Source organism: Pararhizobium polonicum, assembly GCF_001687365.1.
Lineage (GTDB): Bacteria > Pseudomonadota > Alphaproteobacteria > Rhizobiales > Rhizobiaceae > Pararhizobium > Pararhizobium polonicum.
Genome location: NZ_LGLV01000004.1, coordinates 171695 through 229365, shown reverse-complemented (window position 1 = coordinate 229365; position 57671 = coordinate 171695). Strand labels below are relative to the sequence as shown.

The window sequence follows — 57671 nt, the reverse complement described above, 5'->3', positions numbered from 1 at the left end:
TCCTTGCCGAGGATGACTTCCGTCAGCATCATCTTTTCGACCGGCGAGAAGAAGTGGATGCCGATGAACTGGGCCGGGCGCTTGGAATTCTTGGCCAGGCCGGTGATCGGCAGGGTCGAGGTGTTGGAGGCGAAGATGGCGTCTTCGGAGAGCACGGCCTCGACCTTTTCGATCACGTCCTTCTTCACCTGGCGGTCCTCGAACACGGCCTCGACGACGAGCTTGACGTTCTTCAGGTCGTTGTAATCGGCCGATGGCGTGATGCGGGCGAGAAGGGCCGTTGCCTCGTCCTGCGTTAGACGTCCCTTACCGATGGAATCCTTGACCAGACCCTCGGAATGCGCCTTGCCCTTGGTTGCTGCTTCGATGTCGCGGTCGATCAGGGTGACCTCGATGCCCGCGGCCGCGGCGACATAGGCGATGGAGGCGCCCATGAAGCCGGCGCCGACGACGCCGATCTGCTTGAGGTCCGCCTTTGGAATGCCAGCCGGGCGGCGGGCGCCCTTGCCGAGTTCCTGCATCGAGATGAACAGCGAACGGATCATCGAAAAGGCCTCGGTGGTCTGCAGGATCTCGGTGAAATAGCGCTGCTCGATCTTCAGGCCCGTATCGAAGGGAACCTGCAGGCCCTCATAGACGCATTTCAGGATGGCAAGGCCGCCTGGATAATTGCCTGATGTTTCGCGGCGCAGGATGGCGGACGCGGCCGGCCAGAGCTGGGCCGCCGCCGGCGTCCAGATGCCGCCGCCGGGAACCTTGTAGCCCTTCTCGTCCCAGGGCTGAACGGGCTTCAGGCCGTTCTTGATCATCGCCTTGGCGGCGTTGATCAGTTCGGCCGGTTCTGCAATCTCATGGATCAGGCCCATGGCCTTGGCGCGCTGTGGGGTGAGCGACGAGCCGGTGGTCATCATCTGCAGGGCGTCCTGCGCATTGGTGAGCCGCGGCACACGTTGCGTGCCGCCCGCACCCGGGAAGATGCCGACCTTGACTTCGGGCAGCGCCAGCTTCACCGATTTCGAATTGGCGGCAACGCGGCCGTGGCAGGCGAGAGACAGCTCGAAGGCGCCGCCCATGCAGGTGCCGTTGATGGCCGAGACCCACGGTTTGCCGGATGTTTCGAGCTTGCGGAACAGGCCGGTCATCTGGCCGGTGAGTTCGAACAGCTTTTGCGCCGCATTGTCCGGGTCGATCTTCTTCTGCTCGGCCTGGAACGTGAACATGCCCTTGATCATCGACAGATCGGCACCACCGGAGAAGGAGGACTTGCCGGAGGTGAAGACGACGCCCTTGACGGCTGCGTCGGCGACGGTCTGATCGACGATGGCGTCGAGTTCCTTCATCACCTCGACGGTGAAGACGTTCATCGACTTATCGGGCATGTTCCAGGTGACCAGCGCAATGCCGTCGGCGTCGGTTTCGATGGTGAAATTGGTATAGGTGCTCATGATGGGATTTCCTCTCCCTTGAAATCTTGGCTTCGCTCGATGCCGCCGCCGATGGGCGATCCGGCCGGGTTAAGCCCCTCCCCCTTGTGGGGAGGGGTTGGGGAGGGGCTTCTTGCCACGTGGCGGAAACCCCTCCCGGCCCTTCGGGCCACCCTCCCCACAAGGGGGAGGGGAAGACCTCACACCCGCTCGATAATCGTCGCCGTACCCATGCCGGCGCCGATGCACAGCGTCACAAGCGCAGTCTGCAGGCCGCGGCGTTCCAGCTCGTCGAGCACCGTGCCGAGGATCATCGCACCGGTGGCACCGAGCGGATGGCCCAGGGCGATCGCGCCGCCGTTGACGTTGATCTTGTCATGGCTGATGTCGAAAGCCTGCATGAAGCGCAGCACGACAGCGGCAAACGCCTCGTTGAGTTCGAACAGGTCGATATCGGCGATGGTCATGCCGGCGCGCTTCAACAGCTTTTCGGTGACATCGACCGGGCCGGTCAGCATCAGGGCCGGATCGGAGCCGATATTGGCGAATGCCTTGATCCGGGCGCGGGGCTTGAGGCCCATGCTCTCACCGCCGGCCTTGGAGCCGAGCAGCACAGCAGCCGAGCCATCGACGATGCCCGACGAATTGCCGGCGTGGTGCACATAGTTGATCTTCTCGATTTCCGGATGTGCCTGGATGCCGACGGCCTCGAAGCCGCCCATCTCGCCGGGCATCTGGAAGGAGGGATTGAGCGAGGCAAGGTTCTGCATCGTCGTCGCCGGACGCATATGCTCGTCCTTGGCCAGGATGGTGATGCCGTTCTGGTCCTTCACCGGGATCACCGACTTGTCGAAATAGCCGTTGTCCCAGGAATGGCCGGCCCGCTTCTGGCTCTCGACCGCATAGGCGTCGACATCATCGCGGGAGAAGCCGTATTTGGTGGCGATCAGGTCGGCGGAAACACCCTGCGGCATGAAATAGCCGGGGAAGTTGACGGACGGGTCCATGTACCAGGCGCCGCCGGACATGCCCATACCGATGCGCGACATGCTCTCGACGCCGCCGGCAATGACGATGTCGTCGGCGCCGTAGGCGATCTTGCCGGCCGCGATATTGACGGCATCGAGACCGGATGCACAGAAGCGCGAGATCTGCATGCCGGGGGCCTTGTTGGAATAGCCGGCCTCGAAGGCGGCGGCCTTGGGGATGACGGCGCCGGCCTCGAACACCGGATCGACGCAGCCCATGATGATGTCGTCGACGGTGGACGTGTCGAGCCCGTTGCGGTCGCGCAGCGCCTGCAGCACCTTGGCAGCCAGGCGCGGCGTCGGCACTTCGTGCAGCGCCCCATCCTTCTTGCCCCGGCCGCGCGGCGTGCGCACATGGTCGTAAATGAAGACGTCGGTCATTGTATCATCTCCCTATGCAGCGATCATCAGACCGCGCGTCGTCTGTGTCAAATCGGTTGGCTTTCTCTTCTCCCCAGCGGGGAGAAGGTGGCCCGCAGGGCCGGATGAGGGGGAGCCAAGACCCCAGCATATGCCGCAGGGCCCCCTCATCGCCTCGCTATGCTCGGCACTTCTCCCCGCTGGGGAGAAGAGGTTTTTACTCAGAACGCCGCCGCATCCAGCGCCATCGTCGTGTCGGCGCCGGTTTCGATGCGGGCCTTGCGCAGCGCGGTTTCCGGCATGATGCGTTCCATGAAGAACTTGGCCGTGACGAGCTTGTTCTTCAGATAGGCTTCGCGGTCGCCGGCACCTTCCGCCAGCTTTTCGTCCGCCGTCTTGGCGATCTTCGCCCACATGTAGCCGAGCACGACGAGGCCGAAGAGGTGCATGTAGTCGGTCGATCCGGCGCCGGCATTGTCGGGCTTGGCCATGGCGTTGCCCATGAACCACATGGTGGCCGCCTGCAGGTCGTTCAAGCCCTTCTTCAGGCCCTTGGTGTAGGGTGCCAGTTTTTCGTCGGCGCGGTTTTCCTCGCAGAAATCGCCGATTTCCTTGAACAGCGCGGTGATCGCCCGGCCGCCGTTCAGCGCTAGCTTGCGGCCGACGAGATCGAGTGCCTGGATGCCGTTGGCGCCTTCGTAGATCATCGCGATGCGGGCATCGCGGACATACTGGCTCATGCCGTGTTCTTCGATATAGCCGTGGCCGCCGAAGATCTGCTGGGCCATGACTGCGTGGTCGAAGCCCTTGTCGGTCAAGACACCCTTGAGGATCGGGGTCATCAGGCCAAGGATATCGTCGGCGGTCTGGCGGTCCGCTTCGTTGTCGCCGCGATGCGCGATGTCGGATTTGAGCGCCGTCCACAGCGTGAAGGCGCGGCCGGCCTCATTGAAGGCCTTGATCGTCATCAGGGCGCGGCGCACGTCGGGATGGACGATGATCGGGTCGGCCTTCTTGTCCGGCGCCTTGACACCGGAGAGCGAGCGGCCCTGGATGCGGTCGCGGGCGTAGTTGGCGGCGTTCTGGTAGGCGACTTCGCTGACCGACAGGCCCTGCAGGCCGACACCGAGACGGGCTTCGTTCATCATCACGAACATGGCGTTGAGGCCCTTGTTCTCCGTGCCGATGAGAGTGCCGATGGCGTCGTCATAGTTCATGACGCAGGTCGAGTTGCCGTGAATGCCCATCTTGTGCTCGATCGCACCGCAGGAAACCGTGTTGCGGCCGCCCAGGGAGCCATCGGCCTCGACATGGAACTTCGGCACGATGAACAGCGAGATGCCCTTCGTGCCTTCCGGTGCGCCCTCGATGCGGGCGAGAACCAGATGGATGATATTGCCGGCCATGTCGTGTTCGCCGGCGGAGATGAAGATCTTCTGGCCGGAAATCTTGTAGGAGCCGTCGCCCTGCGGCACCGCCTTGGTGCGCAAGAGGCCGAGATCGGTGCCGCAATGCGGCTCGGTCAGGTTCATGGTGCCGGTCCAGTCGCCCGCCACCATCTTCGGCAGATAGGTTTCCTTCTGCGCGTCGGTGCCGTGCACGAGGATGGCGGCGATCGCGCCCTGGGTGAGTCCCGGATACATGGTCAGCGCCATGTTGGCCGAGGACATATATTCGCCGACGGCGGTGTGCAGCGTATAGGGCAGGCCCTGGCCGCCGAATTCTTCCGGAATGGAAAGGCCGAGCCAGCCGCCCTGGCGGTAGAGATCGAACGCCTGCTTGAAGCCCTTGGGCGTCGTCACCGTCGCGTCGTCGTTGCGCTTGCAGCCTTCCTGATCGCCGGACAGGTTGACTGGGAACAGCACTTCCTCGGCAAGCTTGGCCGCTTCGCCGACGATCGCTTCGATCATGTCGGGCGTCGCATCGGCAAAGCCGGGCAGGTTGTTGTAGCGCTCGATGCCGAGAACATCGTTGAGAATGAAAAGCGTGTCTTCGACCGGGGCCTTATAGCTGGGCATGTCCTGTGTTCCTCACCTGTAACCGTGTCATGGAGCGGCTTCTCCTGGAGCGCTCCCCGCCATTTCCACCACGCTACAAAATTTTGACGTGCGCGTAAACGTCAAAATTTATCGGTCAGCAAGATTTGATCGCTCGCCGGAACGGATGTGCCGAAATAAGGGTGTGAAAGCCTCCGGCGAGCAGCATGCATGCAAATCGTTAAAAAATTTTCAGTCAGGTTAACGGCTTATTTACCACGTTTCGGGAAAGTGCGTGTTGAGATGGTCATGGTTGCAATAGTTTTTTGTCTTCGCGTCGTTGCAGCTTTGTCCGGATCGGTACCGGAGCCACCGGAAGGCGGGGATATGCCTTTCCAAAGCCCGGATTCCGATCAAGGCCGATGAAAGAGGCGAAGAACGATGAACGGATCGCGATCAAACACTCCACGCCCGGGCGCAGCGCCCTATGGCGACAGGTCGTCGCTCGATGCGTTGAACCGCACGATCGAAGGACTGGAAGCGCGTATCGAAGGATTGATGGGAACGGCCGGGCGTGATCCGCGCGGCCGTAGCGCGGCCGAGCGCGAGGGACCCGCTGCACGGCCCGATCCTGTTACGGAAATCATGCAGCGGCAGCGCATGCTGACGGCAACGCGGGAACGCGATGTTAGCCGCGACCGCGTCCAGCCGCAGCCCGCGCCCCGTGCCCATGAGGAACGCGCCTCCGCCGCCTACCAGTCACCCATCCAGCCCCGGCGCGACGTGCCGGCGGCGCGCAGCGAACCCTATCGCAGCGAGCCGCAGCGTTCGGACCCGGCCATGGCGGAGATCGCCCAGGCACTGGTCGGCCTGCGCCAGGAGCTGAAGAAGGATATTGCCGACGGCTTGTCGCGCGAGATGACGGTGCTGCGCGCCGAAATCCGCGGCATCACCGTCGATGCGGCCCAGGACCAGACGATGGCGGAAGACATCCGCGGCGATCTGCAGCGGCTGTCCGACAGCATCAACCAGCTCGGCCGCCAGGCATCCCCGTCGCAGGCCGATGCGCTCAAGGTCGAGTTCGACGAACTGCGCGCCATGATCGACGGCCTTGCCCGCGAAGATACCGTACACCGTATGGAAACGCGCTGGACCGGCGTCGAGGAGCGGATGAACGCTTTCGATGCGAACCGCGACGACGAACTGGTGGCACTCGCCTACCGGCTCGACGAGATCAAGTCGCAGATCGGCTCGATGAACAGCGGCCCGGCCATCCATGCGCTGGAAGACAAGCTGGTTTCGGTTGCCCAGGCGATCGAACTGATCGGCCGCCACATGCAGCCGGACGACCGCCGTATGGCCTCGCAATTTGCCGATCTGGACACACGCCTTGACGAGATCAGCCGCGCCATTGTCGCCAGCGGCCGCGCAGCGGTTCCCGACAGTGCCGGTGTGACCCGTGTCGAAGGCCGGCTTGCCGATCTCTCCCGCCAGATCGATGGCCTGCAGCGGCCAACCGACAATGGGGTTGGCTCGCGGATCGAGGCACTGGCCGCCCGCGTCGAGGAACTGGCCAACGAGGAAGCCGCCGTTCGCCTCGAAGAGCGCCTCGAACAATTGTCGCTGATGCTGGAGCGCTCGCAGAAGATCTCCGCCCAGCCCGATCTGTCGGAATATCTCTCCGATATCTCCCGCAAGATCGACGCGCTGGATCAGGGTTCCGTCAACGATGCGCTTGCCGAGCGTCTCGACGATCTTGCCCGCCGGATCGACCAGCTGGACACGCCAACCACTTCCTATGTCGGCGATGCCCGATTCGACCGGCTCGAAGGCCAGCTTTCCGATATCGCCCTGCGTCTCGAGGAAACCCATGCGGCGCCCTATGACGACAGCGAGATTCTGCGCAGCCTGCAGGACCAGATCGCCAATCTGTCGAGCCTCGTCAGCCAGCCGCGTGAGGCAAGCCAAGACGCTGTTCCGGCCGAATTCGAAGGCCGGATGAGTGCGCTCGAGGACTATCTGGCGACCAGCGACGAATATATCATCGAGGCGGCCCGCCAGGCCGCCGAAGCGGTGATGGAGGCCTATGCGAAGAACGGCGTCGCCCATACCGCTGCCGGCGGCACGGACATGGCGGCGATCTCGGCGCTGGCAGACGATCTCAAGGTTCTGGAAGACATGAGCCGCTCGAGCGAGGAGCGCACGGCGCGAACCTTCGAGGCGCTGCACGAGACGCTCGTTCACATTGCTGAAAAACTGGAGCGGCTGGAAGAGCGGGGCCTGGAGCCGGCCGAACCGCGTGCCTTCGGTGCGCGCATGCCGGACAGCCAGCCGCAAATGCCCAGAGCGGTCCAGCCGGTTTTCGAGACGGAGGACGATCCCTTCGCCGAGGCTGATTTCGGACGCCGCTACGAGGACCTGAAGCGCGACATGCATGGGCTTGCGGCCGAGGCCGATGCGTCCGGGCCGTCGCGCGAAGAGGTCGCCGAAGCCGTGGCCGTCGTCTCCGAGCAGGCAACCGTACACCAGGGCGATATCAAAACGGCCGCCCTGCCCGCCGCCAAGACCGGTCTTCTCGCCGGACTTGCCAAGCGGCTGACCGGCAAGCGAACGGAGCCTGCACAGGCCGCCGACCGGCAGCTCGTCGATCCGGCGCCGTCGATCGATGCATCGGATGCCATCGAGCCGGATGTGGCCAACCAGCTGCTGGAGCCGGGTTCCGGCGTTCCGGACGTCAAGAAGATCCTGGAGCGGGTTCGCGCCGGGCAGACCGGCCGCAACGGTCCGCCGAGCGAAACCGACAAGGCGGATTTCATTGCCGCCGCCCGCCGCGCCGCCCAGCTTGCCGCCGAAGAGGTCGATACGCTGAACAAGGGCAAGAGCGGTGCTGCTGCATCGCCCATCGGCGGCGCCTTTACCCGTCATCGCCGCCCGATCCTGATGGCGGTCGGTGCCGTGCTTCTGGCGATCATGTCCTATCCGCTGGTCAACACGCTGATCCGCGGCGACAAGGCGCCCGCCCAGATGCCGGTCGCTGCCGTCGAACAGCCGTTGACAGATGAAATTCCGATGGTGGGCGAAACGCCGGAAACGGCCGATGTGGCACCGGTAATGGATGCCGGCGACAACAATGCCGCGCCGCTGGGCGCGCTGCAGCCGCAGGCCGGCGAAGTAGAACAATTGCCCGCAACCGAGCCGCAGATGGCCCAGCCGGAAACGCCGGCAACGGCAATCGCGGAGCCGGAGACGACGCTGCCGGACGCCACACAGGCATTGCCGGAAACCGGGGATGCAGGCGCCAGGTCGCTTTCGCCGGTCATTGGCGGTGCTGCAGCGGATACGGCACCGGTCCTTGGGGAAACTGTCAAATCGGCCGCGGCCGACACGGCAATCGACGTTCCCGCCGACATCAAGCCGGCCGCGCTTGCCGAAGCCGCCAAGGCCGGGGATCCCCTGGCATTGTTCGAAATCGGTGCTGTTTATACCGAAGGCCGCGGCATCAAGGCCGATCTGGCCCAGGCTGCGAAATGGTACCAGCGCGCCGCCGATGCGGGCGTCGTTCCCGCCGAATACCGGCTGGCGAGCCTCTACGAAAAGGGCACCGGCGTCGGCCGCGACCTGAAGAAGGCGCGCGCGCTCTATCAGCAGGCCGCCGACAAGGGCAATGCCAGCGCCATGCACAATCTTGCCGTCATGCTGGCAAGCGGCGGCGATGCGGCTCCGGATTTTGCCGGTGCCGGCAAATGGTTTGCCATGGCGGCCGATCGCGGCATTCGCGACAGCCAGTTCAACCTCGCCATCCTCTATGCGCGTGGCAACGGTGTGAACCAGGATCTGGAAGAATCCTACAAGTGGTTTTCCGTCGCTGCCCGCGACGGCGATGCCGATGCCGGCCAGAAGCGCGACGAAGTGGCCAAGGCGCTCACGCCCGACCAGCTGAAGAGCGCCAAGGCGAAATTCGAAGCCTGGAAACTGATCCCGCTCGACGCGACGGCCAATTCGGTCGACGTCCCCGATACCTGGGTTGGCAAGGGCACGAAGACCGCCTCTGTCGATATGAAGAAGGCGCTGCGCAACATCCAGGCGATTCTCAACAACAACGGCTTCGATGCCGGCAAGCCGGATGGCGAGATGGGCAACAAGACCATTTCGGCGATCAAGGCTTTCCAGAAATCGATCGGCCAGGAGCCGACGGGCCAGATCACCGACGCGCTCGTCAAGGAACTCCTGAAGCGGAACGGCTAAGGCGGCGCGTGTTCATCCGGGCACAGGCGATGCGCTTTGGCGGGGCATGTTTCCAAACGGCGTTTGCGGCCGCAATAATGCCGCAGACCGGCCGGACAAAGGGGCCTTCCACGGGTTAGGCTCAGACCTTGCAGAAGGTTGACAGGCCTGACCCCGGGGCGCATGACGGAACGACGTTGAATTCGCCAATTCGAATTGGTTTTCAGACCCGTTCCATTCCTTGATTTCCCGTGGTGAATCACTTGCCACTTTGATGTTTTCCACCCGCCTCGCGGGCTATTGGCATATTTAGAGGTCTGGCCGTGACGGTGTATCTGCCCATCGCAGAGTTGTCGGTGAACATTCTCATCATCCTCGGCATGGGCGCGGCCGTCGGCTTTTTGTCCGGCATGTTCGGTGTCGGTGGCGGCTTCCTGATCACGCCGCTGTTGATCTTCTACAATATCCCACCCGTGGTTGCCGTTGCCACCGGTGCCAACCAGGTCGTCGCTTCCTCCATTTCTGGCGCCATCACCCACTTCCGCCGCGGCACGATCGACATCAAGCTGGGGACCGTGCTGCTCTGCGGCGGTCTGGCGGGGGCGACGGTCGGCATCTGGATTTTCGCGATGCTGCGCCGCATCGGCCAGCTCGACCTGGTGATTTCGCTTGCCTATGTGCTTTTGCTCGGGACCGTCGGCTCGCTGATGCTGTGGGAAAGCATCGTCGCGCTGCGCCGGGCCGCCAAGAACGAGACCGTGACGCTGAAGCGGCCGGGCCAGCACAACTGGGTGCACCGGCTGCCGTTGAAGATGCGGTTCAAGAAATCGAAGATCTATCTGAGTGTCATTCCGATCATCGCGCTGGGCTTTGGCATCGGCATCCTGACCTCGGTGATGGGCGTCGGCGGTGGCTTCATCATGGTGCCGGCGATGATCTATCTCCTGCGCATCCCGACCAATGTGGTCGTCGGCACCTCGCTGTTCCAGATCATCTTCGTCTCCGCCTATACCGTCATCGTCCAGGCGACGGCCAATTACACGGTCGATATCGTGCTGGCCTTCGTGCTGATGATCGCCGGCGTGATCGGGGCGCAATACGGTGTGCGGGTCGGCCAGAGGCTGCGCGGCGAACAGCTTCGGGCGCTGTTGGCGCTGCTGGTTCTGGCTGTCGGCATTCGGCTTGCCATCGAGCTGATCATCCCGCCGCAGGAAGTCTATTCGATCGTTTCCGCGGGGCTCGGTTTCTGATGCGGATCTGGACACGGATGCTTTTGCTGGGCCTGTTTCTCGCCGCGCCGGTGACCGCACGAACGGAGCCGGCCGACTTTACAGAAAAGCTCGATATCGGCATCTCCACCGACGAGATTTCCATCACCTCCGATTTTCGCGGCGCCGACCTGACGATCTTCGGCGCCATCGACGGCTTCGACGCCGGGCTTCTGGCCCAGGGCAAATACAACATCGTCGTCGCGCTCGAAGGGCCGAAGGAAAATACCACGGTGCGCAAGAAGGAGCGCGTCTTCGGTATCTGGATCAACACCAACTCGATGACCTTCGAGCTGGTGCCGGAATCCTATTCGCTGTCGAGCACGCGCGACATCGAGACGATCGCCCCGCCGGGCGACATGAGCAACATGGGCATCGGCGTCGCGCATATGCCGCTGACGCCGATCGGCTATATCGGCAATGGCAGCAATCTCGCCGAATTCCGCAATGCCTTCCGGCGGCTGCGGGAAACGAGCGGTGTCTACCAGCGCGATCCCGGCGGCGTGCAGTTCATCAGTTCCAGCCTGTTCAAGGCCTCGGTGCGGTTGCCGGCCGACGTGCCGAACGGCGTGCATATCGTCCGCGCCTATCTCTTCCGCGACGGTGTTTTCGTCGCCGCCAAGGCGCTGCCGCTGCGCGTCGTCAAGACGGGACTGGAGCAGGCGATCACCAGCGCGGCGCACGAGATGCCGTTTCTCTACGGCATCACCGCCGTGCTTCTGGCTGTCGTCACCGGCTGGCTGGCCAGCATCGTCTTCCGCAGGGATTGATACGGGTTTGCTTGCCCCTGAAAACAGGCTATTGCGGTTCGAAATCATCTGAAGGCCGTCCAAGGCCGGTCAGCGGCCAAAGAGCCCAGAAAGCCAAAGAGCCCAGAAAGCCAAAGAGCCTAGAAAGCCAAAGAGCTTAGAAAGGATGTCCCGATGAAGCCGATTTTCGTCCAGCTGCAATGCGCCCCCGGCAAGACCTACGAGGTCGCCGACGTGATCTACAAGAAGGAGATCGTCTCGGAGATGTATTCGACCAGCGGCGATTACGACCTGCTGATCAAGGTCTATATCGAGGAAGGCGAGGATGTCGGCAAATTCATCAACGACAACATCGCCACCGTGCCGGGCATCAACCGGTCGCTGACGACGCTGACGTTCAATGCGTTTTAGGGTGTTGTTCGCCATTCTTGATTTTTGCAGGCTTACCACCTGATGTAGTCATTAATGACCACAAAGGGTGCGCTGATGTCGACGGTAAGCCTGCGGGACGCGATGCTGACGCTTCGCCGATAGCCGATGATCCGCAAGCCCGGCACGAGTTCGACACGCTCCGTACCGCGTTCGGGGAAATCGGCCAGCTGCAGGCAGAACGTTCGAATGCCGGAGACGAAGCTCCACGCCGTTGTCGGATCAGCCTTTTCAGCAATGGTATCGTAGAGAGCGTTCAGCCTTGGGATGGAGCAGAACGCGATAAGGCATTGTTATCTTGTCTTCGCCACGTGTGCCTGATGCCGCGCTTCCAATCGGGAAAAAGCATCTTCAAGCGAAATGGCTTGTTCCGGATTTTGGCGGATGTCTTCCAGGCGGGAAGGGATGTCATCGCGCAGCCAACGTTCGCGCGCTGCCTCGAAATCTTCAAGCATCCGCAAACCGGCCCGCACGACTTCGCTGGCATTGTTGTAACGGCCGGATTCAAGCTGCTTCCGGATGAAACGCTCGTAGTGCTCGTTCAAAGCAAAGCTTGCCATGGGTCAATCTCGCAGCAAAGATAATAACTATTAACAATAATTATCACAATGGGCGCACTTCTCAAAGAGCCCGCGCATTTACCCCAGCAAATTTGCAAACCGCACCGAATAGATCCGGTCCCGCCCCAGCATATGGGCGACGAGGGTCTGGTGGTCGAAGAGGCCGCGCATCGCCTGGTGGCGCAGGTCCAGGCCGCCGGTGGTGACGCCGAAGGCGGGCATGATCAGGCGGCGGCCGTCGGTGGCGAAACAGGCGCGGCGCATGTATTTTTCGCGCCGCCGCACGGTGGCCGCCGGATGCAGATGGCCGGCGATCTCGCCGGCGCTCGCATTCAGCGATGGCTCGTGGCGGAAGATCAGGCCGGCATGATGGAGCTCGTCGGTGCAGGAGCCGGGCAGGGAGACGGTGCCGTCGGGATCGTGGTTGCCGTTGATCCAGACCCAATCGCGGCCGCGTGCCATGGTCTCGATCATGCCGCGAAAAAGCTCCGGCATCAGGGCCGAGCCGACGCGGTCATGGAAATTGTCGCCAAGGCTGATGACGGTTTTCGGATTGTGGCGCGCAATCACCGCGTCAAGAATGCGCAGCGTCGCCAGCGTATCGTAGGGCGGCAGCATCATGCCGCGGCGGGCAAAGGCCGAGCCTTTCTCCAGGTGCAGATCGGAGACGACGAGAATGTCGAGATCGGGCAGGTAGAGACCGCCGAGCGGATCGCAGACAGCCGCCACGCCGTTGATCACGGTGCGGGCCGAAAGCGCCGGATTGTCCGGCAGGGCAGAAATGGCGTGGGCGATGCGGTGCATGAGTTTCCGGCTTGATTTCTAAATTCAGTGCCCGGCCAGCGCGTCGCCGAAGAGTTCGTCGGCGGCTTCGGCAAGCAGGAAATCCTGCGCGTCGCCGTTGACCGACTCCTTGCCGATTTCCAGCATGACCGGAACCGCCAGCGGCGAAATCTGCGCCAGCGGGCGGTGGGTGATGTGGCCCTTGATTCGTGTCAGCATATCGCCAAGCCGTTCGATGTCCAAAAGTCCGGTCGAGGCGTCGTTTCGCGTGGCCTCGAGCAGGATATGGTCCGGTTCATGGCTGCGCAAAACGTCGTAAATGAGGTCGGCGGAGACCGTCACCTGCCGGCCGCTCTTTTCCTTGCCGGGATGGCGCTGGTCGATCAGGCCGGCGATGACGGCGCAGTTGCGGAAGGTGCGCTTGAGCAGGAAACTTTCGTTCAGCCAGGCTTCCAGGTCGTCGCCCAGCATGTCCTCGTCGAACAGGTCGGCAAGCTTCGGGCGGCCTTGAAGGAAAGCTTCCCCCAGATCGTCCAGCGCCCAGATGGCCAGTGAATAATCGGTGGCGACGAAGCCGAGCGGTTTCAGCCCGGCGCGGTCGAGCCGCCGGGTCAAAAGCATGCCGAGCGTCTGGTGGGCCAGCCGTCCCTCGAAGGCGTAGATCACCATGTAGTGGCGGCTGCCGCGCGGAAAGGTCTCGATCAGCAGCTCGTCTTCCTTCGGCAGCATCGACAGGTCCTTTTGCAGCGACAGCCAGTCGCGGACCTGATCGGGCAGCGTCGCATGCCGGCCGGGATCGGCAAGCATCTTGCGGACCTGCTGCGCGAGATAAGTCGAGAGCGGAAACTTGCCACCATTGTAGGAGGGAACCTTCGGATCCAGCTTGAAGCCCTGGCTCACCAGACATTCGCTCTCGCGGATGCCCTCGAAACGCAGCACCTTGCCGGAAAACAGGAAGGTATCGCCCGGCGACAGCATCTCGACGAAATATTCCTCGACCTTGCCGAGCGTCATTCCACCTCGACCGATCGAGCCGCGCGCGTTGTGCTTGACCATCCGCACGTTCAGCATCGGCGATTCGATGATCGTGCCGACATTGAGGCGATATTGCTGGGCGATCTGCGGATTGGACACGCGCCAGAAGCCTTCGGGCGTCTTGCGGATCTTGGCGTAGCGCTCATAAGCGCGCAGCGCATAACCGCCGGTGGCGACGAAATCGATGATCCGCTCAAAGGTCTCCCACGAGAGGGTGGCGTAAGGTGCGGCGCTGGTGATCTCGGCATAGAGCGCGACCGGATCGAACGGAGCGGCGCAGGCCATGCCGAGCACATGCTGGGCGAGCACGTCGAGCGCGCCGCGGCCAACAGGCGGTGTGTCCTGTGCACCGATATAGTTGGCGTCGAGGGCCGCCTGGCATTCCATCACCTCGAAACGGTTGGCCGGCACCAGGATGGCGCGGCTCGGCTCGTCCATGCGGTGGTTGGCGCGGCCAATGCGCTGGGCAAGGCGGCTTGCCCCTTTCGGCGCACCGACATGGATGACCATATCGACATCGCCCCAGTCGATGCCGAGATCGAGCGTCGAGGTGGCGACGACGGCGCGCAACCGGTTCTCGGACATCGCCGCCTCGACCTTGCGCCGCTGGCCGACATCGAGCGAGCCGTGATGCAGCGCGATGGCTAAATTGTCGTCGTTGATGGTCCAGAGCTCCTGGAAGACGCGTTCGGCCTGGCTGCGGGTATTGACGAAGAGCAGCGTCGTCTTCTGCCCGCCGATCGCCTTGTAGATATCGCCGATGGCATAAGCCGCCGAATGACCGGCCCAGGGCACGCGCTCCTCGGTGCGCAGGATCGAAATCTCTGGCCGCGCACCGCCGCTCACGGTGATCAGCCCGGCGTGATTGTTTTCGCCCTCATTCTGGGGGCTCAGCCAGCGTTGCAAATCCATCGGATCGGCGACGGTGGCCGACAGGCCGATCGCCTGCATGGCGGGCGCCAGCTTTCTCAGCCGAGCAAGGCCGAGCGACAAGAGATGGCCGCGCTTGGAGGTGACCAGCGAATGCAACTCGTCGAGCACCACATATTTCAGGTCCTTGAAGAAGCGTTCCGCCTCGCCGTTGGCAAGCAGCAGCGCCACCTGTTCGGGGGTCGTGAGCAGGATATCGGGCGGATTGAGCTTCTGGCGCTGGCGCTTGGAGGCCGGCGTGTCGCCGGTCCGGTTCTCGATGCGCACCGGCAGCCCCATGTCGCCGACCGGCTTCATCAGGTTGCGCTCGATATCGACGGCCAGCGCCTTCAAGGGCGAGATGTAAAGCGTGTGGATGCCGGTAAACGCAGAACCGGGCGGAATCGCTCCGCGCCCGGTCAGCGAGACCAGCGAGGGCAGGAAGCCGGCAAGCGTCTTGCCGGCGCCGGTCGGTGCGATCAGTAGCATGTTTTCGCCGCTCTTAACGCGGGAGAGAAGCTCCAGCTGATGTGCACGCGGCTGCCAGCCCTTGTCCGAAAACCAGCGGAGAAAGGGCGCAGGCAGGAGCGGTGGAGTTTCTGCGCGTGTGGTGGAATCGATCAGGGTCACGCGAACAAATGTAGATCAAACGCGGCGGATTTGAAGAGCCCTGTTCGCAAGGTCTGGACCGAGCGCCGTATCGGTCCGGCAGAAGCGCAAAAATACCGGATGTCGGTGGGAACACTTCCGCGTTCTTTGCATTGGGAGATTCATGTCAAAATCGAAAGGCCGAGTGCAAAGAGGAGAGGGTCATGCCGGTGTCAGTTCCCGATCAATTCGTCATTCCGCCCGATGAGCATATCCTGACGGTACAGGAGGCGCTTGAACCGTTGTATCAAAAGCTCGAGCAGGAGACGGAAACCCGGCTGGTCGAAGCCGCGGTCAATGCGGGCTGGTCCCCGTATGAGGCCTTGAATGCCATCGACCAGCTGAAAAAGCACAATGTGATGTGGTGACCCCGCCGAACGTATGACGGGCGGATGGACGCCTCACATCGCGATATAGCGGTCCTTGCGATGGTTGACGGCCAGCGTCACGTTCATCACCACCGCGCCGACGATCGAGCAGGCGATGATGAAGGGGCTGGCCAGGAAAAAGGAGCAGGCGACGATGGCGCCGTCGAAGCCGAGCTGGACGAGGCCGGCGCGCCAGCCGAAGCGGTCCTGGATGTAGAGCGCCAGAATGCCGATGCCGCCGAGGCTGGCGCGGTGGCGGAAGAGAGCAAGCAGGCCAGCGCCGATGACCAAGCCGCCGAACAGCGCGCCGATGAGCGGATCGACATGGGTGAGGCCGAGTGCGCGCGGCAGGACTTCGGACATGGCCGAGGTCAGGGCGACGGCGATGAATGTCTTCAGCGTGAAGGCAAGGCCCATGCGGCGGAAGGCGAGATAGTAGAAGGGCAGGTTCACGGCGAAGAAGCACAGGCCGAAGCTGAAGCCGGTGGCATAATGAACGAGAAAGGCGATGCCGGGCGTGCCGCCGGTCAACAGTCCGGCGCTGGACAAAAGCGTGATGCCGAGCACGGCGAGCATGCTGCCGGAGACAACGCCCTGTGCGTCATCGACAAGCGAATGGCGTTCCGCGCTCGAATTCATCAGTGCCGCGAAAGCGGATTTTGCCGGTGTTGCCATCATTGTCGCCGTTTCCCGTAGCCCTGTATCCGGTCCTTCTATCGCCCCACTTCCGGAACGCAAGCGTCGCCTCGGATTTTGTCGCTTGACGGCCGAAATAATCATGGATACAAATTATCCATGATAGAGGAGAAAATGCGGATGAAGCTGGGTGAGGGTGTCGAGCAGGCCATTCACAGTGTTGCGATGCTGTCGGGCCTTTCCGAAGGCGGTGTGCTTTCGGCTGCGGCAATCGCCGAATTTCATGGCGTCTCCACGAGCTATCTTCTGAAGCATCTACAGGCGCTGTCGGGTGCCGGCATTCTCCATACGGTGCCGGGCCCAAAGGGCGGATACCGGCTGGCGAAGGCGCCGGACAGGATCACGCTGCTGGATATCGTGCTTGCCGTCGAAGGTCCGGCGCCGGCATTCCGCTGTAATGAAATCCGCCAACGGGGGCCAAACCCGGTGCCGGACCGTTACTTTTCCAAGCCCTGCAATATCTCGGCCACCATGCTGCGGGCCGAACGCGTCTACCGTGCGGAACTGGCCAAGACCACGATCGCCGATCTCGGCGTGCAACTGGCCGAAATCGACGACGGACCGATCGCCGCCAGGGGCTGCGCCTTTCTGGAAATCCATGAACGCAAAACGGCTCGTTGAGCCCTTACAAAGGAGAAGACCCATGCAACAGCGTCTCGACATGACCAAAGCATCGCCTGAAGCCTTCAAGGCGGTGTTGGCGCTTGAAAACTACGTGCAGAATTCCGGCCTGGAGCGCCGCTTCATTCACCTGATCAAGCTGCGCGCCTCGCAGATCAACGGCTGCGCCTTCTGCGTCGACATGCACGTGAAGGAATCGCGCCATGACGGCCTGAGCGAACAGTGGATCAACCTGATGTGCGTCTGGCGGGAATCGCCGGTTTACGACGCCCGCGAGCGCGCACTGCTCGGCTGGGTCGATGCCGTCACCAATATCGCCCAGACCGGCGCTCCGGATGACGCCTATCAGACGCTGCAGGCGCATTTCTCCAGCGAGGAGATCGCCAAGATCACCGTGGCGATCGGCGCCATCAACGTCTGGAACCGGCTGGCCGTCAGTTTTCGCGCACAGCATCCGGTTGACAGGGTGGCAAAGGCTGCGTGAACGGAATTGCCCCTCACCCTAGCCCTCTCCCCGCAGGCGGGGAGAGGGGATCAGGGAGCTTGCAGCTTGGTCCTTCTCCCCGTTATAACGGGGAGAAGGTGGCCGCCCTTTTTCTCAGACAAGAATGGCCGGATGAGGGGCGGTGCCTCAAAGCGCGATATAACGATCGGCGCGGTGGTTGATGGTCAGAAACAGATTGAGCACCACGGCGCCGAGCACCGAATAGAACACCACCGATGGCGTGGTGACGAAGAAGGCGGCGGCCAGTACACACATGTCGATGGCAAGCTGGACGAGACCGGCGCGGATGCCGAAACGCTCCTGCATGTAGATCCCGAGGATCCCGACGCCGCCGAGGCTGGCGCGATGGCGATACAGCGCCAGAAGGCCGAAGCCGAGAAGCAGGCCACCAAGCAGGGCCGCCCAGGCCGGCTGGATGCTGGCGATCTGGAACACCTGACTCTGGATGTTGGTCAAGAGCGAGGTAATGGCGATGGCGATGAAGGTCTTGATGGTGAAGGCCATGCCCAGCTGTTTCCACGACAGATAGAAGAACGGCAGGTTGAGCAGGAAGAAGGCAAGACCGAAATTGATCCCCATCGCATAATGCAGCAGGAAGGCGACACCGGCGGTGCTGCCGGTCAAAAGGCCGGCGCTGGCCAGCACATAGAGACCGAGTGCCGCCACCAGGCTGCCGGAGAAGATCCCCTGCACGTCCTCGACCGGCGTGTGGCGCGTCGCATTGGTGTTCCAGAAGCCAAGGGCATTGATGATGCTCATGTCGCGATCTCCGAAGGCCGCAGAAGATGGACGCCCGGGCAGGCCCGAACAGCGATGATTTAAAGGAATAAAGGACCCGTGCGCGGCGGCCATCATCGGCTGCAGCGCATGTGTGCAATGCAGCAATTATCGGGATTCCCGCCGCATCGATCAAGTGAAATATGTAAGCAATGCTGACCTATTTCAACTTCGCAAGAAAAATGCGTTCAGACCGATTTTTGCGTAAGGAAAAGAATGCCGGAGACGGGTTTTCCGCCGTCATTGCGAATGACGGTTTTGCGGATGTCGAGAATATCGAGCCCAAAGCGCTTGCAGAGGCTGCCGACATAGGTTTCCGAATGGGCGTAGCGCAGCGATGGACGCAGGACGAAGTCCCCGTCATCGCCCGCATCCTCGACGGAAAAGGCGAACAGGCCGTGTTTCGCAAGCAGCGCCGAAGCGATGACGAAGACCGTGTCGAGACGGCCGAGATACATCAGCACATCGGCAGCGCTGACGAGATCGGCGCGATGTTCGCCCCCTTCGGAAAGCAGGCCCGATGTTTCCGGCGGCAGTGAAAGGTCGGCCTGCGCCAGACGGTCGTAGATGCCCTTGTCCTGCGCCCTGGCCAGCATGTTGGCGGAAAGATCGAAGCCTTCGAGATGGTCGGCCCTGTCACGGATGCGTTCGCCGAACAGGCCGGTACCGCAGCCGAGATCGGTGACCTGGGCAAAGCGTGTGTCGCCCGCATGGGCGGCAATCAACGCTGCCAGCTTTTCCGGAACGGTATAATCGAGCTTTTCGACGAGCGCCTTGTCGAAGCGGTCGGCATAATCGTCGAACAGCTGCGCCACATAAAGGCTGGATGGCTGCCCGGGTGTTTCGGAACCGCCGAGAAGGGCGAGTTTCAGGCCCGCGCCAAACATGTCGTCCGGGTTGAGGTCGAGAACTTTGCGCAAGGCATCGACGGCCGCCTCTTTCCGGCCGGATTTTTCCTCATAGTCGGCCAGACGAAACCAGCCGGCCGCCCAATCGGGGACGAGCTCCAGCGCCTGGGTCATCAGGTCGGCGGCTTCCGCGTGATCGCCGCTGTCGGCGAGCATGTGCGCATATTCGGCACGGCGGTCGGCAATCAGGTCGCCGGACGAAAGCTGGTTGAGGGTCATGGTTCAGCGCCTCGATTGTGTGCCCCGGTGTGTGTTCGTGGCTTTGCCCGCTTGTTGCGTGCACGTGCAGAAATGGCAAGCGGCGATTTGACGGCGGGGCCTCGCCAATCTTGGCGGCTTGCAGCCGCTGCGATGGAGGCCTATGTCAGACAAAACAGGAGAATCATGGCCCATGGCCGATGGAGTGAACAGGTTTCTGGGCGATTCGCCCCTTCGGGTCCTCGTCAAACTGCTGGTGGTCTCGGTCATCGTCGGTTTCGTCATGGCCGTTTTCGGCTGGACGCCCTATGGCATTCTTTACACAGTCCGGGATTTTGTTCTCGATCTCTGGCATTCCGGCTTTGCAGCACTCGGCCGCGTCGGCGACTATCTGCTGCTCGGTGCTGCCGTGGTGATCCCGGTCTTCATCATCCTGCGCGTCCTCAGCTACCGGCGTTAACATGTACGATCATGACTTTCTTGCCTCCCGGCGCACGGTGTTGCGGGCGGGCGTTCTCCTTTCGCTCGGTGTCCTCGCCGGCTGCGGCACGCCGAAGATCACCCCCAGCGTCGATGGCAGCGACCAGACGGATGCGACGCTCGGCTACATCAACGATCTGAGAAAACAAAGGGGACTGAAGCCGCTGGTGCGTGATCCGGCGGCGGCGCAGGCAGCCTTGTCGCAGGCCGGCCGCATGGCCAGGGCCGGAAAGATGTCGCACCTGATCGGCATGGGCGACAGTTTTCTTGCGCGCATGAAGGGTGGCGGCGTGGCGCTACCGGCGGCCGAAAACATCGCCATGGGCCAGGACAGCGCCGAAAAGGCCTATGCCGCCTGGTTCCATTCGCCCAAGCATCTGGAGAATATGCTGGGGCCGAGCTATAGCGGGCTCGGCGTGGCCGTGATGCGGAATCCGGCTTCCGGAAACCGGCCCTATTGGGCCATGGTGCTGTCGACCGGCTGAGCTGATTCCCGCCGGTCGAAAGGACAGGGCATGACCGCCGCGCAAACTTCCGACAGGGCCGACAACGCCCACGGGGCAGGGCCATTTCTCGTCACCAACCGGCTGATCCTGTCGATCGCCGTCCCGATGACGCTGGGGTTCCTGACGACACCGCTTCTCGGCCTCGTCGATACCGCCGTCATCGGCCATCTCGGCCAGGCGACGCTTTTGGCAGGGCTTGCCGTGGGCGCCATCCTGTTCGACCTGATCTTCACCACGTTCAATTTCCTGCGCTCGGCCACCACCGGCCTGGTGGCGCAGGCTTTTGGCCGGGGCGACAGGACGGAGGAACAGGCGGTGTTCTGGCGCTCGCTGGTCATCGCTCTGGTGAGCGGCGCGGCACTTGTGGCGCTGTCGCCGGCTCTGCTGACGGCGGGGCTTTGGCTGCTGGCTCCCGGGCCGGAGGTCGAGGCCGTGACGCGGACCTATTTCGAATATCGCATCCTTGCCGGACCGGCGGCGCTCGCCAACTATGCCATCCTTGGCTTCGTTCTCGGGCGAGGGCAGGGAACGGTCGGGCTGCTGCTGCAGATGCTGATCAACGGCATCAACATTGTCCTGTCGATATTCCTGGGCCTTCATCTCGGCTGGGGCGTGATGGGTGTGGCATTGGCAACGGTGAGCGGTGAAGTCATCGGCGCAATCGTCGGATTTGCCATCGTCTACGGCCGGTTTGACCGGACTGTCGCGCCGAGCTGGGCGACGATCTTTTCCGTCGAACGCCTGAAGCCGCTGTTCGGCCTCAACCGCGACATCATGGTCCGTTCCTTCGTGCTGCTCGCTGCCTTCACACTGATGACCCGGATCGGCTCTTCTTTCGGTCCGGTAACGCTTGCCGCCAATGCCGTGCTGATGACCATTTTCCTGGTCGCGGGATACTATCTCGACGGGTTGGCCAATGCCGCCGAGCAGCTGACCGGCAGGGCCATCGGCGCCCGTTTCCGCCCGGCTTTCGACCGGGCTTTGAAGATGACGGCGACCTGGTCGTTCGCGCTTGCGGGGTTCACCACCGTCGCCTTCCTCATCTTCGGAGACCGGCTGGTCGATCTCTTGACGACGGCGGCCGAGGTGCGCACCGAGGCCTACACCTACATGCCATGGGCGGCGATCACGGCGCTGACCGGGGCACTCGCCTTTCTGATGGACGGCGTGTTCATCGGCGCCACCTGGTCACGCGACATGCGCAACATGATGCTGCTTGCCTTCGCGGGTTATGTCGCGGCACTCTGTTTTCTCGTGCCCGCTTTCGGAAATCACGGTCTTTGGGCCGCGCTCAACCTGTTCCTGCTGTTTCGCGGCGTTTTCCTGATGGTGCTTGTGCCGCGTCGTTCGGCTCAGACGTTCTTGTCGGCCCAGTAGTCCACGCGCGTACCACGGATATCGCCGATCGAGGACAGTTTTTCCCGGTCGCAGAGTTGCGATAGCCCGCGCACAATTTTGCCCGGCAGCGACGGGCCTTCATAGACCATGCAGGAATAGAGCTGGACGAGATTGGCCCCGGCGCGGATCTTCTCCGCCGCCGTTTCCGCCGAGGAGACGCCGCCGGCGCCGATGATCGGCAGGTCGGGGCCGACGCGCCGGCGCATCTTGGCAAGCACGACAGTGGATTTTTCAAACAGCGGCTTGCCGGAAAGGCCGCCGCTTTCCTTAGCCTGCCGCTGATCTTTCAGGCCGTCGCGCGACAGCGTCGTGTTGGACACGATCAACCCGTCGAGATCGTGAGCCAACGCGACCGCGGCGATATCGTCCATTCCCTCTTCGGTCAGATCCGGTGCGATCTTCAGGAACACCGGGACGCGGATGCCGGATTTGGCGGCTTCGTCGTCGCGGGCGGCAAGAACGGCCAGCAGCAGGGCCGAGAGGCTTTCACGCGCCTGCAGGTCGCGCAGGCCGGGCGTGTTGGGCGACGAGATGTTGGCGGTGAAATAGCGGGCAACGCCGTAGAAGGTGCGGATGCCGGTGACGTAGTCGGCGATGCGGTCGGCGCTGTCCTTGTTGGCGCCGATATTGACGCCGATCATGGCCTTGCGGTCGCAGGCGCGCAGGCGCTGGAGTGCCGCCTGATGGCCCGCGTTGTTGAAACCGAGGCGGTTGATGACGGCCTCATCCTCAACCAGCCGGAAGATGCGCGGCTTGTCATTGCCGGCCTGCGGTTTCGGCGTGACCGTGCCGATCTCGGTAAAGCCAAAGCCGAGCCGGAGCAGCGCTTCCGGCACGTCGGCGTTCTTATCATAGCCGGCGGCCATGCCGAGCGGATTGGCAAAGGAAAGGCCGGCGACGGTTTGCGCCAGCCGCGGGTCCGCAGGGGCCGCGCAGGCGGGAACGAGACCGGTCTTCAGCCCCTTGATGGAAAGCCCGTGGGCTGCTTCCGGATCAAACAGGAAGAGGCCGCGGCGGGCCAGCGACTGGAAGACATCGATCATTGGTCAAGCTCCGGAAAAACATGGTTGCCATCGGCATCAAGCGGCAGCGGCTTTTCCCACAGAACCGCCTCGAAGGAGAGCGGGCCATAGAGATGCGGAAACAGTGCGCCGCCGCGCGAGGGTTCAAAGACCAGTTTGCCGTCCAGCTTTTCGCCATCGACGGCAACCAGCAGCAGGCCGTCCTGGCCGGCGAAGTGACGGGCGGCGGTCTCTTTTGCCTGATCGGCTGTCGAGAAATGGATGAAACCGTCCGAAAGGTCGATTGCGGCGCCCTTGAATTCTCCAGCCTCACGCGCATCTTGCCATAGAACTGCCGGAACGATTTTGTAGATGATGCTGCGCATGCCGCGGTTTCCTGAGCCTTGGATGATATCCTTTGCGGGATTGCCGCAATCTTCTGCGAAAGTCCACCGGCAAGCGGGGCAGAACCCGGATTTTTAGGCGATGGAGGAGAGTGCGATGAACAGGATGCTGATGCCGGTGTTTGCCCTTGGCGGTGTCTTCGCCGCTTTCACGGCTCTTGCCCAGGAGCCGGCGCCGGGCCGCTACGCCATGCAGAAGACCGACAGCGGCATCGCGCGGCTGGATACACAGACCGGGGAGGTCTCGCTCTGCCAGGAAAAGGACGGCGATATCGTCTGCCGGATGGCGGCCGACGAGCGCACCGCCTTCGAACTGGAACTCGATCTCCTGACCAAGCGCGTCGAAGCGCTGGAAAAAACGGCCGCAGAGGGGCAGACAAGCCTGAAACCACGGCTTCCGACCAAGGAAGAGATTGACCAGACGATGAGCGTCATGGAAAGAATGATGCGCAGTTTCATGGGAATCGTGAAGGATCTGGAAGGTGAGGAAAAACCGCCGTCTGACAAGACGGAGGAGGGACCTCAGAAGACCTGACTGGATTTGGACGGCGTACAGCAGCAAGTTGGAGGATTTGCGTGTTGTGCGAGGCCTTGGGGCCCAAGCTCTTGGGAGGGAGCGTCATGACGTCAGGACTGACCATCATCATCGCCGACGATCACCCGCTGTTTCGCGGCGCCATGCGACAGGCGCTGGCCGGTATGGCCGGCAATCCCACGATCATCGAGGCCGGGGATTTTACCTCGGCGCGGCAGGCCGCGATCGACAACGTCTCGGCTGACCTGATGTTGCTCGATCTCACCATGCCGGGGGTCAGTGGACTGTCGGGCCTCATTGCACTGCGGGCAGAATTCCAGAGCCTGCCGGTGATGATCGTTTCCGCCCACGATGATCCGGCGACGATCCAGCGTGCGCTGGAACTGGGCGCCTCCGGCTTCCTGTCCAAATCCGCCGGTATCGATGAAATCCGGGCGGGGATCGACACTGTCATGGCGGGCGGCATCTTCACGCCCCCGGGCTTCCAGCGCGGCATGGAACATGAACCGGAAGTGGCAGCACTCCTGCATCGGCTGCGGACGCTCACCCCTCAGCAATCGCGCGTGCTCGGCATGCTCGCCGAGGGCCTGCTCAACAAGCAGATCGCCTATGAGCTTGGCGTCTCCGAGGCAACCATCAAGGCGCATGTCTCGGCCATCTTGCTGAAGCTCAACGTCGACAGCCGCACGCAGGCAGTGATTCAGCTGGGCAAGATTGCGGCTGTGGCGGCGTAGGAGCGGATGGCGGCCTTAACTGCTGCGTCGGCGGGCTGGCTTTCCTCGGTGCTTCCTGAAGGCTTTTGTTGGAGGATCAGGCGCGCGGAACTACTTTCGTCCAGAGCATGTGGATCATTGGCGTCGAGGACGAGAGACTTAACCACTTTGGCCATGGCATCGAGCCTGATCAGTTCCGGATCGGGCTCTGCGTCGCGCACTGCGATCGCAGCGTCATATGTTTCCTGCTTTTCGGCGACCTTTTTCTTGAAGATATCGCCCATCATCGCGGCTCTGGACGGGATTGTGGTCTCGACTGATCCGCCACTTTCAAATTTGGTGTAGATTTTGAACTCTTCGGGAGGAAATGCTTCGCGATTGGCAATGATCGTTTCCACCAGCGCATTATGCTTGCCGTTGCTGGGCTCGATATTCATGCCCTTGGCCGCGCTGTCTTTCATTATCCTTTCAAAATTCGCTCGGAACTGTTTTACAAGTCCCTTGTCGAGCGAAAAAGCGTCCAGAATCGTTGCCTTCAGATCGCCGGATGTACCCGTGACCGAAAAATTGAAGCCGAGAGCATTGTTCTCATCTGCAGCCTTTTGCGATGATCGCAGGACGGTCAGTGCGACGAAATTGTCGAGAAGCGCGGCGGACATCATACGATAATCTCCTGAGCGGCACGTATTTCCTACATGGTTAGTTGGTGCCGGGGTGCCTGCCGCATAGCCTATAAAAGGCTGAGGTTTGGTTGCGTTAAATACACGCTAAAGATGTTAATAAAGCGTGCAAATATTCATTGCGGTTCGAGGAAACAACACTGTGTGCCGCTTGGCAAGGCCTCGGACGATATCGGCTCGGCTCACTCAGCCGCCGCCTTCATCGCCACCGAAAGCTGCGTCAGCCAGGCTCGCATCGAGGCGGGGCGGACGGGCTTGTTTTGCAGTGCCACGCCGTCGCGTTCGGCAGCGGCACGGACTTCGGGGGAGCGGTCGGCGGTGACCAGCAGCGATGGGATGTCGGCGCCGAAATGCAGGCGGATAGCCCGGATCATCGCGATCCCGGTTCCGTTGTCCAGGTGATAATCGGCAACGATCGCATCGGGACGCAACTCACGGGCCGGGGGATCCTGTTGCCAGATGTCCATGGACGAGGCGGTTGAAACCGTACAACCCCAGCCCTCCAGAAGCAGCTTCATGCCTTCAAGGATCAGCGGTTCGTTGTCGATGCAGAGAACGCGCAGTCCATGCAGTGGTTCGGCGGAGCGCAGCGCGAGCGGAGGAGCAGTCTTGACGCCGGCGGTGGCCGTGCGATCGATCGGCATGGTCACCCGGAAGCGCGTGCCCTTGCCGGGTTTGGATTGCAGATCGACGCTGTGGTTGAGAACCCGCGAGATGCGATCGACGATCGACAGGCCAAGGCCGAGGCCGGAGGCGGTTCTGGCGCCCTCGTCGAGGCGGGCGAACTCCTTGAAGACCGTGCGGAACTTGGACGCGGGAATGCCGATGCCGGAATCAAGCACCTGGATGATCGCGTTGCCGCCTTCGCGCCGGACGCCGACGAGGACCTTGCCGCTCGGTGTATATTTGATGGCGTTGGAGACGAGGTTTTGGATCAGGCGGCGGAGCAGATTCGGGTCGGTGCGCACTGTCAGCGACGTCGGCATGACGGTGAGCTTCAGATTGGCGGCGCGGGCGACGGGCGCGAAGTCGGTTTCGATCCGCCGCAGCAGGTCGTTGAGCGGCACTGATTGCAATCTCGGTTTCATCGCGCCGGTATCGAGCCGGGAAATGTCGAGCACGGCCCCGAGGATGGTTTCCACCGATTCCAGCGAGGAATCGATGTTCTGCACCAGCAGGCTGTTTTCCGATTCGCCGAGGCGTTCGACCAGCGAGGATGAATAGAGGCGGGCGGCGTTGAGCGGTTGCAGGATGTCGTGGCCGGCAGCCGCAAAGAAGCGGGTCTTGCCGATATTGGCCTCCTCGGCAGCGGCGCGGGCCTCGGCCACCTCCCTGTTGACGCGGGTCAGCTCGCCGGTACGCTCGGCGACGCGCAGCTCCAGCGTTTCGTTTGCCTGTTTCAGTGCCATGTCGGCGGCAACGCGCTGGGTGATATCGGTATAGGTGGTAACGATGCCCTTGTCGGGCATGGCATTGGTGCGCACCTCGATGATGCGCGCTCCGCCGGAGAGTTCGAGCAGGAACGGCTTGTCGAGCGTCAGGAAATCGGTGACCAGCCGCTTGCCGTCTTCCTTGCGGATATCGCCGCGCCGGGTCAGCATCGAGACGATCTCGGCCAGCGGAAAGCCGACCTGGCCGGCACTTTCCGGCAGGTCGAGGAGCTGGCGGAAGCGGCGGTTCCAGATGATCAGGTTGTTGGAACTGTCGAAGACGGCGATGCCCTGGTCCATCTGTGACAGCGCCGTCTGCAGCATGTCCTGATTGTATTGCAGCGCTTCCGATGCCTGGTCGAGCAGCCAGGCGGTGTCCGACGACGTATCGTCCAGCCGTTGCAGCACCAGCGACAGGACGAGCCGGGCGGAGGACGAACCGATGGCGCTGCCAAGCAGTTGTTCGGAGAAATGGATGAGCGCCATGTCGGCAGGCTGATGATCTTCAAGCCAGCGGCCGGACTGGCGCTCATAGGTCTGGAACGAGCGCCGCATGCGTTCCTCGCCGAGATAGCGGGCGATGGTGGTCTTCAGGTCGAGCACGGTGATCTTGGTCTTGCGGCCGCGGAATGCCTTTTCCGTGCGCGATTTGCGGCGGATGAAGACGCCGGCCTGCAGCCGCTCCAGCGGTTTTGGTGCCCGGGTGAGCGAGCCGATGACATAGGCGACGACATTGACCAGCAGGCTGAGTGCGGAGGCATTGACCAGCGGATCGGCGGCGGGACCGGAAAAGACCGTGGTGAAGGGAAAGAGGAAGCCGAGAACGGTTGCCGCGACATGAGAATTGTCCGGCCCGCCAAGGCTTGGCAGGAACAGGAGATAGGCCCAGACGAGAAAGCCGAGCGTCATGCCGGCGATGGCGCCGCGTGCATTGGCTTGGCGCCAGACGAGACCGCCAAATAGCGCCGGTGCCATCTGCGAGATGGCGGCAAAGGAGAGCAGGCCGAGCGACGCGAGACCGGCACTCATGTCGGCGGAGCGGTAATAGCCGTAGCCGAGCAGGAGCACGGCAAAGATCGCCGTGCGCCGGACGTTGAGCAGCGTGCCCGCGACATCCTGCGAACCGCCCCGTCCCATCAGGTTGCGCCGGAGGAAAACAGGCATGACGATGTCGTTGGAGATCATGATCGACAGGGCCACGGACGCGACGATGACCATGGCGGTTGCCGCCGAAAAACCGCCGATGAAGGTGATCAGCGTCAGGACCGGCATATTGCCGTTCATCGGCAGCCTCAACAGATAGAGGTCGGCATCGCCGCTGCCGGCGAAGGTGAGGACGCCGGCGATCGCGACGGGCAGCACGAACAGGTTGATGGCGATAAGATAGATCGGAAACAGGATGCCGGCGGTGCGCAGATCCTTTTCCGTCCGGTTTTCAACGACGGTCACATGGAACTGCCGGGGCAGCATGATGATGGCGAAGGCGGAGAGAACGACGAGCAGGATCCAGCGCGGCAGTGGCGTCTGATAGTGCAGCGCCGTCATCACCTGGTTGTTGGCGAGCGCCCTGGCCCAGAGGTCGCCCGGACCGTCGAACAGGAAAAAGATCACATAAAGTCCGGCGGTCACCAGCGCCAGCAGCTTGACCACCGATTCCATCGCGATCGCCAGGATGAGCCCATCCTGATGCTCGGTGGCGTCGGTATGGCGGGTGCCGAAGACGATGGCGAAACAGGCAAGAAAGAGCGTCACCAGAAGCGGCAGGTCGATGAAGTTCTCGCCGGTGCCGATGCCGTAGCCGCTGGTATCGACCATGACCGAGACCGAGCTCGATACAGCTTTCAGCTGCAGCGCGATATAGGGGATGGCGCCGATCAGCGAGATCAGCGCGACAATCGCGGCAACCATCGGGTTCTTGCCGTAGCGTGCCGCGATGAAGTCAGCGACCGATGTCAGCCTTTCGGATTTGGCAAGTGCGATGATGCGGCGGATGACCGGCAGGCCGATGGTGAACATCAGGATCGGGCCGATATAGATGCCGGTAAATTCCAGCCCGCGCTCGGCGGCAAGGCCGATGCCGCCGAAATAGGTCCAGGAGGTGCAGTAGATCGCAAGGCTCAAAGCATAGACCAGCGGCCTGCCCTTGTCGGCAGGGGACGTCTTGCGCGCCTTGCGATCGCCATAGCTTGCCACTGCGAACAGCAGCAGCAAATAGGCAAAGGCGGCCACGAAAATGATCGAGCCGGAAAGCATGCCTCCTCCTTGTCCCCATCAGCATAGGACAAGACAGCGGCGAAGAAAATCGACCCCGCCTAAGCCTTAAGTCAAAGGCCGGCATCTGTTTTCGGATATAATGAAACAGGTGTGTTACGGGGCTATTTTTCAACGCCTGATTTACTTGGGCGGGATTTCGGTTAGCATCCGATTGCCATCCGGCAGGACAAGGACAGGTCGTCCCGGCCGGTTCAACAGAAGATGAGGAGAGAATAATGCTGAATGAGTTCAAGGCGTTTATCGCCAGGGGCAATGTCATGGACCTTGCCGTCGGTATTATCATCGGCGGCGCTTTCACGCTGATCGTCAATTCGCTGGTCAACGACATCATCATGCCGGTCGTGGGCGCCATCACCGGCGGGCTTGATTTCTCCAACTTCTTCTTCCCGCTCTCGAGCACTGTGACGGCGACGTCGCTTGCCGCCGCCCGCGAGCAGGGTGCGGTCTTTGCCTATGGCAACTTCCTCACCGTGGTGCTGAACTTCCTGATTTTGGCCTGGATCATTTTCCTGCTGGTCAAGGCGGTCAACAAGATGCGTGCCTCGATGGAACGGCAGAAAAACGAGGAGCCGGCAGCGCCGCCGCCGGTGGATGTCCAGCTGCTGACGGAAATCCGCGACCTGCTGAAAACGTCGAGAGCATAGGCAATATTCCGCAGTCTACGGCGTACTGCCGAAACATCACAGGAATCGATAAATCCGTCAGCGAATATCGCGTGATCGTGATCTGAAAAACCGCTAGAAGCGGCGGGCTAACAGGAGCCCGCCGATGACTATTCTTACCAGCCTCAGTCCCCGATCGCTTGCTGCCCCGGAAAGCGGCATTGTCGAGCTGGTCAATTATGCGCGCGGCCGCGACGGGCTGATCCCGCTCTGGGTCGGCGAGGGAGATCTGCCGACACCGGATTTCATCTCGCAGGCGGCGCAGGAATCGCTGAGGGCCGGCGAGACCTTCTACACGTGGCAGCGCGGCATCCCGCCGTTGCGCGAGGCGCTGTCGCGCTACTATCAGCGTCATTTCGGCAAGGCGCTTTCGCCCGACAATTTCTATGTGACCGGCTCTGGCATGCAGGCGATCAAGCTCGCCATCGAGGCGCTAACCTCGCCGGGCGACGAGATGGTGTTTTTCTCGCCGGCCTGGCCGAATTTTGCGGCAAGCGCGGAGCTTTCCGGGGTGCGGGCCGTCGCGGTACCGCTGAGCTTCGAAGACGGCAAATGGCAGCTCGACATCGGCAGGCTGGAAGCGGCGATCACCGAAAAGACGAAGGCGCTGTTCGTCAACACGCCCTCCAACCCGACCGGCTGGACGGCCACGCATGAAGACCTCAAAGCCATTCTGGCGCTTGCCCGCAAACATGGCCTGTGGATCATGGCCGACGAAATCTATGCGCTCTATTCCTACAATGGCGATCGCGCGCCGTCCTTCCTCGACGTAATGGAAGAAGACGAGCGCATCCTGTTCGTCAATTCCTTTTCGAAGAACTGGTCGATGACCGGCTGGCGCGCCGGCTGGATCGTGGCGCCGCCGGCGATCGGCCAGGTGCTGGAAAATCTCATTCAATATTCGACCTCCGGCGTGGCGCAGTTCATCCAGGCCGGTGCCGTCGTGGCGCTCGACCAGGGCGATGCGTTTGTCGCTGAGAATGTCGCCAAGGCAGCCCGTTCGCGTGACCTGCTCTGCGATGCGCTGATCGCCACCAACCGGGTGCAGACGCTGAAGCCCGATGGCGCGATCTATGCCTTTCTGAAGATCGACGGCGTCACAGACGCGCGCCGCGCTGCCCTCGACATCGTCGACAAGACCGGGGTGGGGCTCGCGCCCGGAACGGCCTTCGGCGAAGGCGGCGGGCTGTTCATGCGGGCCTGTTTCTTGCGCGACCCCCGGCAGATTGCGACAGCCGCCGAGCGGCTGGCCGGGTACATCGCCGCCCTTTGACCCGGTTTTGGCCATCCGGCCTTGCACAAAATTCTTGTGTATCCCGCCGCGAACGGGTCATATCCCGCTGAATTCAACAGTGTGGGTATATGCGATGGCAGTTTTGGTAACGGGCGGCGGCGGTTATATCGGCAGCCATATGGTCTGGGCATTGCTGGATGCCGGTGAGCAGGTTGTCGTCATCGATCGCCTGTCGACCGGTTTCCGCTGGGCGATTGCGCCGGAAGCGCGCTTCTATGAAGGCGATATCGCCGATGCGGCGCTGATGCGGCAGATTTTCGCTGATAACGCGATCGATTCCATCATCCATTTCGCCGGTTCGATCGTCGTGCCGGAATCGGTCGCCGATCCGCTCGGTTATTACGAGAACAACACCGTCAAGTCGCGCAGCCTGATCGCCAGCGCGGTCGAAGCGGGCATCCCGTATTTCGTGTTCTCGTCGACGGCGGCGGTCTACGGGACACCCGATGTCCTGGAGCCGGTGACGGAAAGCGTCAACCTCAAGCCCGAATCGCCCTACGGTTCATCAAAGCTGATGACCGAGATCATGCTGCGCGATACCGCCAATGCGCATGCCTTCACCTATACGGCGTTGCGTTATTTCAACGTCGCCGGTGCCGATCCGAAGGGCCGCAGCGGTCAGTCCTCCGCATTGGCCACGCATCTGATCAAGGTTGCCTGCGCCACTGCGCTCGGCAAGCGGGCCTCGATGAGCGTCTTCGGCACCGACTACCCGACGCCGGACGGAACCTGCGTGCGTGATTACATCCACGTCTGGGATCTGGTTCAGGCCCATCTGAAGGCCTTGCAGCGCATGCGTGCCGGTGGCGGTTCGCTGGCGGCCAATTGTGGTTACGGGCACGGGTTCTCGGTGCTCGAAGTGCTCGATGCCGTGCGCAAGGTGCATGGCGAAGACTTTGCCGTCACCTTCTCGGAGCGCCGTGCGGGAGATCCCGCAATGATCGTCGCCAATCCGGCGCTTGCCAAACAGGAACTCGGATGGGTTCCGCAATATGACGATCTCGACGGCATCATCAAAAGTGCGCTCGATTGGGAGCAGCACCTGATGCGAAAGAATTCCTTCTGAGATCCGGCATGTTTTGCGCCCATTCGATCTGATGCTGAAGAGGCAGCCGGCCTTGTTCGTGCCGCCTCTCCAGTTTGACGACAGTTTCACCCTCTAGGATACCGTCAGGATAGACTGACTGGACCCGGCGTATGATGGCGTTTTCGCGCCGAACAACCCGGGCAAGAGCTGGTGATGCCGATGACGAATGAATTCTGGCGCGGAAAACGCGTTCTGGTCACCGGGCATACCGGCTTCAAGGGCAGCTGGCTGACGCTGTGGCTGCGTGAACTCGGAGCCGAGGTGTCGGGCCTGTCGCTGGCGCCGCAGACGGAGCCCTCTCTGCACCGGCTTCTCGGCGGCGGCATGGACGGTCCCGATATCATCGATATCCGCGACCGGGATGCGGTCACCCATCACGTGCTGAAGACCAGGCCGCAGATCGTCTTTCATCTGGCGGCGCAGGCACTGGTGCGGATCGGCTATCGCAGTCCCGTCGAGACCTACGATGTCAACGTCATCGGCACGGCCAATCTGCTCGATGCGCTTCGCATCTCTGAGGATATCCGCTCGATCGTCGTGGTCACGACCGACAAGGTCTATCACAATGCGGAGACGGGCCTGGCCTTCATGGAGAGCGATCCGCTCGGCGGCCATGATCCCTATAGCGCCAGCAAGGCTGCGGCCGAAATCGTCGCGGCCAGCTATCGCGCCTCGTTCTTTTCTGCCCGCCGCATCGGCCTTGCGACGGCGCGGGCCGGCAATGTCATTGGTGGTGGCGACTGGGCGGAGGACCGCCTGATCCCGGATGCCGTGCGGGCATGGCAGAGCGGCGAGACCCTGCTGGTCAAGCGCCCGCGCGCGGTGCGCCCCTGGCAGCATGTGCTTGAGCCGCTCGGCGGCTACATGGGGCTTGCGGAGCGACTCTGGCAGACCCCCGAAGGCATCGAAAGCTACAATTTCGGACCGGATCACGGCGAGGCTGCGTCCATCGGCGCGGTCCTGAAGATGGCAGAGCGGCATTTCGGTGGCGGTGAAATGGTGCTGGGCGAGGCAGCGGACGGGCCACACGAGGCGGGCTATCTGGTGCTCGACAGTGCCAGGGCGCGCGTCGAGCTTGGCTACCAGCCCCGCTGGCGTCTGGCTGAAACCGTCAGGCGGACGATGGAATGGTACCGGGCGCAATGCGACGGAACGGCCGCGCGCGACCTCTGCCTTGCCGATATCCGCGATTTCACCGCGCTTGCTGCCAAGCATGAGCCCTTGAGGGCTGCGGGATAAGTGCGCGGGTTCGAGGCGCGTGAAGCGCCGGCTGACCGTCAGGGGTCAGATATCGGTTTCACCGAGGACGGCCTGTTCATGCACGATCGAATGCTGGATAAGGCGTGCCCAGATGTCCTCGTAGAAGTCCGGATCAAGCCCGGCTGCCTCGGCGTTCTTGCGGGCGTTGCGCCGGACTTCATCGACACGGGGCGGTATGTCCGCCTTGAGCCCGGCCGGCTTCTTGATCTCCGCCGCGCGCTCGATATAGGTCCAGCGCTCCGCAAAAAGCGACATCAGCGCCTTGTCCAGCCGGTCGATCTCGGCGCGGATATCCGCCATTGAGGCACAGTCTGCCGGGCTTTTCTGCATTCGGGTCTCCGGGTGTTCGCGTCAAGGTTTTGCTGCATCGCAAGCCCCCACACGACGCTGCTTATCAAGCGATCCGTCTCCTGAAAAGCCGAAAACCCACCCTGTGGCCAAAGGGTCGCGGGCAGGTTCCGCGAAAGTCCTCGCCGCTGGTGGGTGAAAAATGGAGGAATTTCATGTTCGCCCGGCCGAAACTGAGGATTTATGCGCCCTCGCGTAACCGCTGGCACTCTTTCCAGGAAACGATCAGAAGCCAGCTGATAAACCTGCAGACCGGAACCGAAGACGGCTTGCCTCGTGACATCGGCGGTCTTTGTTGAAACGCCGCCGCGAGCGGCGAATCCGGGGAATGGTCACATCGGCAGGCAAGTACCTTCTGCGCGGAGGAGGGTGCGGTCCTGTCTCCCGCTGGAAGCCATTGCCTGCCGACGTGTTCTTTAAAAATAGCGCGGGAAACTTGAGCGAGGCTTTGCATTCGCAGTGGCCCGGCGCGCTAAGCGCCGAGCGAGAGCTTGATGGCAAAGCCGACAAGGGTGACCGTGAGCACGCCGAGAAACCAGAGACCGACGAACCACAAAAGCTTTTTCGGTAGGCTGTTTTCCCTAGCCATCAGTGGTAGCCCTCCTCGGGATCGACCTTTCCGCGGAACACCCAATAGGCGTAGACGGTGTAGATCAGGATGATCGGCACCAGGAAGAGGGCGCCGACCAAAAGGAAGGACAGGCTCGAATCGGGTGCTGCCGCATCCCAGATGGTCACCGACGGGGGCACCATGAAGGGATAGAAGCTGATGCCGATACCGGCAAAGCCGAGCACGAACAGGCCGAGCGCCGCCAGGAACGGCTGTGCGTCGCGCTTGCCGCGAATGCCGCTGACAAGCAGGGTAAAGCAGCCGAGCACCAGGACCGGGACGATGACGCTGAAGATCGCGGTCGGCCAGCGGAACCAGCGTTCCAGGTAGATGGGCTCGAGGAACGGCGTCCACAGGCTGACGATGCCCATGGCGGCGATGGTGGCAAAGCAAGTGCGCAGCGCGATCCAGCGGGCCTTTTCGGCGAGTTTTCCGGTGGTCTTCATGATCAGCCAGGTCGAGCCGAGCAGGGCATAGCCGACCAGGATGGCAAAGCCGGTGGCGATGGAAAATGGCGTCAGCCAGTCCCACCATGCTCCGGCATAGGCGCGGTTGACGACCGGAATGCCCTGCACCAGCGCGCCGAGCGCGATGCCTTGCGAAAAGGCGGCCAGCATCGAACCGCCGGCAAAGGCCCAGTTCCACAGGAACTCACCGCGTTTTGTCCGCCAGCGGTATTCGAAGGCGACGCCCCGGAAGATCAGGCCAAGCAGCATGGCGATGATCGGCGCGTAGAGGGCCGGCAGGATGATCGAATAGGCCAGCGGAAAGACGGCAAGCAGGCCGCCGCCGCCGAGCACCAGCCAGGTCTCGTTGCCGTCCCAGACAGGGGCAACGGAATTCATCATCACATCGCGATCGTGCTTTTCGGGAAAGAACGGGAAGAGGATGCCGACACCGAGATCGAAGCCATCGAGAATGACATAGGCGAGCACCGCAAAGGCGATGATGGCGGCCCAGATGAAGGGAAGATCAATGGCCACGATGTGCGCTCCCATGTGTATGTCCAACATGTGCATGTCCGGCATGCGTGTGTGCGGCGGTGCGGATCGGTCCATCCTCGAGGTCGGGCATCGGATCGCGCGGCAGGCGCTTCATCAGCCGCAGGATGTAGAAGGTGCCGGCGCCGAAGACGAGGAAATAGACGATGATGAAGGCGATCAGCGAGGCGGCGACGGCGGGGGCCGCGACCGGCGAGATCGAGTCGACCGTCAAAAGCTGGCCGTAGATCGTATAAGGCTGGCGGCCGACCTCGGTGGTGATCCATCCGGCCAGCACGGCGACGAAACCGGCAGGCCCCATCAGCACGGCGGCGCGATGCAGCCAGTCGCTGCTGTCGAGCGTGCCCTTCACCCGACACCACAGGCTCCACAGGCCGATGCCGAGCATGGCAAAACCGATGCCGACCATGACGCGGAAGGACCAGAAAATCACTGCGACCGGTGGCTGCAGATTGTCCGGAATGGTGTCGAGACCGGCCAGCGGCGCGTTCAGGTCGTGCTTCAGGATGAGGCTGGAGAGTTTTGGAATCTCGATGGCGTAGTCGATGCGCTTTTCGGCGGTGTTGGGAATGCCGAACAGGATCAGCGGTGCCCCGTCCGGATGGCTCTGGAAGTGACCTTCCATCGCCATGACCTTGACGGGCTGATGTTCCAGCGTGTTGAGGCCGTGGGCGTCGCCGGCAAGGATCTGGATCGGCGCGACGATCACCGCCATCCACATGGCCATCGAGAACATCGTGCGCGACCGGCGCGGCGCGGTGTTTTTCAGCAGATGCCAGGCTCCGACGGCACCGACCACGAAGGCTGTGGTGAGGTAGGCGGCCAGCACCATATGCGTCAGGCGATAGGGGAAGGACGGGTTGAAGATGATTTTCCACCAGTCGAGTGGAATGAACTGCCCGGCCTCGTTCATGCCGAAGCCGGCGGGCGTCTGCATCCAGGAGTTTACGGCGAGGATCCAGGTCGCCGAGATCAGCGTGCCGAAGGCGACCATGAAGGTGGCGAGGAAATGCAGCTTCGGACCGACGCGATGCAGGCCAAACAGCATGACGCCGAGAAAGCCGGCCTCCAGGAAGAAGGCGGTCAGCACCTCATAGCCCATCAGCGGGCCGATGACCGGCCCGGCCTTGTCGGAAAAGACGCTCCAGTTGGTGCCGAACTGGTAGGACATGACGATGCCGGAGACGACGCCCATGCCGAAGGCGACGGCGAAGATCGTCTTCCAGAAGTTGAACAGGTCCATGTAGACCTGATCCTTCTTCCACAGCCAGAGCGCCTCCAGCACCGCGAGATAACTCGCAAGGCCGATGGAAAAGGCGGGGAAGATGATGTGAAACGAGACGGTAAAGGCAAACTGGATACGGGCGAGCAACGTCGCGTCAAGGCTTTCGAACACGGCACATTCCTTTCAGAGGGGTATGGCCGCCGTCTTGCGGTCTCTCCATTCATCATGGCCTGTCCCCGGCCTGAACGGATATCTGCGGTGCCTCAACCCTCAGACATAATCTGCGGTCCGTGAGCGAAAGGTCAATGACGTCGGTGCAACCATAGTGTCACACTGCGACAATCGCCCGCCTGCGGCATAGTTGCACCCGGCCGGCCGTCAGCCACGATGGTTCGCCTTTGCATCAACTTGTCGGCTGTTTTGAATCGGATTTTCTGAAAAATGCGCATTGTGTAAAATTGTAGATATCGATTTAAGCGGCCCGCAAACTGTCGCGGCTATGGTCCTCTCATCGGAGAACGAAGCCGGCCCAATGGTTTCGCAGCATGATGCTCTCCCCGGTGCCCGGAATGAATCCGGCACATAAAACCGACGCTGTCCGGACAGGGACGGTGGGACGGAACAGAACCAGGGACAGGGTCATGTTGAAACGAATTTTTGCGATCGCCATGGCGATCGGTATCGCCGCCACGGCCGCAGCGCCGTCGCAGGCCATGAGCATTTCGTCCGCCGCCCGCTCCATCAGCGCCACCATGCCGGTGCGCAATGTCGAGTTCAGCGAGCGCACCGCGCTCTCCTACCAGCTTTTCTGCCTGCAATACGGCAACGAATGCCGCACCTCGAGCCGCAACGTCATCGCCTACACCAACAAGCTGCGCACCGTGCTGGCCTCGGTCAACCGGACCGTCAACCGGGTGATGCCGGATATCCGGGCCAGCCGCGAATTCCTGTCGCTGAACCCGCTGTCGGGCGCCAGCGACGATTATGCGATGATGAAGCGCGGCCAGCTGATCCGCGCCGGCCTGCCGGCAGGCGCCCTGCGCGTCGCCAGCGTCACCACGCCGGAAGGCCGCAGCCATTCCGTTCTCGTCGTCACCACCTCGACCGGCGAGCTCGTCCTCGACAATCGCCAGGCCTCGGTGATGAAGCGCAACGCGACGGGTTACAGCTTCGCTGCGCTCAGCACGGTGCGCTTCTTCGATTGATCGCCCGCCGCGACACCGGCTTTATCTAAAGCCCGACTTTGCCTGAAAACTGTCCCACCTTGCCGCAGGAATGTCCCTTCCTGCGGCCTTTTCTTTTTTGGGATATTACGGCCGGGCAAGATAGGCTTCCGCCAGCTCCGTCCAGAAGGCGGCGCCGATCGGCAGGAGGTCGTCGTTGAAATTATAGCCGGGATGATGCAGCGATTTTTCGGTGCCGGTCACGCTGGAGCCGAGGAAGAAATAGGTGCCCGGCCTGTCCTTTAGCATATAGGCGAAGTCCTCGCTGCCCATGAAGGGGCGTTCCAGATCCACGACCTTGTCGGCACCGGCAAAGCGCACGGCCAGATCGCGGACGAAGTCGGTTTCGGCCTTGTGGTTGATCGTCGCGTCATAGCTGCGCTGATAGTCGACGGTGGCCGTCATGCCGAAGCTTTGCGCCTGGTTTTCGGCGACGAGACGGATGCGGCGTTCCAGTTCGTCGCGGACTTTCGGATCGAAGGAACGGATGCCGACGACGATCTCGGCACGTTCGGGAATGATGTTGCTGGCCGAGCCGCTGTGGAAGGAGCCGACGGTGATGACGGTCGGGTCCATCGGATGGATGTTGCGCGACACGATCGATTGCAGCGCCATGACGATCGAGGCGCCGCAGACGATCGGGTCGGCGGTTTCCTGCGGTTCGGCGCCGTGACCGCCAAGGCCGTGGACGGTGATCTTCGCTTCGTCGACCGCCGCCATGATCGGACCATCCCTGAGCGCGAACTGGCCGAAGGGCAGGCCGGGTTCGTTATGGAGCGCAAAAACCGCGTCGCAGGGGAATTTGTCGAACAGTCCCTCGTCCATCATGATCTTGGCGCCGCCGAAATTCTCCTCGGCCGGCTGAAAGATCAGGTGCACGGTGCCGTCGAAATTTTTCCGTTCGGCGATGGCGCGGGCGGCCCCCAGAAGCATGGTCGTATGGCCGTCATGGCCGCAGGCATGCATCAGGCCGGGGGTCTTCGACGCATAGTCGAGGCCGGTTTCCTCGACGATCGGCAGGGCGTCCATATCGGCGCGGATACCGATCGAGCGGTTGCTGGTGCCGTTCTTCAAGGTGGCGACAAGGCCGGTCTTGGCCAGTCCGCGGGTCACAGTATAGCCGAGGCCCTCGAGACAGGTGGCGACGAAGCTGGAAGTGCGGACTTCCTCGAGCCCCAGTTCCGGATGGGCATGCAGGTCGCGGCGGATGGCGACCAGTTCCGGCATGGAATTGGTCAGGTTCACGTTCAAGGTCATGTCAGGCACCACGGGTTGGTATGCGATTTTCAAGGTAGCGGAAGGCTATGACAAGAATTCCGGTCAGGCACATATAGATCAGTGCGAGCAGCAGCAGAGGCTCATAGGTGATGTAGGTATCCTGGCGGACCTTGGAGATGACGGAATAGACGTCGATGACGGTGATGGTCGCAACCAGCGGCGTCGCCTTCAGCTGTAGCACGGTTTCGCCGTTCAGTGTCGGCAGCGCCCGGTGGATGGCGCGCGGCAGCCAGATGCGGCGAAACACTGTCCAGCGGCTCATGCCATAGGCGCGGGCGGCCTCAAGCTCTCCCGCAGGCACGCCGGCAAACGCGCCGCGCATCACTTCACCCTCGTAGGCCGCGAATGAAATGGTCAGCGCGGCGACGCCATAGGGCCAGGATTCGCGCAGGTATGGCCACAGGAAGGACTGACGGATGGCCGGAAACTGGGGGAACAGCGAGCCGAGCCCATAATAAAGAAGCCAGAGTTGCAATAGCAGCGGCGTGCCGCGAACGATGGTGCAGAACGTCTTGGCAAGCGTCTTCAGCGGCCAGGGACCTGTTACCTGAACCAGCCCCAAAGGCACGGCCAGCAGAAAGCCCAGGATCGAGGTGCTGAACAGCATGGCCAGCGTTATCAGGATGCCGTAGCCGAGCCGCGGCAGGTATTTCGGCAGCCAGTCCCAGCGCATGAACCAGACGATACAGAAGACAAGGGCGGCGAGGATCAGCAAAAGGACGATGCGGTGCGGCTTGAAGAAGCTGTCGCGTGTCGGCAGATCCTCCGGGGTGATCGCCATGGCATGGGTAGTGATATCGGTGGTGGAGGTGTCGCTCATGACTGCTCCACGAAGCCGCGCCGGGCCCGGCGCTCGATGATCTTGATGAAGAAATCCGAGACAAGCGTCAGCATCAGATAGAGCATGCCGGCCGCGCAAAAGAACAGGAGATAGGCCTTGGTGGCGCCCGCCGCCTGACGGGTGACGAGTGTCAACTCGGAGAAGCCGACGACGGCGAGAAGGGCGGTGTCCTTGGTGGCGATCAGCCAGAGGTTGGACAGGCCGGGAATGGCATAGGGCAGCATTGCCGGCAGGGTCACGCGGGTCATCACCTTGAACGGCGACATGCCGTAGGCGCGGGCCGCCTCGATCTGTCCGGCCGGCACGGCCTTGATGGCGCCGCGCAGTACCTCGGTCGTATAGGCCCCCTGAACGACACCGATGACGAAGATGCCGGCAACCAGCCCGCTGATGTCGACCTGGCCGATCCCCGCCAGCGCAAGGACATAGTTGAGAGCGTCGGTGCCGGCGTAATAGAGCAGAAGGATGAGAACCAGCTCCGGCACGGCGCGCACGATCGTCGTGTAGCATTCCATCAGGTCGCGCGTGATCGGTCCGCCATAGAGCTTTCCGCACGCTCCGCCGATGCCGAGAAGCAGCCCGAACGTATAGCCGCCGATGGCGATCTCGATCGAATTCACAAGGCCGCGCAGGAGAACACCGCCCCAGCCGGGCGGTTCGAGTGCGAGCAGGCCCCAGTTGATGAATGAAGCAGGATCGGCCATGAGTCCTCAATCGTTGAGCACGTGTTTGCCCCTCACCCTAGCCCTCTCCCCACAGGCGGGGAGAGGGGATGACGGAGTTTGCCGCTTCGTCCTTCTCCCCGTTTTAACGGGGAGAAGGGGCCCGATAGGGCGGATGAGGGGCCTTTGCTGGCCGCCTCATCGCATCCGATCACTCGCCGTAGATGTTGAAATCGAAATATTTCTTGGAGAAGGTATCGTAGGTGCCGTTGGCGCGGATCGCCTTGATCGCGGCGTTGAGCTTGCCCTTCAGTTCATCCTCGCCCTTGCGGATGCCGATGCCGACGCCGGCGCCGAGGATGGTCGGGTCGTCCTTGACCATGCCCTTCAGGTCGCAGCATTCCTTGCCCTGATCGCTCTGGAGAAAGGCGCCGAGCGCGATGCTGTCGGCCTGAACAGCGTCAAGACGGCCGGCGGCGAGGTCGTTGTTGGCTTCGTCCTGGGTCTGGTATTCCTTCACGGTCGCGCCGTTTTCACCGAAGTATTTTGCGGCATAGACCTGGTGGATGGTCGAGACCTGGACGCCGATGGTCTTGCCCTTCAGGCCTTCCGGCGTTGCTTCGAAGGTCTCGCTCTTCGGGCCGATGACGCCGGTCGGGGTGTTGTAATATTTGTCGGAGAAATCGATCGTCTTCAGGCGTTCCTCGGTGATCGACATCGAGCCGATGATCATGTCGATCTTCTTGGAGGTCAGCGCCGGAATGATGCCGTCCCAGGCTACGGGCGTGATCACGCAGTCGAGCTTGGCTTCGGCGCAGATGGCCTTCTGGAAGTCCACTTCCCAGCCTTCCCAGTTGCCCGAGGCATCCGGCGAGGTGAACGGCGGGTAGGGTTCGGCAGCGAAACCGACCTTGACCGGTTCGGCCGAAGCCGCACCTGCGGCGGCAATGCCCAGAGCGAGCGACAATGCGATGGTTTTGAGCGTCTTTTTCATGCTGTTCCCTTTTTTGGTTTTGGTGGTTTTCAGTGGATGGAGCTGATGAATTTCTTCAGGCGTTCCGATCTGGGATTGCCGAAAATCTCGTCCGGCGATCCCTGCTCGTCGATGACACCCTCAGCCAGGAAGACGATATGGTTGGCCACGTTGCGGGCGAATTTCATCTCATGGGTGACCAGGATCATCGTGCGCTTTTCCCTCGCAAGATCGCCGATGACGGTCAGCACTTCTCCCACGAGTTGCGGATCGAGCGCCGAGGTCGGCTCATCGAACAGCATGACCAGCGGCTGGATGGCGAGCGCCCGGGCAATTGCCGCGCGCTGCTGCTGGCCACCGGATAGAAAGGCGGGATAGGCGTCGCGCTTCTCGAACAGGCCGACACGGCGCAGCAGCGCCTCGCCGGTGGCAATGGCCTCGTCCTTGGATTTGCCGAGCACATGGATCGGGACTTCGGTGACGTTCTGGAGAATGGTCATGTGCTGCCAGAGATTGAAGCTCTGGAAGACCATGCCGAGCTGGGTGCGCAGCCGCTGGACCTGTTTGCGGTCGGACGGCATCAGGCCGCCATGGCCGTCCTTCTTCATGGCGATGGTCTCGCCATGGATGGTCACCGACCCGGAGGTGGGCAGTTCCAGCATGTTGATACAGCGCAGGAAGGTCGACTTGCCCGAGCCGCTGCCGCCGATGATGGCGATAACGTCGCCTTCATTGGCTGTCAGTGAAACGCCCTTGAGCACTTCGAGCGGCCCGAAACGTTTGTGGAGGTTTGTGACCGCAATCGCCTGGGCTGGTTTCGTCATGAAAGGTCTGTCCCGTCGAGACAGGTCGCCAAATCTGAACGCATGAAAACAGTTCCCCTGTTTTGTCTGTCGTGCGGCATTTTTGCCTGTCACGCTGTTCCATGAAAGCCATCGTGGCACTTGTGCAGAAATTATTCAACCGTATAATAACGCTGACGCTGCTTTTTCTGGCAGTCCCTCCATATGATCAAATTTCCAGCAGGAGTAGACGATGACGGCTTATGGTTCGCAGGAGATGTCGGCCAATCTGAAGCGTGTGCTGATGCGCCGGCCGGGCGCAAGCCTTGCCTCCGCCGATCCTGCGAAATGGCATTACGGGCCGACCTTCGATGGCGAGAAGGCCGTGCGGCAATATGTGGAATTCGCCCGTCTGGTGGAGAAATCCGGCGCCGAAATCCTCTGGCTGGAGGACAAGGGCGACGGTCTCGCCGACGCCATGTTCACCCACGATCCGTCGCTGATGTCCGACCATGGCGCCATCCTTCTGCGCATGGGCAAGCCGCTGCGTGCCGGCGAAACGGCGCTGCACGAGGCAGCCTACAAGAAGGCCGGCATCCCGATCCTCGGCCGCATCGTCGCGCCGGGCACGGTCGAGGGCGGCGATTGCATCTGGCTGGACGCCGAGACGCTGGTGGTTGGCCGTGGCGTGCGGACCAACGAGGAAGGCATCTCCCAGCTCACCGAAATGCTCGATCCGCACGGCATCACCGTGCTCGGCTACGACCTGCCGCTCTGGCAGGGCGAGGAAGCCTGCCTGCATCTGATGTCGGTGATGAGCCCGCTGTCGCGCGATCTGGCGCTGGTCTTTGCGCCGCTCCTGCCGGCGTCGTTCTACCAGTTACTCAAGGAATGGGGCATCACCCTGATCGAGGCGCCGGCCGACGAGTTCCATGCCAGCAACGGCCTCAGCCTCAACGTTCTGCCGGTCCGGCCGAACGAAGTGATCATGGTGGCGGGTTTCCCCAAGACCAGGGCGGCGATGGAAGCGGCCGGCTGCACGGTCGAGACCTTCGAGGCCGATGCGCTTTGCATCGCCTGCGAAGGCGGCCCGACATGCCTGACGCGGCCGGTTCTGCGGCGGGCTGAATGAACCGCCGGACATTCCATCGCGCACCGGAAGGGGAGCGGCGGCAGGAGCTGATCGAGGCGACTCTCGATACGATCGCCGAGCTTGGCCTCAAGGGCGCGACGGTTCGCCAGATCGCCATCCGCGCCGGGGTGACGGCGGGGCTGGTCCGGCATTATTTTGATTCCAAGGACCAGATGGTGGAGGAGGCCTATCGTACGGTTCTCGCCACCTTCGCCGCCAAAGCGGGCGATATCGACGGCGATCCGAAAACGCGGCTGAGACGGTTCATCACGCTCAACCTCACGGCTCCGGTCGCCAATGATCGCAGCCTGTCGCTCTGGGCCTCGTTCATCAGCCAGGTCCGGGTGGATCCGGAACTCGCTGTCATCCACCGCGAGGGTTATCTAAGCTTTCGCAATGATCTGCAGGGGCTGATCCGCGATTTTCTGGAAGCGGAAGGGCGTGCTGCCGGCGAAGCCGACTGCCGCCGCCACGCAATCGCCATCAACGGCATGATCGATGGGCTCTGGCTGGAAGGCTGCCTTGCCGGCGAACTCTTCGAGGAGGCGGAGCTGGTGGCGATCGCCCTGTCGTCGATCGAGGCGCTGCTGGGCCTGCCGCTCGGTGGGGATGAAGACACGGCCGCCGCATAGCGGTCGGAACAGGGCAGAGATGCCACACCAATTTGACTGAGGGTAGGAGACACCCATGCGTTACTCATCGATCACCGACCGCCTGGCCGATCTCGGTTCCGAGAAATGGGCGCTGCATATCCGCGCGCGGCAGATGCAGGCAACGGGAACCGACATCATCCAGCTGACCATCGGCGAGCCGGACATGCCGCCGGATCCGGCGCTGCTCGCAGAAGCCCAGAGGGCGATGAATGCGGGACGTTACCGCTATTCCAACGGTCGCGGCGAGCCCTCGGTGGTCAACGCACTGACGGCGCGCTACGCCAAGCGGCGCCCGGATGTGACGGCGGAAAACGTACTGTGTTTTCCAGGCACGCAGACGGCGCTGTTCGCCGTGATGCTGGGGCTGGTCGAGGCTGGCGACGGCGTGCTGGTCGGCGATCCGCTCTACGCCACCTATGACGGCGTCATCCAGTCGACCGGTGCGCATCGGGTGACGGTGCCGCTGAAGCCGGAACATGGTTTCCACATGCAGGCGGCCGATCTGGAAAAGGCGGTCACACCGAAATGCCGGGTACTGCTGCTGAACACGCCGCACAATCCGACCGGGGCCGTGCTGACCGCGCAGGAGATCGCCGATATCGGCGCGGTCTGCCGCAAGCACGACCTCTGGATCGTCTGCGACGAGGTCTACGAAGAACTGATCTTCGGCGGCACCTTTGCCTCGCCCTTCGACAATCTTGACCTTGCCGAACGGACCATCGTCGTCTCGTCGATCTCCAAATCCCACGCGGCGCCCGGTTTCCGCAGCGGCTGGGCGATCGGGCCGGCGGACTTTGCCAGCCGGTTGCTGCCGGTTTCCGAAACCATGCTGTTCGGTGTCCAGCCGTTCATCGCCGACATGACAGCCTATGCGCTGACGCATGAGATCGGCACGGCCGCTGCCATGCGCACCTCCTACAAGGCGCGGGCGGAGCGGATCGTGCAGGGGCTTTCGAATGTGCCGGGTATCGTGCCGCTGCCGCCGGAAGCGGGAATGTTCATCCTGATCGATGTGGCCGGCACCGGCCTGACGGGGGAGGCCTTTGCCTGGATGCTGCTGGAGGACGAACACGTCGCGGTCATGCCGGGGTCGTCCTTCGGTGTGGAGGCGGCCTCGTTCGTGCGCGTCAGCCTGACGGTTCCGGATGCGGTGATCGACGAAGCCTGCGGGCGGATCACCAGGCTGGCGATCCGGCTTCTGGCGCCCAAGGAGCGCCGGGCATGAGCGAAGAGATGAAAACCGTCGGAGAAGTGCTGGTCGACCTGCTCGAGGCCAACGGCGTCGAAGTCGTCTTCGGCATTCCGGGCGTCCACACCGTCGAGCTCTATCGTGGCCTTGCCGCCTCGAAGATCCGCCATGTGACGCCGCGCCACGAACAGGGTGCCGGCTTCATGGCCGACGGTTATGCCCGTGTCAGCGGCAAGCCGGGCGTGGCGCTGGTCATCACCGGGCCGGGGCTCACCAACACGATCACGGCGATGGCGCAGGCACGGCAGGATTCCATCCCGATGCTGGTGATCTCCGGCGTCAACCGGCGCGATTCGCTCGGCCACGGGCGCGGCCTGTTGCACGAACTGCCCGACCAGCACGGCATGATCAAGACGCTGGCGCTCTATTCGCAGACGCTGCTCAATCCGGCCGATCTGGGGTCGCTCATCGAGCGCGCCTTTGCCATCCTCACCTCTGGCCGGCCCGGCCCGGTGCATATCGAAATTCCGACCGACGTGATGACGGCGCGGATCGCCATGCCGCCACTGCGAAAAGCCACCGCGACGCGGCCAAGGGCCGATGCCGAGACGCTGCAGAAGGCCGCCATTCTCTGCGGTGATGCCAGCCGCCCAGTGATCATCTGCGGCGGCGGCGCGATTACCGCTGAAGCGGAAATCCAGGAACTGGCAGAGCGCATCGGGGCGCCCGTGGTGATGACCGTCAATGCGCGGGGCATGCTGGCGGGCCATCCGCTCCGGGTTCCGGCAAGCCCCAGCCTCAAGGCTGTTCGTTCGCTGATTTCCGATGCTGATCTGGTCATCGCGCTGGGCACGGAAATGGGCCAGACCGATTACGATATGTATGCCGATGGCGGATTTCCGATCCTCGGCAACCTGATCCGCACCGACATCGATGCCGCGCAGCTGGCGCGGGGACCGCATGCGGCACTGTCGATCCTGTCGGGAGCCAAGACTGCGACAGCTGGTATTCTGGCGTTCCTCACGGCCAAGCCGGCGAATAAAGGCAAGGAACGCGCGGCGGCGGCGCGAAAGACGGCCATGGCCGAGCTGACGGCAAAGATGCGCGCTGAGATCGCCGTGATCGATGCGATTTATCAGGCTCTACCGGATGCCACGATCGTCGGGGATTCCACCCAGGCCGTCTATGCCGGCAACCTTTACTGCGACGCCCCGAGGGCAAAGAGCTGGTTCAACTCGGCAACCGGTTTTGGCGCGCTCGGTTATGCCCCGCCGGCAGCGGTGGGGGCAGCTGTGGCGGATCCGGACAAGCCGGTCATCTGCCTTGTCGGCGACGGAGGCATCCAGTTCTCGCTGGCGGAACTGGGGTCGGCCGCCGATATCAATGCCAATGTCATCTTCCTCGTCTGGAACAATGACGGCTATCAGGAGATCGAAGCCTATATGGTCGAATCCGGCATCACGCCGGAGGGCGTCAAGCCGTCAGCACCCGATTTCCTGCTCGCCGCCGGCGCCTATGGCGTGCCTGCCGTGCGGCTTTCGAAAGTCGGCGATCTGACGGCGGCACTGACGGAGGCCTGCAAACGCGGCGGTCCGTCGCTGATCGAAATCCACCAGACACGCACTGCGGGCGTGACCGCTTGAGAGCGGCGGCATCCAGGATGTTCAACGGGCCTGACAGATGGTAAGATTTGACTTTGGCGGCCGGCAATGGTTTTTAGGCCCGCTTGCGCGCTGAATCGGCGCGCAGTTCGGCGATTTGCAGTGAAAACTGCCCGCCAACGGGAAGGGCGATGTCCCCTATGGGCATGAACGGCAACAGGATCGATCGCAGTCAGGCAGGCAGGCTTTTTGCCGTGCTGTGGATTCTGACCGCCGCGCTTGCCATGCAGTTCGTCGCTTCGGCGCAGGTTTTCTCGTCGCGCTTTTCCGCGCAGCAGAGCGCTGGCAACGTTTCCATTCCGGAAACGGGTACCTCCGATACGGCTCTTTCCCGCCACATCGTGCGCGCCTTTCCGGTGGCCGATCTGCGGTTCACCACGGATCGTTCGGATGGCAAGGCTTCTTCCGGTGGGCCGGGGCCTTTCGTTCTGCCGGCCGCAGTTTTCCTTGTCGCTCTGTCCTATGGCGGCATGCCTGCTTCGGCTTTTCCGCAGGCTGCGGTAGCCGGTGCGCGCGGCGATACCGTCCGTGTCCGTGGACCTCCGGCGTTTTCCGCCTGACGGCTGTTCTTGCGGACAGTCTTTGCGCATCGGCGCGACTTTATCTTTATGCATCACACCCGCCACCCTCGGCTTTGCCGGATGGTCGCGGGCTATAATGGAACCTCAACATGCGCACTTCGAAATGGGCCATTCTGGCCTATGTCGCGATAGTATTCTTCGGAATCCTCGCGGCGCTTCCCAACGTTCTGCCGGTGGCTATCCAGCAGCAATACGCCTCCTTCCTGCCGGTCAAGCCGGTCACGCTCGGGCTCGACCTGAAGGGTGGATCGCATCTGGTTCTGGAAGTCGATGCGGCCGGCCTGCGCCGGGCTCGTCTCAACACGCTTCTGGACGATATCCGCGGTGCGCTTCGCACGGAGCGGCTGCAGACATCGTCCGCCCGCATCGCCGGCGACGCGATCGCGGTCAAGATCGCCGATCCGGCGGACCGCGCGCGCGTTTTGCCGAAGATCCAGCAGCTTGCTGCGCCGGTCGGTACGCTCGGCTTCGGCACATCCAGCTCGGACATCGAGGTTTCGACCGCCGACGATACGATCACGGTGAAATTGACGGAGGCGGGCCTCAGCGATCGGATGACCGCTGCCGTCGACCAGAGCCTTGAAATCATCCGCCGCCGCGTCGACCAGGTTGGCGTTGCCGAACCGCTGATCCAGCGCGTCGGCTCGGACCGCATTCTCGTCCAGCTGCCGGGCTTGCAGGATCCGACGCGCCTGCGTCAGCTTCTCGGCTCGACCGCGCAGATGAGCTTCCACATGGTCGACACCTCGGTCGATCCGAACACGACGACACCGCCGCGCGGCGTCGATATCCTACCGGGCGCCAATGACGGCGCCAAATATGCGGTCGAAAGCCGCGTGGCGATCTCCGGCGAGCGGCTTGCCGACGCCAAGGCCGGCTTCAACCAGCAGACCAACGAGCCGATCGTTTCCTTTACCTTCGACAGCCAGGGTGCCCGCCAGTTTGCTGAAATCACCCGCGACAATGTCGGCCTGCCTTTCGCCATCGTGCTGGATGGCAAGGTCCTGACAGCGCCGCGCATCAACGAACCGATCCCCGGCGGCCAGGGCCAGATCAGCGGCAATTTCACCGCCCAGGAAGCAACCGTTCTTTCGGCCTTGCTGCGCTCGGGCGCTCTGCCGGCACCGCTGACCATCATCGAGGAGCGTTCCGTCGGTCCGAACCTTGGCTCCGACTCGATCCGCATGGGCATCTATACCGGTCTTGCCGGTTTTGCCGCCGTCGTCGTCATGATGCTGGTGCTCTACACGTCCTGGGGCGTAATCGCCAATATCGGCCTCGTCCTGCACACGATCCTGACGATCGGCGTGCTTGGCATGCTGGGCTCGACGCTGACGCTTCCCGGTATCGCCGGTATCATCCTCGGTATCGGCATGGCGGTCGATGCCAACATTCTGATCAACGCCCGTATCCGGGAGGAAACGGCGGCTGGCGCAGGCGCGATGAAGGCGCTCGACGTCGGCTTCAACAAGGCGTTCGCAACAATCGTCGACGGCAACGTGACGACCCTGGTCGGTACGATCCTGCTCTTCATGTTCGGCACCGGCCCGGTGCGCGGCTTTGCCGTCACCATGATGATCGGCATCGTGATCTCGATGTTCACCTCGATCACCGTCGTGCGCCTGATGATGTACCAGATGGTCGTGCGCCAGAAACTGAAGAAGATCGAAATCCATTCGATCTTCGGCAAGGTTCCGGCGATCCCGGTCTTCTCCTTCATGCGCGGCCGCTACGTTGCGATCGGCATGTCGGCGTTCCTGTCGATCAGCTCCATCGTGCTGTTCTTTACGCCCGGCTTGAACTACGGCATCGACTTCGTCGGCGGTATCCAGGTCGAGGCAACGTCCGAGGCGCAGCTCGATCTTGCGGCACTGCGGCCCAAGCTCGAGGATTTGAACATCGGCGAAGTGGCGCTCCAGGATTTCGATCAGGGCAAGTCGGTTTTGATCCGCGTCCAGCGTCAACCGGGCGGTGAAGCGGAACAGACGGTGGCTCTGAACGCAATCAAGGATGCGGTCACCCAGGCCATTCCCGGCGCGGCTTTCGAGCGCACCGAAGTGGTCGGGCCGACCATCAGTGCGGAACTGGCACGCTCGGGCTTCCTTGCCGTCGGCCTCGCGATGGTGGCGATCCTGTTCTATATCTGGTGGCGCTTCGAGTGGCACTTCGCGGTGGGTGCGATCGTGACGCTGATTCTCGATATTACGAAAATGATCGGCTTCTTCGCGCTGACACAGATCGACTTCAACCTGACGGCGATTGCTGCCGTGCTGACGCTGATCGGTTATTCGGTCAACGACAAGGTCGTCGTCTACGACCGCATGCGTGAAAACCTGCGCAAGTACAAGTCGATGCCCTTCTCCGACCTGATCGACCTGTCGATCAACCAGGTGGTGATGCGATGCATCTTCACCTCGGTCGCCATCCTCGCCTCGCTGCTGCCGATGGCGATCTGGGGTGGCGATCCGGTGAAGCCCTTCGCATGGCCGATGGTGTTCGGCGTCATCGTCGCGACAACCTCGTCGATCTATATCGGCGGCCCGATCCTGCTCTTCCTCAGCCGCTGGTGGAAGGATCGTGAATCGACCCGCGCTCCGGGGAGCGAGTTGGCCAAGAGCTGACGGGCCCAACAGCGGAAGAATCGAAAGGGCGGCTTCGGCTGCCCTTTTTTCGTCCCATGAAAGGCTTACATAGTGTCCACGGACGAACGGAAGATGGTGCTCGGAATTAGATCGTCATTCTACGATGTCGCAGTTATCGAATATGTTCTGCTGCATTTGTCGAGAATGGTGAAAGAAAGAGTATTATTTTTCGTGTGACGCCAATTTTAATTGACTGAATTGGTGGTCTATTCTATTTTGTAATTATCCGCTGCTGGGACGAGCCAGAGTGGATACCTGTAACGCGCCCGGAGAGCATCCGACCGGGCCTTTGCCGAAGGAGAGAGCCATGTCTGACAATGCCCGCATCGCTGCTTTCCGCGGCACGCATTCCTATTGTCGCGCAACGAAAGACCTTTGCATTCGTACATTCTGGCGAATGTGAATTCCAAGCAGTCCTTTCCTTGAGTTTTGCACAATTTTGAATGATCCGCGTCTGGGCGCGGAAGGAGCGTATTCCATGAACAAGCAGGTTATAGAATTCGGCGGAGAAGCTGTCGGTGTCGTCGTCCCGGATGCAGGCCGGCTGAAGTTCGTTGCCGTGAAGTACCATGTCTGGGATCTCGATTCGCGGCACTTCCGTTCTGCCGACGAGGCAAGGACGGCGGTGCGTCAGCTGATGGTTTCGCAGGGCGTTCGGCGGCCGGTGTCGCAATCTGCTGACACATTGCCGGCATACGCTGCTGCGTAAGCCATAAAAATGCGTGAAAACCGCAGTTTGGCCATCTTTTCACTAAATCGGTATATTGGCACGGCTTCTCATGTGATATGCCGGGTTATGTGATGGCAATCGACAGGTAGGCGCCGTTTTCTGCGCCTATTTGTGAAAAGAGCGAACTGCGATGCTGACGAAAAAGGGAAAATACGGATTGAAGGCCTTGGTCGATCTGGCCCGGCTTGATCCGGGCGAGACCGCTTTTATTACCGAAATCGCGAGCCGCAACAATATTCCGAAGAAGTTCCTCGACACAATTCTGTTGGAATTGCGTAACGCTGGCATCCTGCGTTCGAAGAAAGGGCCTGGCGGCGGCTATTCCTTGTCGCGTCCGGCATCGGAAATCCGCATCGGTCAGGTTGTGCGCACATTGGACGGCCCCCTGGCGCCGATCCGCTGTGCCAGCCGCACGGCCTACGAGGTCTGCGACGATTGCAACGATCCGGACACCTGCGAAGTTCGCCGTTCGATGACCACCGTTCGCGATGCCATTGCCGATATTCTCGACACGATGACACTGGAAGCCTTCGTCAGCAATCCCGGCCAGTCGATCCTCGCGGACGACGACATTGTGACGAAGCGCGCCAGCTGACGTCAGCAGATCTGTTTGTCGTGTTTATCAGGCCGAATTGCCGGGAATGCGCGCAATTTGGCCGTTTTGGTTTGATCTGAAGGCGCTCCGGCTATAGGCGGGTACCTAACCACGGTTTTGGAGCGGAAATGATGGGTCTCAGGCAAGTCGATATGAACACCCCGGAAGAACGGACCGTGTATGAATCGCTCGGACGATCGATCACCACGACCGTCGAGGGGATCAGTGCGCTTGCTGCCCGCTTTGCCGTCGATCCGGTTCTTTCGCGTAGTCTCGTCGATGCCGTCGAGTTGATCGCACGTGGCCGCGGCCGCGTCGTTGTTTCCGGCGTCGGCAAGAGCGGACATATCGGCCGCAAGATTGCCGCGACCATGGCATCGACCGGAACTTCCGCCTATTTCGTGCATCCGACGGAAGCCAGCCATGGCGATCTCGGTATGATCACCTCGGAAGACCTTCTCATTCTTCTTTCGTGGTCCGGCGAAACCGTCGAGCTTGGAAACATGCTGGCCTATGCCAAGCGTTTCAATGTTCCTGTCGTCTCGATCACGTCCAATGGCGAAAGCCTGCTGGCGCGCAATTCCAGTGTCGCTATCACCTTGCCGAAGGTTCAGGAAGCCTGTCCACACGGTTTGGCGCCGACGACATCGGCAATGCTGCAGCTGGCCGTGGGGGATGCGCTGGCGATTGCCCTTCTTGAACGGCGCGGGTTCTCAGCGCAGGATTTCAAGACGTTCCATCCCGGCGGTAAACTTGGCTCGCAGCTGCTTCTGGTCCAGGAGCTTGCACATACAGGCGAAGCCATCCCGCTGCTGCCTCTCGGCAGTCCGATGGCGGACGCCGTTCTTCAGATGTCGTCCAAGGGTTTCGGCGTCGTTGGCATTGTCGATGCGGCGGGTAAGCTCGCAGGCGTGATCACCGATGGAGATTTGCGGCGGCATATGTCGAATAACCTGCTTCTTGAGAGGGTCGATGCGGTCATGTCGCACAACCCGCGTGTCATCAAGGGCAGTGTGCTGGCAAGCGCTGCAATGGAAATCATGCAGGCGCAGAAAGTGACCGTGCTGTTTTTGGTGGATGACCTCGCTCTCCCGAGTGGTATACTGCATATCCATGATCTGTTGCGCGCCGGCGTTGCGTGAATGGACCTGCCGGGCACGGCTGCCTGAAGCGCGACCGACCCTCTGGTGTTATCCACAGCATGGCAATGTATCTCGATATCGCACTGCTCCCGGCACATGAAACTGGAGTAACGGCCTTGAGAGCTGATAGTTTTGGCTGACCTGCATCGATCTTTGCTTTCGGAACCGGACCGGACAAGCGATGACGCACATGACATGCGCGGCGTGACGGTAAGCGCGATTCCGACTTTTGCGTTCCACATTTTCGGGTGGAAGCAGGCCGTCTTTCAGCGTTATTTTCCAGAGTGCCGCTTCACGTTCGTGCCGCTGTATGCCGGCGCGCATGAGTTTGAGAAAGAATGGGCAACGCGGATTCTTCAGGAACAAAATCCTCAGATATTCGTCTGGAGTTTGAGGGCACCCGATGGGCTGCGTGCCTTTGCATCGGAGCACGATATTCCGATCTTCTTCATCGAGGATGGATTCATCCGCTCTGTGGAAGCCAATGCCAGTCGGACGCCCCCGCTATCCCTTGCTCTCGATAGCGGGACCGCCTATTTCGACTGCCGGGAACCATCGGATCTGGAGCGCTTGCTCGCCACTTACGACTTTGATGCGGATACTGAGCTCTTGACGCGGGCCGCGGCGGGTATCCGCTTTTTGCTGGAGACCGGCGTCAGCAAGTACAACAGCGATGCGGCTGTGGACATTGAAAACCTCTATGGTCCGAAATCCGGCAAGCGCGTGCTGGTGATCGGCCAGGTCGAGGATGATGCCTCCATTCAGTTCGGCTGCCTGCCAGCGATTTCCAACAACGATCTGGTTCGGCTCGCTGCGCAGGAGAACCCGGGCGCGCAGATTATCTATAAGCCGCATCCCGACATTCTCAACCGGGTTCGCCTGGCGCAGTCGGACCCGCAAGACGTCCGTCATCTCTGCCAGATCCTGACGCAGCCTTTACCAATGGCCCGGGCCTTCGAGACGATTGACCATGTCTACACGATCACGTCTCTCGCTGGCTTCGAGGCATTGCTGAGAGGGATCAAGGTTACCGCCTATGGATGCCCGTTCTATGCCGGATGGGGGCTGACAGATGATCGCCAGCCCAATGCGCGCCGTGGGCGAGTACTGACGATCGAGGCCCTGTTTGCCGGCTCTTATCTTCTATACCCGCGATATTACGATCCCCAAACGGGCAAACCAATGTCCTTCGAGGAAACGGTTGACGGGATAAGACGTCATTTCTCAAGGTTGACGGCTCCCGCCGAACCGTACCAGCCCACAGGCCCCCGCTGGCAGGCGTGGGGCCCCTATGGCATCCTCGGCTGGCGGCATTTGCTGACGCCCCTGGTATCGCCGATCATCGCCAAAATTGGTCATCAGCGTGATACGGTGAACTATCGGGCGGATCCCATTCAGTTCTTCCGGGAGCTGTCCAACCCGAAATTCAGGTTGCTCGGGCGCATCCTCTATCCATTCGACAAAGAGCAGGTTTGATGATTTTTGCTTGAAAATGGGCTTTATGGGTAACAGATTGTAACGCGGACCGCGTTGAACGAGCCCGACAAGCGCAAGAGTATCGTGCCCTTGGACTCGTAAAAAACTCTGGGTGGCGCCGTTTGCGTCCAGTTGTAGGAGAAAGCAGTTCTTTGGGACATGTTGTCACACATATGCGGGTCGTTGCCGCCTTGCTGATCCGTGAAATGGAAGCACGGTTCGGCAGCAAGCCCGGCGGCTACGTCTGGGCGCTGCTGGATCCTGCCGCACATGTGCTGGTGCTCTCGATCGTCTTTCAGACGATCGCCCGGGCGCCGGCCCTCGGCGTCAGTTTCCCGTTGTTCTTTGCAACGGGCTATATCGCATTCCAGTTCTACCAGGCGATGGTATCCTATCTGAATGGTGCCATCAGAGCCAACAAGTCACTGCTGAGCTATCCGAATGTCGCGCCGATCGATACCATTGTCGCGCGCTATTTCCTGCAGCTCGGGACGACAGCCATGGTCGGTATTGTCGTTCTTGGCATAATCATTGCCTGGATGCGGGAGCCTGGGCAAGTGTCCTGGCCGCCGATACTCGAAGCGGCCCTTGCCGGGAGCATGATGGGACTTGGGATTGGGCTGATCAACACTGTCATGTTCGTGAAGTATCCACTTTACGAAAAGGTTTTCAGCATCGTCAGCAAACCCATGTATCTGATCTCAGGTATTTTCTTTCTGCCCGATGCCATCCCGCATCCGTATCGGGAGATCGTTCTTCTCAATCCGCTCGTTCATGTGGTCATGCTCTTCCGGACGGGATTCTATGATGAATACAGGGCCATCAATCTGGACATGTCCTACGCTCACACTTTCGCATTTTTGACATTGTTTTTTGGAATGCTATTGTTCTCTGCGTCTTCCACCTTGTTGAGAAATGAATGATCAGGCTTGAGCAAGCGACAAAGTTCGCGCGAACCAAGGGCATCAACAAGCCGATTATCGACCATGTTTCCCTTGTTTTGCCACGAGGAAAGAGCATTGGCCTGCTTGGCCGCAATGGTGCAGGCAAGTCGACTTTGCTGCGTCTGATCGCCGGGACCATCAGACTGGACAGCGGCAAGATCATCCGTCGGGCGAAAATTTCGTGGCCGCTGGGGTTCCAGGGAAGCTTCCAGGGCACGATGACCGGCGAGCAGAACGTTCGTTTCGTTGCGCGCATCTATGGCGTCGATACGCGCGAACTGATCGCCTATGTCGAAGACTTCGCCGAACTTGGCCCCTTCTTCAAAGCTCCGGTTGGAACCTATTCGTCGGGTATGAAGGCAAGGCTTGCCTTCGGATTGAGCATGGGGGTGAATTTCGACTACTATCTCGTCGATGAAATCACCGCCGTTGGCGACGTGAATTTCAAGAAAAAGTGCCGCGTCGTATTCGACAGCCGGCTGCAGGAATCCGACGTGATCATGGTTTCTCACAGCACGGCAACCATTCGCGATTATTGTGATTGCGGGGTGGTTATGGAAAATGGCAAATTAACTTATTATGATGATATTGAGGATGCGATCCGCGCCCACAATGGCAATATGAAGGAACGGTAGATGGCGATTATCAGGAATGCAGCCCCGCGTGCTGTGCGAAAGGATATCGCTGTGGATCGGCTGATCAATCAGGACGTGGTCAAGTCGAAAAGCGTGCATCTCCTTGAAGGGCTGCTGGGCAACGACGACCGCATGCTGGTGCCAAGGCCCAAGCCGGAGGTGACGCGCAACAAGTTCCAGAAGGTCATCACGCAGGAAGTCGACAAGCGTGGCTGGCTGGGTTCAATCAAGTTGCGCCATGCCATGATCATTGTCAGCTTTGTGGCGTTTGTGGCAATTCCCGCAGCGCTCGCATCGTTTTACATGATATTTGTCGCCTCGGATCAGTATCATAGTTCGGCATCCTTCTCTGTCCGCAGTATCGAGGCTAGCGGTTCATCCGATATTCTTGGCATGTTCACCCAGGCATCGACGGGTAACACGCTCTCCGACAGCTACATCCTGATGGATTTTATCCGCAGCGAAAGAATGCTGGTCGACGTCGAAAAGAAATTCGATCTCGAAAAAATCTATGCCCCACATGGCTTCGACTATTTCTATGGAATGGCCAGCGGCCTGCCCTTGGAAGACAAGCTCAATTATTGGCGCAATATGGTCGATGTGAATTTCGATCATGCTTCAGGAATCATGCAGCTGCAGGTCAAGGCATTCGATCCGCAGCAGTCACAGGAGCTCGCCAAATTCATTCTTGAGGAGAGCGATGCGTTGATCAACAACCTGTCCTCGTCGGCCCGTGACGGTGTTCTGAAAGCCGCGCAGGACGAGATGCATCTCGCGGAGACCCGCCTCGCCAAGGCGCGGGTGGCTGTACGTGAATATCGCGATGTTTCGCAGGAGGTTGATCCGGTCGAAGGCGCGAAGCTGGCAGCTCAGCTGATCGGTGGATTGGAAGCGCAACTCGTGCAGATGAATGCCGATCTGGCAACGGCAAAGTCGCAGATGAGCGATGACACGCCGCGCATTCGCGTGCTCAAGGCACGCATTGCCAGCGTCGGAGAACAGCTCGCGTCTGAACGCCAGCGGCTGGGCAGTGGAAATGCAGGAGCGGAATCCGAACCGGGCGCCAACGGTGATGTGGCGGGCCGAATCCAGCAGTTCGAGGCGCTGGAGACCGAGCGCGAATTTGCTGAGCGTGCCTATACCGCATCCTTGGCTAGCCTGGAAAAGGCCCGCATCGATGCAGGCAACAAGCAGCGTTATCTCGCTGTCTTCCTAGAGCCATCGCTCTCCCAGATGGCGCAATATCCGGCGCGTTTCCTCAATTCGTTCCTGGTGGCGCTGGGCCTGCTGTTCGCCTGGGCTGTCTTCGTGATGGGCTACTACAATATCCGCGATCGGACCTGATTTCACCGGAAAACTGCGTATGAGCAAGGTTGGATGGACCTTGTCTCAGGGCTGTTGCATATGACCGGTCTGAACGGTACGCCATCGTCTTTGTCCAGAGAGTACGAGCGTCTGGATTGGACGAGGCGTGCAAGACGGTATTGAGAATGAAATTTTTTTTGAGAGCAAGCCGATTTATCAGATCGCTGCCGCGCGTTCGTTTCTTCAAACCTTTCGCCATCCGGCTCGATCAGGGGCATGACAATGATGTCGAGGCAAAGGGTCGATTGATTGCGACAATCCGCCTTTATGGCAGCCAGAACCGGATCGAACTTCCGAAAACGTCCTCCTTCACCGGCCACATCACCATTCGTGGCCACGGAAATCGCATCCTGATCGGTGAAAACTGTCGTTTGACGGGCGAACTGATCGTTAAAGGACGCAATCAGACAGTGACCATCGGTGAGGGGACGACGTTCGAGTCGGTCTATGTTCTCAGCACAGAGCGCTGTGATGTGACGATCGGGCGTTGGTGCATGTTTTCTCGCGGGATCGAAGTGCGCACCAGTGATTCCCATTCACTGATCCGAAAAAGAGACGGCCGCCGGCTCAATCGCGCAGCACCTGTCGTTGTCGGTGATCATGTCTGGGTCGGGCTCGGTTCTATTCTGAACAAGGGAACCGTGATCCCGGAGGATTGCATCGTGGGTGCCAAGTCCTTCGTCAACAAGGCATTCAGCGAAAGTGGTGTCGTTCTCGCCGGCACGCCCGCAACGGTCGTCAAGCGTGGTGTCACATGGAGCCGGGCACGAAAGCGTCGCTTTTCGCAGGATGA

52 protein-coding genes (2 of these 52 running past the window's edge) are annotated in these 57671 nt (G+C 61.5%); 31 read left to right on the top strand and 21 right to left on the bottom strand.

Going from position 1 to position 57671, the window contains the following annotated elements:
- From ADU59_RS02785 to ADU59_RS02775, 3 genes are all read right to left on the bottom strand, one after another.
- Positions 1–1445, bottom strand: partial view of an FAD-dependent oxidoreductase gene (locus ADU59_RS02785; RefSeq protein WP_068951461.1) — the 5' portion only. It extends 772 nt beyond the left edge of the window; 1445 of the gene's 2217 nt are visible here — the first part of the coding sequence; the start codon lies at positions 1443–1445; its stop codon lies off the left edge, out of view.
- Between the two features lie 179 nt (positions 1446–1624).
- On the bottom strand, positions 1625–2833 hold the full coding sequence (locus ADU59_RS02780; RefSeq protein WP_068951460.1) for an acetyl-CoA C-acetyltransferase: 1209 nt from the start codon (positions 2831–2833) through the stop codon (positions 1625–1627).
- 200 nt (positions 2834–3033) lie between these two features.
- Positions 3034–4830, bottom strand: coding sequence for an acyl-CoA dehydrogenase C-terminal domain-containing protein (locus tag ADU59_RS02775; protein WP_068951458.1), 1797 nt, complete (start codon positions 4828–4830; stop codon positions 3034–3036).
- Between the two features lie 399 nt (positions 4831–5229).
- Here ADU59_RS02775 and ADU59_RS02770 point away from each other — a divergent pair, with 399 nt between their 5' ends.
- The 4 genes from ADU59_RS02770 (at position 5230) to ADU59_RS02755 (ending at position 11440) form a co-directional block, all read left to right on the top strand.
- Complete coding sequence (locus ADU59_RS02770) at positions 5230–9033, top strand: peptidoglycan-binding protein (RefSeq protein WP_068951456.1); 3804 nt, start codon at positions 5230–5232, stop codon at positions 9031–9033.
- 302 nt (positions 9034–9335) lie between these two features.
- Complete coding sequence (locus tag ADU59_RS02765; RefSeq protein ID WP_068951453.1) at positions 9336–10262, top strand: sulfite exporter TauE/SafE family protein; 927 nt, start codon at positions 9336–9338, stop codon at positions 10260–10262.
- Positions 10262–11050, top strand: coding sequence for a TIGR02186 family protein (locus tag ADU59_RS02760; RefSeq protein ID WP_068951451.1), 789 nt, complete (start codon positions 10262–10264; stop codon positions 11048–11050). The genes ADU59_RS02765 and ADU59_RS02760 overlap by 1 nt, the downstream gene beginning before the upstream one ends.
- Before the next feature lie 153 nt (positions 11051–11203).
- Positions 11204–11440: an Lrp/AsnC ligand binding domain-containing protein gene (locus ADU59_RS02755; protein WP_068951449.1), complete on the top strand. Its 237-nt coding sequence runs from the start codon at positions 11204–11206 to the stop codon at positions 11438–11440.
- Positions 11441–11751: 311 nt separating this feature from the next.
- Here the strand turns inward: ADU59_RS02755 and ADU59_RS02750 are convergent, their stop codons facing one another.
- The 3 genes from ADU59_RS02750 to ADU59_RS02740 form a co-directional block, all read right to left on the bottom strand.
- The gene (locus tag ADU59_RS02750; RefSeq protein ID WP_068951447.1) at positions 11752–12018 is read right to left on the bottom strand and encodes a type II toxin-antitoxin system ParD family antitoxin; all 267 of its coding nucleotides are present in this window, start codon (positions 12016–12018) and stop codon (positions 11752–11754) included.
- Positions 12019–12096: 78 nt separating this feature from the next.
- Positions 12097–12822, bottom strand: coding sequence for a ligase-associated DNA damage response endonuclease PdeM (pdeM, locus tag ADU59_RS02745; protein ID WP_068951445.1), 726 nt, complete (start codon positions 12820–12822; stop codon positions 12097–12099).
- 24 nt (positions 12823–12846) lie between these two features.
- Entirely contained in the window at positions 12847–15375 is a 2529-nt protein-coding gene (locus ADU59_RS02740; protein WP_068951443.1) for a ligase-associated DNA damage response DEXH box helicase, read from the bottom strand.
- 182 nt (positions 15376–15557) lie between these two features.
- On the opposite strand from ADU59_RS02740, the gene ADU59_RS02735 reads away from it, so the two are divergent.
- Positions 15558–15761 carry a hypothetical protein gene (locus tag ADU59_RS02735; RefSeq protein WP_068951441.1) on the top strand — a complete coding sequence of 68 codons (204 nt, stop codon included), beginning with the start codon at positions 15558–15560 and terminating at the stop codon, positions 15759–15761.
- Positions 15762–15794: 33 nt separating this feature from the next.
- On the opposite strand, the gene ADU59_RS02730 is transcribed toward ADU59_RS02735, so the two are convergent.
- Positions 15795–16436 (bottom strand): YitT family protein, encoded by a 642-nt coding sequence (locus ADU59_RS02730; RefSeq protein WP_099050749.1) that lies wholly within the window; start codon positions 16434–16436, stop codon positions 15795–15797.
- A 141-nt stretch (positions 16437–16577) separates the two neighbouring features.
- Between ADU59_RS02730 and ADU59_RS02725 the strand changes: the two genes are divergently transcribed.
- Together ADU59_RS02725 and ADU59_RS02720 are read left to right on the top strand one after the other, a co-directional pair.
- Positions 16578–17078, top strand: coding sequence for an RrF2 family transcriptional regulator (locus tag ADU59_RS02725; RefSeq protein WP_068951438.1), 501 nt, complete (start codon positions 16578–16580; stop codon positions 17076–17078).
- 22 nt (positions 17079–17100) lie between these two features.
- A complete protein-coding gene (locus tag ADU59_RS02720; RefSeq protein ID WP_068951435.1) occupies positions 17101–17562 on the top strand; it encodes a carboxymuconolactone decarboxylase family protein in 462 nt (153 codons plus the stop codon).
- A 147-nt stretch (positions 17563–17709) separates the two neighbouring features.
- On the opposite strand, the gene ADU59_RS02715 is transcribed toward ADU59_RS02720, so the two are convergent.
- Together ADU59_RS02715 and ADU59_RS02710 are read right to left on the bottom strand one after the other, a co-directional pair.
- The gene (locus ADU59_RS02715) at positions 17710–18342 is read right to left on the bottom strand and encodes a YitT family protein (protein WP_068951433.1); all 633 of its coding nucleotides are present in this window, start codon (positions 18340–18342) and stop codon (positions 17710–17712) included.
- Positions 18343–18548: 206 nt separating this feature from the next.
- The gene (locus tag ADU59_RS02710; RefSeq protein WP_068951430.1) at positions 18549–19487 is read right to left on the bottom strand and encodes a class I SAM-dependent methyltransferase; all 939 of its coding nucleotides are present in this window, start codon (positions 19485–19487) and stop codon (positions 18549–18551) included.
- A 172-nt stretch (positions 19488–19659) separates the two neighbouring features.
- Here ADU59_RS02710 and ADU59_RS02705 point away from each other — a divergent pair, with 172 nt between their 5' ends.
- From ADU59_RS02705 to ADU59_RS02695, 3 genes are read left to right on the top strand one after another with little or no spacing between them, the layout of a single operon-like run.
- Complete coding sequence (locus ADU59_RS02705; protein ID WP_068951428.1) at positions 19660–19926, top strand: DUF6460 domain-containing protein; 267 nt, start codon at positions 19660–19662, stop codon at positions 19924–19926.
- 1 nt (position 19927) lies between these two features.
- Positions 19928–20431 (top strand): CAP domain-containing protein, encoded by a 504-nt coding sequence (locus tag ADU59_RS02700; protein WP_068951426.1) that lies wholly within the window; start codon positions 19928–19930, stop codon positions 20429–20431.
- A 30-nt stretch (positions 20432–20461) separates the two neighbouring features.
- Complete coding sequence (locus ADU59_RS02695; protein WP_068951424.1) at positions 20462–21829, top strand: MATE family efflux transporter; 1368 nt, start codon at positions 20462–20464, stop codon at positions 21827–21829.
- Here the strand turns inward: ADU59_RS02695 and ADU59_RS02690 are convergent.
- Positions 21805–22893 carry a quinone-dependent dihydroorotate dehydrogenase gene (locus tag ADU59_RS02690; protein WP_068951422.1) on the bottom strand — a complete coding sequence of 363 codons (1089 nt, stop codon included), beginning with the start codon at positions 22891–22893 and terminating at the stop codon, positions 21805–21807. The two genes, ADU59_RS02695 and ADU59_RS02690, sit on opposite strands and share 25 nt — an antisense overlap.
- Positions 22890–23237: a DUF952 domain-containing protein gene (locus ADU59_RS02685; protein WP_083198101.1), complete on the bottom strand. Its 348-nt coding sequence runs from the start codon at positions 23235–23237 to the stop codon at positions 22890–22892. Before ADU59_RS02685 ends, ADU59_RS02690 begins: the two co-directional genes overlap by 4 nt.
- Before the next feature lie 115 nt (positions 23238–23352).
- Between ADU59_RS02685 and ADU59_RS02680 the strand changes: the two genes are divergently transcribed.
- Together ADU59_RS02680 and ADU59_RS02675 are read left to right on the top strand one after the other, a co-directional pair.
- On the top strand, positions 23353–23790 hold the full coding sequence (locus ADU59_RS02680) for a hypothetical protein (protein ID WP_083198100.1): 438 nt from the start codon (positions 23353–23355) through the stop codon (positions 23788–23790).
- 86 nt (positions 23791–23876) lie between these two features.
- Positions 23877–24524: a response regulator transcription factor gene (locus ADU59_RS02675; RefSeq protein ID WP_068951418.1), complete on the top strand. Its 648-nt coding sequence runs from the start codon at positions 23877–23879 to the stop codon at positions 24522–24524.
- Here the strand turns inward: ADU59_RS02675 and ADU59_RS02670 are convergent.
- Together ADU59_RS02670 and ADU59_RS02665 are read right to left on the bottom strand one after the other, a co-directional pair.
- Positions 24491–25165 carry a hypothetical protein gene (locus tag ADU59_RS02670; protein WP_068951416.1) on the bottom strand — a complete coding sequence of 225 codons (675 nt, stop codon included), beginning with the start codon at positions 25163–25165 and terminating at the stop codon, positions 24491–24493. The genes ADU59_RS02675 and ADU59_RS02670 overlap by 34 nt on opposite strands.
- A gap of 200 nt (positions 25166–25365) precedes the next feature.
- Positions 25366–28866: a PAS domain-containing hybrid sensor histidine kinase/response regulator gene (locus tag ADU59_RS02665; RefSeq protein WP_068951414.1), complete on the bottom strand. Its 3501-nt coding sequence runs from the start codon at positions 28864–28866 to the stop codon at positions 25366–25368.
- Positions 28867–29102: 236 nt separating this feature from the next.
- Between ADU59_RS02665 and mscL the strand changes: the two genes are divergently transcribed.
- The 4 genes from mscL (at position 29103) to rfbG (ending at position 33169) form a co-directional block, all read left to right on the top strand.
- Entirely contained in the window at positions 29103–29531 is a 429-nt protein-coding gene (gene mscL / locus ADU59_RS02660) for a large conductance mechanosensitive channel protein MscL (protein WP_068951412.1), read from the top strand.
- Between the two features lie 124 nt (positions 29532–29655).
- The gene (locus ADU59_RS02655; protein ID WP_068951410.1) at positions 29656–30822 is read left to right on the top strand and encodes a pyridoxal phosphate-dependent aminotransferase; all 1167 of its coding nucleotides are present in this window, start codon (positions 29656–29658) and stop codon (positions 30820–30822) included.
- A gap of 94 nt (positions 30823–30916) precedes the next feature.
- The gene (galE, locus tag ADU59_RS02650; protein WP_068951408.1) at positions 30917–31909 is read left to right on the top strand and encodes a UDP-glucose 4-epimerase GalE; all 993 of its coding nucleotides are present in this window, start codon (positions 30917–30919) and stop codon (positions 31907–31909) included.
- Between the two features lie 180 nt (positions 31910–32089).
- Positions 32090–33169 carry a CDP-glucose 4,6-dehydratase gene (gene rfbG / locus ADU59_RS02645; protein WP_162843345.1) on the top strand — a complete coding sequence of 360 codons (1080 nt, stop codon included), beginning with the start codon at positions 32090–32092 and terminating at the stop codon, positions 33167–33169.
- A gap of 45 nt (positions 33170–33214) precedes the next feature.
- Here rfbG and ADU59_RS02640 read toward each other — a convergent pair whose 3' ends face one another.
- The 3 genes from ADU59_RS02640 to ADU59_RS02630 all read right to left on the bottom strand — a co-directional run bounded on the left by ADU59_RS02640 (position 33215) and on the right by ADU59_RS02630 (position 36545).
- Positions 33215–33520 carry a chorismate mutase family protein gene (locus tag ADU59_RS02640; RefSeq protein ID WP_068951404.1) on the bottom strand — a complete coding sequence of 102 codons (306 nt, stop codon included), beginning with the start codon at positions 33518–33520 and terminating at the stop codon, positions 33215–33217.
- Between the two features lie 606 nt (positions 33521–34126).
- Positions 34127–35131: a cytochrome d ubiquinol oxidase subunit II gene (gene cydB / locus ADU59_RS02635; protein ID WP_068952519.1), complete on the bottom strand. Its 1005-nt coding sequence runs from the start codon at positions 35129–35131 to the stop codon at positions 34127–34129.
- The gene (locus ADU59_RS02630; RefSeq protein ID WP_068951402.1) at positions 35121–36545 is read right to left on the bottom strand and encodes a cytochrome ubiquinol oxidase subunit I; all 1425 of its coding nucleotides are present in this window, start codon (positions 36543–36545) and stop codon (positions 35121–35123) included. The genes cydB and ADU59_RS02630 overlap by 11 nt, the downstream gene beginning before the upstream one ends.
- Positions 36546–37015: 470 nt before the next feature.
- Here ADU59_RS02630 and ADU59_RS02625 point away from each other — a divergent pair, with 470 nt between their 5' ends.
- Positions 37016–37579, top strand: a complete 564-nt coding sequence (locus ADU59_RS02625) for a transglutaminase-like cysteine peptidase (RefSeq protein ID WP_068951400.1) — start codon at positions 37016–37018, stop codon at positions 37577–37579.
- Between the two features lie 105 nt (positions 37580–37684).
- On the opposite strand, the gene ADU59_RS02620 is transcribed toward ADU59_RS02625, so the two are convergent.
- The 5 genes from ADU59_RS02620 to ADU59_RS02600 form a co-directional block, all read right to left on the bottom strand.
- Positions 37685–38854: a M20 aminoacylase family protein gene (locus ADU59_RS02620; protein ID WP_068951398.1), complete on the bottom strand. Its 1170-nt coding sequence runs from the start codon at positions 38852–38854 to the stop codon at positions 37685–37687.
- Between the two features lies 1 nt (position 38855).
- A complete protein-coding gene (locus ADU59_RS02615) occupies positions 38856–39695 on the bottom strand; it encodes an ABC transporter permease (RefSeq protein ID WP_099050729.1) in 840 nt (279 codons plus the stop codon).
- Entirely contained in the window at positions 39692–40420 is a 729-nt protein-coding gene (locus ADU59_RS02610) for an ABC transporter permease (protein WP_068951396.1), read from the bottom strand. Before ADU59_RS02610 ends, ADU59_RS02615 begins: the two co-directional genes overlap by 4 nt.
- A 169-nt stretch (positions 40421–40589) precedes the next feature.
- Positions 40590–41372: a transporter substrate-binding domain-containing protein gene (locus ADU59_RS02605; protein ID WP_068951394.1), complete on the bottom strand. Its 783-nt coding sequence runs from the start codon at positions 41370–41372 to the stop codon at positions 40590–40592.
- Positions 41373–41401: 29 nt separating this feature from the next.
- Positions 41402–42175, bottom strand: a complete 774-nt coding sequence (locus tag ADU59_RS02600; protein ID WP_068951392.1) for an ABC transporter ATP-binding protein — start codon at positions 42173–42175, stop codon at positions 41402–41404.
- Between the two features lie 211 nt (positions 42176–42386).
- Here ADU59_RS02600 and ADU59_RS02595 point away from each other — a divergent pair, with 211 nt between their 5' ends.
- The 14 genes from ADU59_RS02595 to ADU59_RS02530 form a co-directional block, all read left to right on the top strand.
- Positions 42387–43265 (top strand): dimethylarginine dimethylaminohydrolase family protein, encoded by an 879-nt coding sequence (locus ADU59_RS02595; RefSeq protein WP_068951390.1) that lies wholly within the window; start codon positions 42387–42389, stop codon positions 43263–43265.
- Positions 43262–43897, top strand: a complete 636-nt coding sequence (locus ADU59_RS02590) for a TetR family transcriptional regulator C-terminal domain-containing protein (protein ID WP_068951388.1) — start codon at positions 43262–43264, stop codon at positions 43895–43897. Before ADU59_RS02595 ends, ADU59_RS02590 begins: the two co-directional genes overlap by 4 nt.
- Positions 43898–43952: 55 nt before the next feature.
- On the top strand, positions 43953–45143 hold the full coding sequence (locus ADU59_RS02585) for a pyridoxal phosphate-dependent aminotransferase (protein ID WP_068951386.1): 1191 nt from the start codon (positions 43953–43955) through the stop codon (positions 45141–45143).
- Positions 45140–46750, top strand: coding sequence for a 5-guanidino-2-oxopentanoate decarboxylase (locus ADU59_RS02580; RefSeq protein ID WP_068951384.1), 1611 nt, complete (start codon positions 45140–45142; stop codon positions 46748–46750). Before ADU59_RS02585 ends, ADU59_RS02580 begins: the two co-directional genes overlap by 4 nt.
- Before the next feature lie 149 nt (positions 46751–46899).
- Complete coding sequence (locus ADU59_RS02575; RefSeq protein ID WP_139093133.1) at positions 46900–47328, top strand: hypothetical protein; 429 nt, start codon at positions 46900–46902, stop codon at positions 47326–47328.
- 110 nt (positions 47329–47438) lie between these two features.
- Entirely contained in the window at positions 47439–49970 is a 2532-nt protein-coding gene (gene secD, locus ADU59_RS02570; protein ID WP_068951381.1) for a protein translocase subunit SecD, read from the top strand.
- A 499-nt stretch (positions 49971–50469) separates the two neighbouring features.
- Positions 50470–50700, top strand: a complete 231-nt coding sequence (locus ADU59_RS02565; protein ID WP_068951379.1) for a hypothetical protein — start codon at positions 50470–50472, stop codon at positions 50698–50700.
- A 151-nt stretch (positions 50701–50851) separates the two neighbouring features.
- On the top strand, positions 50852–51316 hold the full coding sequence (locus ADU59_RS02560; RefSeq protein ID WP_068951377.1) for an RrF2 family transcriptional regulator: 465 nt from the start codon (positions 50852–50854) through the stop codon (positions 51314–51316).
- Positions 51317–51468: 152 nt separating this feature from the next.
- Entirely contained in the window at positions 51469–52458 is a 990-nt protein-coding gene (locus tag ADU59_RS02555) for a KpsF/GutQ family sugar-phosphate isomerase (protein WP_083198097.1), read from the top strand.
- A gap of 195 nt (positions 52459–52653) precedes the next feature.
- Complete coding sequence (locus tag ADU59_RS02550; protein ID WP_068952515.1) at positions 52654–53934, top strand: capsular polysaccharide export protein, LipB/KpsS family; 1281 nt, start codon at positions 52654–52656, stop codon at positions 53932–53934.
- Positions 53935–54086: 152 nt separating this feature from the next.
- Entirely contained in the window at positions 54087–54857 is a 771-nt protein-coding gene (locus ADU59_RS02545) for an ABC transporter permease (protein WP_068951373.1), read from the top strand.
- Positions 54854–55513, top strand: coding sequence for an ABC transporter ATP-binding protein (locus tag ADU59_RS02540; protein ID WP_068951372.1), 660 nt, complete (start codon positions 54854–54856; stop codon positions 55511–55513). The genes ADU59_RS02545 and ADU59_RS02540 overlap by 4 nt, the downstream gene beginning before the upstream one ends.
- A complete protein-coding gene (locus ADU59_RS02535; RefSeq protein WP_068951370.1) occupies positions 55514–56857 on the top strand; it encodes a KpsE/RkpR family capsule polysaccharide export protein in 1344 nt (447 codons plus the stop codon).
- Between the two features lie 146 nt (positions 56858–57003).
- Positions 57004–57671 carry the 5' portion of an acyltransferase gene (locus ADU59_RS02530; RefSeq protein WP_068951369.1) on the top strand. 49 nt of this gene lie beyond the right edge of the window, so only the first 668 of its 717 coding nucleotides appear in the window; it begins with the start codon at positions 57004–57006; its stop codon lies beyond the right edge, outside the window.

Coding starts and splice junctions, on each gene's coding strand:
- ADU59_RS02655 (WP_068951410.1), top strand. CDS start 29,656: ATGACTATTCTTACCAGCCTCAGTCCCCGATCGCTTGCTGCCCCGGAA.
- ADU59_RS02730 (WP_099050749.1), bottom strand. CDS start 16,436: ATGGCAACACCGGCAAAATCCGCTTTCGCGGCACTGATGAATTCGAGC.
- ADU59_RS02680 (WP_083198100.1), top strand. CDS start 23,353: ATGAACAGGATGCTGATGCCGGTGTTTGCCCTTGGCGGTGTCTTCGCC.
- pdeM (WP_068951445.1), bottom strand. CDS start 12,822: ATGCACCGCATCGCCCACGCCATTTCTGCCCTGCCGGACAATCCGGCG.
- galE (WP_068951408.1), top strand. CDS start 30,917: ATGGCAGTTTTGGTAACGGGCGGCGGCGGTTATATCGGCAGCCATATG.
- ADU59_RS02595 (WP_068951390.1), top strand. CDS start 42,387: ATGACGGCTTATGGTTCGCAGGAGATGTCGGCCAATCTGAAGCGTGTG.
- ADU59_RS02605 (WP_068951394.1), bottom strand. CDS start 41,372: ATGAAAAAGACGCTCAAAACCATCGCATTGTCGCTCGCTCTGGGCATT.
- ADU59_RS02750 (WP_068951447.1), bottom strand. CDS start 12,018: ATGGCAAGCTTTGCTTTGAACGAGCACTACGAGCGTTTCATCCGGAAG.
- ADU59_RS02590 (WP_068951388.1), top strand. CDS start 43,262: ATGAACCGCCGGACATTCCATCGCGCACCGGAAGGGGAGCGGCGGCAG.
- secD (WP_068951381.1), top strand. CDS start 47,439: ATGCGCACTTCGAAATGGGCCATTCTGGCCTATGTCGCGATAGTATTC.
- ADU59_RS02690 (WP_068951422.1), bottom strand. CDS start 22,893: ATGATCGATGTCTTCCAGTCGCTGGCCCGCCGCGGCCTCTTCCTGTTT.
- ADU59_RS02600 (WP_068951392.1), bottom strand. CDS start 42,175: ATGACGAAACCAGCCCAGGCGATTGCGGTCACAAACCTCCACAAACGT.
- ADU59_RS02615 (WP_099050729.1), bottom strand. CDS start 39,695: ATGAGCGACACCTCCACCACCGATATCACTACCCATGCCATGGCGATC.
- ADU59_RS02665 (WP_068951414.1), bottom strand. CDS start 28,866: ATGCTTTCCGGCTCGATCATTTTCGTGGCCGCCTTTGCCTATTTGCTG.
- ADU59_RS02695 (WP_068951424.1), top strand. CDS start 20,462: ATGACCGCCGCGCAAACTTCCGACAGGGCCGACAACGCCCACGGGGCA.
- ADU59_RS02775 (WP_068951458.1), bottom strand. CDS start 4,830: ATGCCCAGCTATAAGGCCCCGGTCGAAGACACGCTTTTCATTCTCAAC.
- ADU59_RS02770 (WP_068951456.1), top strand. CDS start 5,230: ATGAACGGATCGCGATCAAACACTCCACGCCCGGGCGCAGCGCCCTAT.
- ADU59_RS02555 (WP_083198097.1), top strand. CDS start 51,469: ATGAACACCCCGGAAGAACGGACCGTGTATGAATCGCTCGGACGATCG.
- ADU59_RS02700 (WP_068951426.1), top strand. CDS start 19,928: ATGTACGATCATGACTTTCTTGCCTCCCGGCGCACGGTGTTGCGGGCG.
- ADU59_RS02760 (WP_068951451.1), top strand. CDS start 10,262: ATGCGGATCTGGACACGGATGCTTTTGCTGGGCCTGTTTCTCGCCGCG.
- ADU59_RS02685 (WP_083198101.1), bottom strand. CDS start 23,237: ATGCGCAGCATCATCTACAAAATCGTTCCGGCAGTTCTATGGCAAGAT.
- ADU59_RS02720 (WP_068951435.1), top strand. CDS start 17,101: ATGCAACAGCGTCTCGACATGACCAAAGCATCGCCTGAAGCCTTCAAG.
- ADU59_RS02535 (WP_068951370.1), top strand. CDS start 55,514: ATGGCGATTATCAGGAATGCAGCCCCGCGTGCTGTGCGAAAGGATATC.
- ADU59_RS02675 (WP_068951418.1), top strand. CDS start 23,877: ATGACGTCAGGACTGACCATCATCATCGCCGACGATCACCCGCTGTTT.
- ADU59_RS02620 (WP_068951398.1), bottom strand. CDS start 38,854: ATGACCTTGAACGTGAACCTGACCAATTCCATGCCGGAACTGGTCGCC.
- ADU59_RS02610 (WP_068951396.1), bottom strand. CDS start 40,420: ATGGCCGATCCTGCTTCATTCATCAACTGGGGCCTGCTCGCACTCGAA.
- ADU59_RS02725 (WP_068951438.1), top strand. CDS start 16,578: ATGAAGCTGGGTGAGGGTGTCGAGCAGGCCATTCACAGTGTTGCGATG.
- ADU59_RS02580 (WP_068951384.1), top strand. CDS start 45,140: ATGAGCGAAGAGATGAAAACCGTCGGAGAAGTGCTGGTCGACCTGCTC.
- ADU59_RS02780 (WP_068951460.1), bottom strand. CDS start 2,833: ATGACCGACGTCTTCATTTACGACCATGTGCGCACGCCGCGCGGCCGG.
- ADU59_RS02560 (WP_068951377.1), top strand. CDS start 50,852: ATGCTGACGAAAAAGGGAAAATACGGATTGAAGGCCTTGGTCGATCTG.
- ADU59_RS02715 (WP_068951433.1), bottom strand. CDS start 18,342: ATGAGCATCATCAATGCCCTTGGCTTCTGGAACACCAATGCGACGCGC.
- ADU59_RS02670 (WP_068951416.1), bottom strand. CDS start 25,165: ATGATGTCCGCCGCGCTTCTCGACAATTTCGTCGCACTGACCGTCCTG.
- ADU59_RS02575 (WP_139093133.1), top strand. CDS start 46,900: ATGTCCCCTATGGGCATGAACGGCAACAGGATCGATCGCAGTCAGGCA.
- ADU59_RS02540 (WP_068951372.1), top strand. CDS start 54,854: ATGATCAGGCTTGAGCAAGCGACAAAGTTCGCGCGAACCAAGGGCATC.
- ADU59_RS02735 (WP_068951441.1), top strand. CDS start 15,558: ATGCCGGTGTCAGTTCCCGATCAATTCGTCATTCCGCCCGATGAGCAT.
- ADU59_RS02755 (WP_068951449.1), top strand. CDS start 11,204: ATGAAGCCGATTTTCGTCCAGCTGCAATGCGCCCCCGGCAAGACCTAC.
- ADU59_RS02710 (WP_068951430.1), bottom strand. CDS start 19,487: ATGACCCTCAACCAGCTTTCGTCCGGCGACCTGATTGCCGACCGCCGT.
- mscL (WP_068951412.1), top strand. CDS start 29,103: ATGCTGAATGAGTTCAAGGCGTTTATCGCCAGGGGCAATGTCATGGAC.
- ADU59_RS02705 (WP_068951428.1), top strand. CDS start 19,660: ATGGCCGATGGAGTGAACAGGTTTCTGGGCGATTCGCCCCTTCGGGTC.
- ADU59_RS02625 (WP_068951400.1), top strand. CDS start 37,016: ATGTTGAAACGAATTTTTGCGATCGCCATGGCGATCGGTATCGCCGCC.
- ADU59_RS02585 (WP_068951386.1), top strand. CDS start 43,953: ATGCGTTACTCATCGATCACCGACCGCCTGGCCGATCTCGGTTCCGAG.
- ADU59_RS02550 (WP_068952515.1), top strand. CDS start 52,654: ATGCGCGGCGTGACGGTAAGCGCGATTCCGACTTTTGCGTTCCACATT.
- rfbG (WP_162843345.1), top strand. CDS start 32,090: ATGACGAATGAATTCTGGCGCGGAAAACGCGTTCTGGTCACCGGGCAT.
- ADU59_RS02565 (WP_068951379.1), top strand. CDS start 50,470: ATGAACAAGCAGGTTATAGAATTCGGCGGAGAAGCTGTCGGTGTCGTC.
- ADU59_RS02640 (WP_068951404.1), bottom strand. CDS start 33,520: ATGCAGAAAAGCCCGGCAGACTGTGCCTCAATGGCGGATATCCGCGCC.